Origin of the sequence: Streptomyces musisoli (assembly GCF_016741855.1) — a bacterium.
Taxonomy (GTDB): domain Bacteria; phylum Actinomycetota; class Actinomycetes; order Streptomycetales; family Streptomycetaceae; genus Streptomyces; species Streptomyces musisoli.
The window spans coordinates 170,887-228,557 of the sequence record NZ_JAERRH010000007.1; the positions used below are offsets into that span (position 1 = coordinate 170,887).

Here is a 57,671-nt window from a genome sequence, read left to right on the forward strand (position 1 = left end):
GCCCGGTCCGGCTGATCATCGGGGCGGCGGCATAAACCCGTCGTACGTCAACTGCCCCTACTTCCACACGTGTGGGTGACGAAGCGTCCCGAGTGCGTGACGTAACGTCGCAGCGTGATCGAACCGCACGCCCCCGCGCCCCCGGGCGCCCCGCCCGACCGGACAGGCCCCGCACGGCTGCCCGTCCGGCCCGGCACCGGGCGGTTCCTGGTCCTCGTCTGCGTCTTCGTCTGTGCGGCCTGCGGACTCGTGTACGAACTGGAACTCGTCGCGTTCGCCTCGTACCTGATCGGCGACTCGGTCACCCAGGCGTCCGTGGTGCTGTCCGTGATGGTGTTCGCGATGGGCGTCGGCTCCCTCGGCGCCAAGCGGCTGCGCTGGCACGCCGCGGCCGGCTTCGGCGCGGTCGAGTCGGCCCTCGCGCTGATCGGCGGATGCAGCGCGATGGCGCTGTACGCCGTGTTCGCCTGGACCGCCGGCTGGGGCGGCATGTGGGCCGACGGCCCGCGCTGCCTCCTGGTCGCCTTCTCCCTCGCCATCGGCCTGCTCATCGGCGCCGAGGTCCCGCTGCTGATGGAGCTGATCCAGCGCATCCGCCGGCAGGACGCGGGCGGCGCGGTGGCCGACCTGTTCGCCGCGGACTACGTGGGCGCCCTGGTCGGCGGCCTCGCCTTCCCCTTCCTGCTCCTGCCGCTCCTGGGCCAGCTGACCGGAGCGCTGCTGACCGGCACGGTCAACGTGGTCGCGGGCGGTGCCCTGGTCCTCGGCCTCTTCCGCCGCGACCTCACCCGCCGCGCCCGCTGGACCCTCCTGCTGACCGGGCTCGTCGTCCTCGGTGTCCTCGCCACCGCCGCCGCCCTCGCCGACGACTTCGAACGGGCCGCCCGGCACGCCGTGTACGGCGGGGACGTCCGGGTGGCCGTGCAGACCGGCGTCCAGGAGGTCGTCCTGGCCGGCGGCACCCACGGCCGGCCCCTCGACCTCTTCCTCGACGGCCACCTGCGCGCCGGCGGCCGGGACGCCCACCGCTACCACGAGGCCCTGGTCGCCCCGGCCCTGGCCGGCCCGCACGCGCGCGTCCTGATCCTCGGCGGCGGCGACGGCCTGGCCACCCGCGAGGTGCTGCGCCACCGCGGGGTGCGCCGCGTCGACGTCGTCGCGCTCGACCCGGGCCTGGTCCGCCTCGCCCGCCGGGACCCCGGCCTGACCGCCGCCAACGGGCACGCCTTCGCCGACCGGCGGGTCCACGTCGTCGCCGCCGACGCGCTCGCCCGGCTGCGGGGGCCGCGCGGACCGCGGTACGACGTCGTGATCGCCGACCTCCCCGACCCCGGGATCACCGCCAGCACCAAGCTGTACTCCCAGGAGTTCTACGGCCTGGTCCACCGGGCGCTGACCGCGGACGGCCGCCTGGTGGTGCACGCCGGCCCCGTCACCACCCGTCCCCGCGCCTTCTGGACCGTGGCCGCGACCCTGCGCACGGCCGGCTTCGCCGTCTCCCCCTTCCGGGTGCTCGGCCACGGCTCCGGCCCCACGGCCGGCCCCGACCGCGCGGCGGCCGCGTCCCGGGCTCCGCAGGACTGGGGGTTCCTGCTGGCCGCGCCGGGCCGCACCCCGCCGCCCCTGCGGCTCGGCGCCGACCGCCCGGGTACCCTGACGCAGGCCGAGCTGACGACGGACGGCGAAGCGGCGCGGCGGACCCGGATCGCCGGGCTGCCCGCGTCGACGCTGGTGCATCCGCGGTACTGAGCGTTTGTCCCCTTCACGGCAGGGTGAGTTCCGGTCACTACTGGGTAGGCTCACCGGACATGGAGCACCAGGTCTTCGTCCCGGTCCCCGCCGAGCGGCTCGGCGCCGCGCTGGCCGACCCCGCACGCGTCGCCCGGGCGGTGCCCGGTCTTCAGCAGGACGCCGGTGCCGAACCGATCACCGGCCGGCTGAAACTGCGTGTCGGCGGACACTCCGTCACCTATCGGGGTGCTCTGCGGGTGACGGCCCGGGAGGACGGCACGTACGCCGTCGAGGGCGACGCCACCGAGGCCCGCGGCTCCGGCTCGGTCAAGCTCGCCCTGACCCTGCGCCTCACGGACACCGACGGCGGCTGCACGGTCACGGTCGAGGGCACGGCCGACGCGGACGGCCGGATCGGCGAACTGCCGGCGGAGGCCGTGACCTCGGCGGCGACAAGGCTGCTGAACCGCTGGGTGGAGGGCCTGGCGACCCGGCGGGACGAGCGGCAGGACCGGCCCGACGAGGGCGGGGAGCGGCGCGAGGGCGAGCGGGAACCGAAGTCCGCGGACGCCGAGTCCGCCCGTACCTCCGTCTTCGACACCGAGGTCCCGCCGCCTTCGCTGGACCCGGACGCGGACGACGAAGGCGACGGTGGCGAACACGCGGACCGGTTCTCCGGGGACTTCGCCGACACCGGTGAACCGCCCGCCGAGGCCGCGCACGCGCGCCGCACGATGATCGGCCGCAGCGCCGAGGAGGTCGACCACGCCCCGCCGCGGGGCCGCTACGCCCCGGTGCCGGCCCCCCAGACGGTGACGGCGACCTCGGCACTGCGCTGGGCTGCACCGGCGGCGGCCCTGGCGGTGGCGTCGGCGATCGTCGTGAGCAGGGCACTGCGCAGACGCCGCTGAGCGGAGGCGGCCCTTTCGCGGGCCCGGGGCCTGCCCGGTGTGCGGGCGTGCGAGTGGCCGGGACGCGCCCGCAGCCGTGCACCGGTCCGTCTCCCCAGTACTGTCGTCCTGTGAGTAACGAAGACATCACGCTGACAGCAGGCGACGCGGAGGTACGCGTCAGCCCCGGCAACGGCGGCCGTCTCAGTGGCCTCAAGGTCGGCTCCCTGGAACTGCTGAGGCAGGGGGACCGCTACGGCTGCTTCCCGATGGTTCCCTGGTGCGGGCGGATCCGGGACGGCCGCTTCCTGGACGGCGGTACCGTCCGCCAGATGCCGCTCAACTCCCCGCCGCACGCCATCCACGGCACCGCGCGGGACGGCGCCTGGCGCACCGCGCGCGTCTCGGCGGACGAGGCGGTGATCACGTGCGAGCTGACCGACCCCTGGCCGCACCCCGCCCGCGTCACCCAGATCGTCTCCCTCGCCGAGGACGCCCTGACGCTGACGATGTCCGTGGAGACCTACGACGACTCCTTCCCGGCGCAGCTCGGCTGGCACCCCTGGTTCAACCGCACCCTCGACGGAGCGGACGCCCGGCTGGACTTCGAGCCCGCCTGGCAGGAGGAGCGCGGGGACGACCACCTGCCCACCGGGAACCGGATCGACAAGAAGCCGGGCCCCTGGGACGACTGCTTCGGCATGCCCGGCGGCGTCGACGTCACCGTCACCTGGCCGGGCCGGCTGGAGCTGAAGGTGACCAGCCGCGAGGAGTGGGTGGTCGTGTACGACGAACAGGCGGAGGCCGTCTGCGTGGAGCCGCAGACCGGGCCGCCCAACGGCCTGAACACCCTCCCGCGCCTGGTCACCCCGCTGGAGCCGCTGGAGGCGACGACGACCTGGAGCTGGCGCCGGCTCTAAGCTGGGGCCATGACGGAAGTACGCGGCGCGCTGCTGCAGCAGATCAAGGACAAGGCCGTGGTGCACGGCAAGGTGACGCTCTCCTCGGGTCTGGAGGCGGACTACTACGTCGACCTGCGCCGCATCACCCTCGACGGCGAGGCCGCCCCGCTGGTCGGCCAGGTGCTGCTGGACCTGACCGAGGACCTGGAGTTCGACGCCGTCGGCGGGCTCACCATGGGCGCCGACCCGGTCGCCGCCGCCATGCTGCACGCCGCCGCGGCGCGCGGGCGGCGGCTGGACGCCTTCGTCGTCCGCAAGGCGGCCAAGGCGCACGGCCTCCAGCGGCGCGTCGAGGGCCCGGAGATCGCGGGCCGCCGGGTCCTGGTGGTCGAGGACACCTCCACCACCGGCGGTTCCCCGCTCACGGCCGTGGAGGCGGTGCGCGAGGCCGGGGCCGAGGTCGTCGCCGTCGCGACGATCGTGGACCGGGCGACCGGCGCCGCCGAGAAGATCGAGGCCGGCGCGGGCGTGCCCTACCGCTTCGCCTTCTCGAAGGATGAACTGGGGCTGGACTGACACGCCCCTTTGACCTGGACTTGGCGGGGACTGGACCAGCGCTCCATGTCTGGAAAGATGGGGACGACGATGACGTCACCCCCAAGGTCTAGGTCAGGGCCGTAACGCAGCACGTCAACCCGCACACTCAAGGAGCGGACACATGCCCATCGCAACCCCCGAGGTCTACAACGAGATGCTCGACCGGGCGAAGGCAGGCAAGTTCGCCTACCCGGCCATCAACGTCACCTCGAGCCAGACCCTGAACGCGGCCCTGCGCGGCTTCGCGGAGGCGGAGAGCGACGGCATCGTCCAGATCTCGACCGGCGGTGCCGAGTTCCTCGGCGGCCAGTACAGCAAGGACATGGTGACCGGCGCGGTCGCGCTCGCCGAGTACGCGCACATCATCGCCGAGAAGTACCCGGTCAACATCGCGCTGCACACCGACCACTGCCCGAAGGACAAGCTCGACGGGTACGTGCGTCCGCTGCTCGCGCTCTCCAAGAAGCGCGTCGAGGCCGGTCTCAACCCGCTGTTCCAGTCCCACATGTGGGACGGCTCCGCCGAGACCCTCGCCGACAACCTGGAGATCGCGCAGGAGCTGCTGGAGCAGGCCCGCGCCGCGAAGATCATCCTCGAGGTCGAGATCACCCCGACCGGCGGCGAGGAGGACGGCGTCTCGCACGAGATCAACGACTCCCTCTACACCACGGTCGAGGACGCGATCCGCACCGCCGAGGCCCTCGGCCTCGGTGAGAAGGGCCGCTACCTGCTGGCCGCCTCCTTCGGCAACGTGCACGGCGTGTACAAGCCGGGCAACGTCGTGCTCCGCCCCGACCTGCTGAAGGAGCTGAACGACGGCGTCGCCGCCAAGTTCGGCAAGGCCGCCCCGTTCGACTTCGTCTTCCACGGCGGCTCCGGCTCCACCGAGCAGGAGATCCTCACCGCGCTGGAGAACGGCGTCGTGAAGATGAACCTCGACACGGACACCCAGTACGCCTTCACCCGTCCGGTCGCCGCGCACATGTTCAAGAACTACGACGGCGTCCTGAAGGTCGACGGCGAGGTCGGCGACAAGAAGACCTACGACCCGCGGACCTGGGGCAAGCTGGCCGAGGCGAGCATGGCCGCGCGCGTCGTGGAGGCCACGCAGAACCTGCGTTCGGCGGGCAACAAGATCAAGTAAGCGGTTGGTTCCCCGCGGGCCCGGTGGCTGTCCACGCCGCCGGGCCCGCTGTATACCTGGGACATGCCCGACGTCCGGCTGGCCTCGCCCCAGGGCAAGTGGATCCTGCTCACGACGATCCTCGGCTCCAGCATGGCCATGCTGGACTCCACCGTCGTCAACGTCGCCCTGCCGCGCATCGGTCACGACCTGGACGCGAGCCTGGCCGCCCTGCAGTGGACGGTCAACGCGTACATGGTCACGCTGGCCGGCCTGATCCTGCTGGGCGGCTCGCTGGGGGACCGCTACGGCCGCCGGAAGGTCTTCACGCTGGGTGTGGTGTGGTTCGCCGCCGCCTCCATGCTGTGCGGCTTCGCCCCGAACCCGGCCGTACTGATCGCCGCGCGGGCGTTGCAGGGCATCGGCGGGGCCCTCCTCACCCCGGGCTCGCTCGCGCTCATCCAGGCGTCCTTCCACCGCGACGACCGCAGCCGGGCGGTCGGCCTGTGGTCCGGCTTCGGCGGGATCGGTGCCGCGGTCGGCCCGTTCCTGGGCGGCTGGCTGGTGGCCGGCCCCGGCTGGCGCTGGGTGTTCCTGCTCAACGTGCCGCTGGCGCTGCTGTGCGTGCCGGTCGCGCTCCGGCACGTGCCGGAGTCGGCCGACGACCGGGCCCACGGCCGCTTCGACATCCTCGGCGCCGCGCTGGGCGCCCTGGCCCTCGCGTTCCTGACGTACGCGCTCATCGAGGCCCGGACCGGTTCGCCGGCGGTGGTGGTGAGCGCGGTGGCGGGAGTCGCGGCGGCGGTGGCCTTCGTGTACGTCGAGAGGCACCGCAGTGAGCCGATGCTCCCGCCGGACATCTTCGCCTCGCGCCAGTTCACCGCGGTCAATCTCGTCACCCTGTGCGTGTACGCGGCCTTCGGCGGCTTCTTCTTCCTCACCGCGCTGCAACTCCAGGTGGTGGCCGGGTACTCGCCGCTCGCCGCCGGTACGGCCCTGCTGCCCACCACGGCGTTGATGCTGCTGTTCTCGTCCCGCTCGGGTGCGCTGGCGGACCGTACGGGTCCGCGTCTGCCCCTGACGGTGGGGCCGCTGCTCTGCGCGGCGGCGATGCTGCTGATGCTGCGGGTGGGGGAGGACGCGGACTACCTCACCGACGTGCTGCCGGCGCTGCTCGTCATGGGCGCCGGCATGGTCACCCTCGTCGCTCCGCTGACCGCCACGGTCCTCGCGTCCGTCGACACCGCCCGGGCGGGGCTGGCCAGCGGCATCAACAACGCGGCGGCACGGGCCGCGGGTCTGGTGGCCGTGGCGGCACTGCCCCTGCTGGCGGGGATGGGGCCGGAGGCGTACCGGTCGGCCCCGGCCTTCGACGCGGCGTTCGACCGGGCCATGCCGATCTGTGCGGGGGTGCTGGTGCTGGGCTCGGCACTGGCGTTCACGCTGGTCCGCCGGCCCGCCCCGGGCTGCGTGCGGCCCGAGTGCCGACAGCACGGCTGCGTGACGGCTCCACCGCTGGAGACGGGGGGCCGGGGTTAGCGGGGGGTGCGTTGTGGGTGCCGCCGGGGGTGCGTCGCTGATACGGCCGGGGGTGCGTGCGGGTTCCGCCGTGGGTGGCTGGGCGCCGTGTCCGGCTCCGGGCTCGTCGTGGCTGGTCGCGCAGTTCCCCGCGCCCCTGGGGGAGCCGTTGGTGGGTGTGTGCTGGTTTGGGGGTGGGTGGCTGGGCGGGCGTCGTGTGCGGCTGCGGGCTCGTCGTGGCTGGTCGCGCAGTTCCCCGCGCCCCTGGGGGGTTGTGGTTGCCGTCGGTTGTGGGGTGGTGGCCTCGCCTGGGGGATTGTGGTGGCCGGGTCGTGGTGCCGTCGGCTGTGGGGTGCCGTGGCCTCGCATGGGCGCTCGTGCTTGGGGAATCGGGGTGCGCCACACTGAGTCCATGACGATTCACGAGAACCTCCTCGGCGGTCCGCCCCCGACCCACCTCCCCGACGAACCGGAGCCCCGCGAGCTGCTCGCGCAGGGCACCGCGCCGGCGGACGTCGCCGCCAAGTACCCCACCTCCTCCCTCGCCTGGGCCCAGCTGGCCGACGAGGCGTTCGAGCGGGGCGCGGCCGTGGAGTCGTACGCCTATGCCCGTACCGGGTACCACCGGGGTCTGGACGCCCTGCGCCGCAGCGGCTGGAAGGGGCACGGCCCGGTGCCGTGGGAGCACGAGCCGAACCGCGGCTTCCTGCGTGCCCTGCACGCCCTCGCCCGCGCCGCGCAGGCGATCGGCGAGCAGGAGGAGTACGAGCGCTGCACGCAGTTCCTGAAGGACTCTTCCCCGACCGCCGCCCAGACCCTGGGCTGACCCGCGGGGAACCCCCACGATCACCGGCACGGCCCGCCAGGCGATGGCCGGGCCGTGCCGGTGTCACGTCGTGCGGTCCGCCGGGTGACGGTTGGGCTGTGCCGGTGTCGCGTTGTGTGGCTCTCCCGGTGGTGGTGGGCCGCGCCGGGGTTACGTTCTGCGCGCGCGGGAGGTGTGGCCGTACATGACGAGGGGGGTGCCGGAGCCGCGGCGTGAGAGTCGTCGCGGGGCCGGCGCGTCAGGGCCCCGGGGGCTGCCGCGGGACTTCTGGCTGCTGTGGATCGCGGCCGCGGTCTCCGGGCTCGGCGACGGACTGGAACTGAGCGCCTTTCCCCTGCTGGCCACGGAGTGGACCGGTGATCCGGTGCTCGTCGCCGCGGCCGCCGCCGCGGCGCAGGCGCCCTGGCTGTTCCTCGGGCTGCCGGTGGGCGGGCTGGTCGACCGCTGGGACCGCAGGGCCGTGCTGCTGATCGCGGACGGCTGCCGCGCGCTGCTCGTGGCGGCGCTGGCCGTGGCGGTGGCGTCCGGCAGGGGGAGCATCTGGCTGCTGCTGGTCGTGCTCTTCGCCCTGGGATCGGCGCAGATCTTCTTCGACACCTCCGTCCAGGCGGTGATCCCCGCCGTGGTCGGGAGCGGCTCGCTGGTGCGTGCCAACAGCCTCCTCCAGGGCAGTTCGACGGTGCTCGTCCAGTTCACGGGGCCGGCCGCGGGCGCCGCGCTGTTCGCGGTCGCCCACTGGCTGCCGGCCGGCATCGACGCCGTCAGCTACCTGCTGGGAGTGCTGCTGCTGGCCGGAGTGCGGGGCCGGTTCCGCCCGGCGCGGCCGTCCTCCCCCGAGGAGACCCCGTCGTTGCGGCACAGCGTCGCCGAGGGCCTGCGCTGGCTGCGCGACGACCCGGTGGTCCGGGTGCTGTCCCTCGCGACGGTCCTGCTGGGCATGGGCAGCGCGGCCGCCTGGGGCGTCATGGTGCTGCTCGCCCGGCACCGGTGGCACCTCGACGGGTCGGGCTACGGGCTGCTGCTGACGGCCGGCGCCCTGGGCGGTGTGGCCGGCTCCCTGATCGCCGCCCCGCTGGCCCGGCGGGTGCCGAACCGGCTGCTGCCGGCCTGCTCCGCCGCCGGCTCGGCGGTGGCGTTCGGCCTGCTCGCGGTCGCCCGGTCGGCCGTCGTCGCCGCCATCCTGCTGGCCTTCAACGGGCTGATGGTGGTGGTGTGGAACGTGGTCACGGTCTCCGAACGGCAGGCCCGCATCCCGGACGCGCTCACCGGCCGGGTGACAGCCGCGTACCGGGTCCTGGCCTGGGGCAGCATGCCGCTCGGCGGACTGCTCGGCGGCGCGTCGGCGTCCGTGCTCGGTCTGCGCTCGGCCGTGCTGCTGGCCGCCCTGCTGCTCGCCCTGGCCGCCCTGCTGGCCGGCGCCGGCCTCGCGCCCCTCGGCACCGGCGCCTCCCGCGGCTCCCCGCGTCGCACGGCGGAACGGACCGCGCAGGGCAGCGCCGACCAGCGGTAGCGGCGTCCCGGCGTGACCGTCGGCGAGGGCGTCGGCCCGGCTGCCGGCCGGAGACTTTCACCGCAACGGACCGTCTGCGGGCAGGTGGGCCTTGCCGTATCCGGGGGCATTGCGGAGGATGCGGGGTGGGGACCGGGGCCCCCGTGCCGGCATCGGCAGGGGCGGACCGCTACCCGGAGTAACATCAGGAGACAGCGATGTCCCAACAGGCTCACCCCCCTTTCGAGGCCGCTGAGCCCGAGACCCCGAATCTCGATTTCGCGGGGACGACGCCGTACGAGGACTACGTCAAGGCGGACGTACTCACCCATCTCCAGCACACCCTCTCCGACGACCCCGGAGAGATGGTCTTTCTGGTGACCACCCAGGTCATGGAGTTGTGGTTCACGGTGATCGTGCACGAGTGGGAGACGGCCGCGCAGGCCCTCCGCTCGGACGACGTGCCGACCGCGATCGCCGCGCTGAAGCGGTCCGTGCGGGAGCTGGAGGCCCTGAACGCCTCGTGGAAGCCGCTCGGCCAGCTCACCCCGGCACAGTTCAACTCCTACCGGAGCGCGCTCGGCGAGGGCTCCGGCTTCCAGTCGGCGATGTACCGGCGCCTGGAGTTCCTGCTCGGTGAGAAGTCCGCGTCGATGCTGGTGCCGCACCGCGGCGCCCCGCGCGTCCACGCGGAGCTGGAGAAGGCACTGCACGAGCCCAGCCTGAACGACGAGGTGGTACGGCTCCTCGCGCGCCGCGGCCACGAGATCCCCGAGTCCGTGCTGCGCCGGGACGTCTCCCGCCGGTACGAGCCGGCGGACGCGGTGGAAGCCGCCTGGACCGCCGTCTACGCGGGCGACGAGAGCGACGAGCTCGCCCGTCTCGGCGAGGCGCTGACGGACGTGGCCGAGCTGGTGTGGCGCTGGCGCAACGACCACCTGGTCGCCACCCGGCGCGCGATGGGCGCGAAGGCCGGCACCGGCGGCTCCGCCGGCGTGGCCTGGCTGGAGAAGCGTGCCCGCAAGAACGTCTTCCCGGAGCTGTGGACGGCGAGGTCCCATGTCTGAGCCGGCCCTGCGAGCCGAGAAGCTGGACGCGGCGGACGCCCTGGCGGCCGTGCGGGAGCGCTTCGTCCTCGACGACGTGGTCTACCTGGACGGCAACTCCCTGGGTGCCCTCCCCGCGAACGTCCCCGACCGGGTGGCGGACGTCGTCCGCCGCCAGTGGGGGGAACTGCGCATCCGCTCCTGGGAGGAGAGCGGCTGGTGGACGGCGCCCGAGCGGATCGGCGACCGGATCGCCCCGCTGGTGGGCGCGGCGCCCGGCCAGATCGTCGTCGGCGACTCGACGAGCGTCAACGTCTTCAAGGCACTGGTGGCCGCGATCCGCATGGCGGGCGAGAGCCGTGACGAGGTCCTCGTCGACGCGACGACCTTCCCCACGGACGGCTACATCGCCGAGTCGGCGGCCCGGCTCACCGGCCGCACCCTGCGGGCGGTGACCCCGGCCGAGGTACCGCGGGCGCTCGGCGAGCGCACGGCCGCGGTACTGCTCAACCACGTCGACTACCGCACCGGCCGGCTGCACGACCTCCCGGCGCTCACCGCCGCGGTCCACGCCCACGGCGCCCTGGCGGTCTGGGACCTGTGCCACAGCGCGGGCGCGCTGCCCGTGGGCCTGGACGAGCACGGCGTCGACCTCGCGGTCGGCTGTACGTACAAGTACCTGAACGGCGGCCCCGGTTCGCCGGCCTACCTGTACGTGCGCAGGGAATTGCAGGAGCGCTTCGACTCCCCGCTGCCCGGCTGGAACTCCCACGCCGAGCCCTTCGGCATGAGCCCCGCCTACACCCCGGCGCCGGGTGCCCTGCGCGGCCGGGTCGGCACGCCGGACATCCTCTCCCTGCTGGCCCTGGAGGCGGCACTGGAGGTCTGGGAAGGGGTGTCCGTCGACGCCGTGCGGGCCAAGTCCCTCGCCCTGACGGACTTCTTCCTGGAGTGTGTCGAGGCGTACACGGAGCCGGGCCGGGTGGAGTGCCTGACCCCCGCACGGCACGAGGAGCGGGGCAGCCAGATCGCCCTGCGCTGCGCGGACGCCGGCGAGGTGATGAAGCGCCTGATCGCCCGGGGCGTGGTGGGCGACTTCCGGCATCCCGACGTCCTCCGCTTCGGCTTCACCCCGCTGTACGTGGGCTTCCGTGACGTGGAGCGGGCGGCCCGGGTGCTCCGGGAGGAGCTGGTCTAGTACAAGCGCGGGGGCCGGGGCGGCGGGGCGCGGGCCCGGGCACCCCGGCCCCCGCGCCGGACCTCCGCGGCCCCGGAAGCGTTCGACCTCACCCTGCGTGACAATCCCCGTATCCCCGCACGTCACCGGCCTGATACCGTCCCCGCGAGCGGTCGAACCGCCACCTGGTCCGCCAAACCCGTTCCATCGCTGAGAGGTTGGAGCATGCCGGACGACGCCGCAGCTGCCCGCGCCGCCGCCGAAGAGGAGTCGGCCTTCTCGCACCCCCCGGTCGACGCCGACGTCACCGCGGCGTACGGTGACCACCCCGACCAGGTGATCGACTTCTACGCGCCCCGTCCCGGCCCGGAATCCGCCGCCGCGCCTCTCGCCCCGCTCGTCGTCGTCCTGCACGGCGGCGCGTGGCGCTCCCGCTACGACCGCAGGCACGTCACCCCCTTCGCCGGCTACCTGGCCCGCAGGGGCTTCGCGGTGGCCAACGTCGAGTACAGACGGGGCGGCGAGCCGCTGATCCCGGGGCAGCAGGCGGGGCCCGGCACCGAGCCCGACGGGTCCGCCGGCCCGCCGCCCGCCGGACGCTGGCCCGACACCTTCGACGATGTCGCGGCGGCCCTGGACGCCCTTCCGGCGCTGGTCCGCGAGGCGCTCCCGCAGGCGGACCCCCGCCGTACGGTCCTGACCGGCCACTCGGCCGGCGCCCACCTGGCCCTGTGGGCCGCGGCCCGGCACGTCCTCCCCGCGGACGCCCCCTGGCGCACCGACGGTCCGGCGCCGCTGCGCGGTGTCGTCGCGCTCGCCCCGATCGCGGACCTGGAGGTGGCGGAGAAGCTCGACGTCTGCGCGAACGCGTCCCTGCAACTCCTGGGCGGGCGGGATCGCTTCGCCGAGCGCCGCCCGTACGCGGACCCCGCGCTGCTGCTGCCGACGGGCATCGCCACCACCCTCGTCCAGGGCCGTGACGACCTGGACGTGCCCCACCAGGTGGCCGAGGCGTACGCGGAGGCGGCGGCGAAGGCCGGGGAGATGGTCGGGCTGACGCTCCTGGAGGACGTGGGCCACTTCCCGCTGATCGACCCGGCGGCGGACGCCTGCGCGGTGGTGGCCGAGGAGATCGCCCAACTGGCCTGGTGAGCCACCGGGTCCGGCCGGCGGGACGGGTTCCGCGGGCTCGCCGGGCGCCCGCGGCCGCCCGGGGCGACCGGCGAGCCCGTGGTGCGCGGACCGCACGTCACGGCCGCCGGCACGGGACCCGGTGATACCCGTAATACCTGAGAGCTACGCGACAGGACAGCTCCCTGGCGGGACGCCGACGACGGGCGCCCGTTCCTAACTTCCTTCTCGGACAAGCCCGATGACCGGGCCCACCGAAAGGAAGCCACCCATGGGGCAGGTCCCGCCCACCCACCTCCGACGCCGTGTCCTGCGGGCCCTCCTCGCGGCCCTCCTCACCGCCGCCGTCGTCGCCCCCCTCGCCGGCGCGGCCCGCCCCGGGATCCCCGCCCCGCCACCGGCCGCCCTCCCCGCCCTCTCCCCCTCCACCCTGCACTCCGTGTACGCGGCGAACCGCGCCAACGCCAGGGCGGCCGCCCGCATGGCCGCCACCCACAGCGCCCCCCACCGCTCCGCCACCGACCGCGCCCTCGCCGCCCCGTCCCGCCACCTCCTCGCCTTCGACGGCCGAGGCGCGGGCCAGGTCACGGAGGTGCTGGGCGACCTCGTCCAGGCCCGTCACATCGCCGTGCTGGTCCCCGGCTCGGACACCTCCCTGGACACCTACGCCCGCTTCCACCGGACCGCCGCGTCCCTGTACGCCGACCTCACCCACCGCGCCGCCGGCACCCCCGTCGCCGTCGTCGCCTGGCTCGGCTACGAGACACCGGCCACGGTCGGCACCACGGTGACCACCACCACCCGCGCCGACGAAGCCGCCCCCCGCCTGCGCGCCTTCGTACGCCACCTGCGCGCCGCGGCCCCCGCCGCATCCCACGTCTCCCTGCTCTGCCACTCCTACGGCTCCGTGGTCTGCGGCCGCGCCGCCTCCGGCCTGGCCGCGGACGACCTCGCCCTGATCGGCAGCCCCGGGACCGGCGCGGACTCCGCCGCCGCCCTGCACACCCGCGCCCGCGTATGGGCCGCCCGCGGCAGCGAGGACTGGATCGCGCACGTCCCGCACGTCCGCGCCGCCCTCCTCGGCACCACCGTCGGCTTCGGCACCGACCCCGTCTCCGCCGCCTTCGGAGCCCGGGTCTTCGACGCGGCCGGCGCCGACCACAGCGGCTACTTCACCCCGGGCTCCGCCTCCCTCGCCAACCTCGCCCGGATCACCCTCGACGAGCCCTCGGAGGTAACCCGTGCCTGAGCAGGCCCCGGCCACCCGTGCCCCGCACCGCGCACTGCACGCGATACGGCGGAGCGCCCACCGCCTGGACGCCGCCACCCCCGCCTCCCGCGACCGGGCCGCCGACGCCCTGCGGGCCTTCGCGATCCTCGGTGTCGTCCTCGGCCACTGGCTGGTCACCGCCCTGGTCGCCGAGGACGGCGCACTGCACACCGCGAGCCCGCTCCAGCACCTGCCCCGGCTGGCCCCGGTCTCCTGGCTCTTCCAGACCCTGGCCGTGTTCTTCCTGGTCGGCGGCCAGATGGCGACCCGCGGCCTGGCCGCGGCCCGCACACGAGGCGACACCTACGCCCGCTGGCTGCGCGCCCGCCTGACCCGCATGCTCCGCCCGGCCGCCGCCCTCCTCGCCCTGTGGACGGTGACCGCCACCGCCCTGCTCCTCACCGGCACGCCCCTGGCCACCGTCCACACCCTGTTGAAACTCGCGCTGTCCCCGCTGTGGTTCCTGCTGGTCTTCGCCGCGCTGACGGCCGCCACTCCGCTCGTCGCCCGGCTCAACCCGCTCTGGCCGCTCGCCGTCGTCCTCCACGTGGACCTGCTCCGTTTCGGACTGCACCTCGGCCCGTCCTGGCTCGGCTGGATCAACCTGGCCGCCGGCTGGCTGGTCCCCTACACCCTGGGCGCGGCCTGGACCCGGGGCGAACTGCGCAGCCGCCGCTCGGCCCTGACCCTCCTGGCCGGCGGCACGGCGGCCACGGCGGTCCTCGTCGGCTGCGCGGGCTACCCGGCGTCGATGGTCGGCGTCCCCGGCAGCGCGGTCTCCAACCTGAACCCGCCGACGCTGGCCGCCGTCACCTTCGGCCTGGCCCAGTGCGGCCTGGCGCTCCTGCTGCGCGACCGGCTTCGCCGCACGCTGGCCCGCCCGCTCGCCTGGGCCGCCGTCGCGCTGGTCAACCTCTCCGCGATGACGGTCTTCCTGTGGCACCAGACGGCCCTGGCCGCCACGACGACCGTCGCGCTCACGGCCGGCCGCCTCCCCGGACTGCACACCGCCCCCGACGGTCCGGGCTGGGTGGCGGCCCGGCTCCTGTGGCTGCCGGTGTTCGGCCTGGTCCTGGCGGTGTGCCGGACCGCGTTCCGCTCCTTCGAACAGGGGCGGCACCGCCCAGGGAGCGGCACCGGCGCCGGACGGTCACGGGTGGTGCGGGTGCACCGAGGCGCGGACCCGGGCACCGGGCGGGTGGTCCGCCGTGTTGTCTAGGGTGGTCCGCGTGACGGAAACGGGGGGCCGCCAGGTGTTCATGCCGCTCGCGGGCCGGGTCCGGTGCTGGCTGCGGGTGCTGCGCGACGACCTGTGGACCTTCGGGGCACAGCCGCTGCCCGCCCTCCGGTGGCTGCGCCGGGTGCCGCACGGTGTGCTGTGCCTGGCCGCGTTCGGGATCACGTTCGGCGCCGTGGCGCAGCTCGCGAACGACGGACACGTGGACTCACAGCCGGCCCTGCTGATCGGCCTCGCGCAGGGCGGCGCGGTCGTCCTCGCCCTGTGGCGGCCCGTCCCGGCCTGGTGGCTGTCCATGGCGGGGACCGTGGCGGGAGCCGTCGCGGTCCGCGAAGGCATGACCACCGCGGCCGGGGAGACGTTCACCTGGCCCTGGAGCCCGGCCGGCATCATCGCGCACCTGCTCGTCCTGCTGCTGCTCGCGCTGCGTGTGCGCACCCGGGTCTCGGTCGAGGCGTTGGTCCTGACCGTGCTGGTCACCTGGCTCCTGGAAGGCGTGTGGGGCGGGCTCAGCTACGACCCGACCGGTGTCCTCGCCGTGGTGCTTTCCGCGGTCGTCGTGCTGCTCGGCGCCGCCCTGCGCGGCCGCCGGGAGGCCCGTGCCGAACTCGTCGAGCAGGCCACCCTGACCGCCGAGGAGCGCGGTCGGCGCACCCTGCTGGAGGAGCGCAGCCGGATCGCGCGCGAACTGCACGACGTGGTCGCCCACCACATGTCGGTGATCTCCATCCAGGCCCAGGTGGCCCCGCACCTGGTGGAGAACCCCTCCGGGGAACTGCTGGAGAACCTCGGCGGCATCCGCGACAACGCGCTGGAGGCGCTCACCGAACTGCGCCGGGTGCTCGGCGTGCTGCGTTCCGAGAACCCCGAGGACCCCTACGGGCTGGGCGCCCCCGGCACGGGAGCGGCCCCGGACGCCCCTCAGCCCACCCTCGACCGGCTCGGCGCGCTGATCGAGAACACCCGCGCGACGGGGCTGGAGGTGACCGCCGAGGTCGTGGGCGAGGTGCGGCCGTACGCTCCGGGGGTGGAGCTGTCGGCGTACCGGATCGTGCAGGAGGCGCTGAGCAACGCCCTGCGGCACGCGCCGGGTTCCCGGGTGCGCGTCGAGGTCGGACACTTCCCGGACGGGCTGCACCTGACGGTGGAGAACTCCGCGCCGCGGCGCCCCGTCCCGCCCTCCCCGGGAGCCGGACACGGGCTGCTCGGCATGCGCGAGCGCGCGGCGATGCTCGGTGGCCGTCTCGTCGCCGACGGCACCGCGGGCGGCGGCTTCACCGTCACCGCGTTCCTCCCCGGCGACCTCTCCCCGCCCCCGCCCGACCAGCCCCCGACAGGAGCGAAGACCCCATGACGAGCGGTACCGGCAGCATCCGGGTACTCATCGCCGACGACCAGCAGATGGTCCGGCAGGGTTTCACCGTGCTGCTCGACGCCCAGCCCGGCATCGAGGTGGTCGGGCAGGCGGTGGACGGCCGGGACGCGATCGCCCGGACCGCGGAACTGGCCCCGGACGTGGTGCTGATGGACATCCGGATGCCGGAGCTGGGCGGCATCGAGGCGACCCGCCGGATCACCGGGGAGCACACCGCCGTCAAGGTGCTGGTGCTGACCACGTTCGACCTGGACGAGTACGTCTACGACGCGCTGCGGGCGGGGGCCTCCGGCTTTCTCCTCAAGGACGCCTCCGCGGACAAGCTGGCCGAGGCGGTGCGGGTCGTGGCCGCGGGCGACGCCCTGCTGGCCCCCGGCATCACCCGGCGCCTCATCGCGGAGTTCTCCCGCCTGGACGGCAGCCGCCGGCCCCCGCTCAAGCGGCGCGTCGGTGACCTCACCGAGCGGGAGACGGAGGTGCTGGCGCTGATCGCGCAGGGCCTGTCGAACGCGGAGATCGCCGAGCGGCTGGTCGTGGCCGAGCAGACCGTGAAGACGCACGTCGGCCGGATCCTGGTGAAACTGGGCCTGCGCGACCGCACCCAGGCGGCGGTCTTCGCCTACGAGTCCGGCCTGGTCCGCCCCGGGGGCCACTGACCCCGGCGTCCCCCCGAGCCGTTGATCCAGGCGTCCCCCCCGGGCCACTGCCCCCCGGCCGCTGATCCAGGCTCCACCCGGGCCGCTGACCCGGCCCCGCCCGGCCGATGCCCCGGAACCCTCCGGATCGGGCCACTGGCCCCGACCACGGCTCCACCCGGGGCGGCGCTGCCCTGCCGTAGTACCTGAGGGGGATCCCGCAGGACCCCTCTCCAAGGGGACGACCGTGCCCGCGCCCGCGCCTACCGTTTTCCCCGTGACCGAGACGACGCACACGCAGACGACACCGCCGGGGGCGGCCGGCAGGCCGCGCAGCCCGGAGTTCCGGCTGGCCGTCGACGCCCTGCGGGGGCTGCGGCAGGACCTGTTCCACGGCGCCTTCGCCTACCGCCCGATGCCCCGCGCGGCCGTCGACGGCCCGCTCACCCGCCATCTGACCGGCCGCGCGCGGCAGTACGCGTCCTGGACCCCGCACGCGCTGGTGGTCGCCGGCGGCGCGGTGGCGATGCTCGTCACCGCGGCGAGCTTCCAGGAGGGCAGGGCGACACAGCTGGTGGCCGCGGTCCTCGTGCTGATCCCGGTGCTGCTGACCCTGGCGCGTCCGGTCGGCGCGTTCTGGCTGTCGCTCGCGGCCACCGCGGTCACCGCGGCGGTCGGCGACAGCTGGGACACCTGGCCGTGGCTGCCGGGCAGCTTCGTCTCCCACCTGCTGGTGCTCACGGTCGTGGCGATACGCACCCGCCCGCGCACCGCGGCCTGGATGTGGCTGCTGACCGCGCTGTACGGCATCTGGTCCGTGACCGTCTTCGGCGGGGACCACTACGACACCGACGCGGCACCGATGATCATCCTCTCGGCGTTGATCCTGCTGGCCGTCACCGTCCGGCACACCCGCCGGGAGGCCCGGCAGGTGGTGACCGCCCAGCAGACCGTGACCGAGCACGAGCGGTCGCGCCGCACCCTGCTGGAGGAGCGCACGACGATCGCCCGTGAGCTGCACGACGTGGTCGCCCACCACATGTCGGTGGTCGCGATCCAGGCGGAGGCCGCGCCCTACCGGGTGGAGAACCCGCCGCCGGAGCTGGAGAAGGCCTTCGCCACCATCCGGGAGAACGCGGTGGCGGCCCTGACCGAGCTGCGCCGGGTGCTCGGGGTGGTCCGAGCGGAGGACTACGAGGCCCCGGACGCCCCGCAGCCCACCCTGGCCGACCTGGACGGCCTGCTCGCCAATGTGCGCGAGGCGGGCCTGGAGGTCGAGAAGGCGGTGACCGGAGCGGTGCGGGAGCTGCCGCAGGGGGTGGAGCTGTCGGCGTACCGGATCGTGCAGGAGGCGCTGAGCAACACCCTGCGGCACGCCCCGGGCGCGGGCGCGCGGGTCGAGATCGGCTACGTCCTCGGCGGCCTGGGCCTGCGCGTGGTCAACGGCCCGCCGCCGGCCCCGCACCTGGTCAAGGCGTCGCCCGGCGCCGGGCACGGCATCACGGGCATGCGGGAGCGCGTCTCGATGCTGAACGGCGAGATGACGGCGGCCCCGACGGCCGAAGGAGGTTACGAGGTGACGGTGTTCCTGCCGGTGCCGGCCGCCACGGTGACCGAGGACGAGGCATGACGATCCGTGTACTGATCGCGGACGACCAGATGATGGTCCGCGAGGGCTTCTCGGTGCTGCTGAACGCGATGCCGGGCATCGAGGTCGTCGGCGAGGCCGTCAACGGCCGGGAGGCGGTCGAGCGGGTGCGGGAACTCGCCCCGGACGTCGTCCTGATGGACATCCGCATGCCGGAGCTGAACGGCATCGAGGCGACCCGGGAGATCGTCGCCGCGGACGAGACGGCGAAGGTGCTGGTGCTGACCACGTTCGACCTGGACGAGTACGTCTACCAGGCGCTGCGCGCGGGAGCCTCCGGTTTCCTCCTCAAGGACGCCTCGGCGCGCCAGCTGGCCGACGGCGTGCGGGTGGTGGCGGCGGGCGAGGCCCTCCTGGCCCCCTCCGTCACGAAACGCCTGATCACGGAGTTCTCCCGGCTGGCGGACAGGCCCCGGCTGATGCCGGCGGCGCAGGCGGCGTACGGGGAGCTGACGGAACGGGAGACGGAGGTGCTGGTCCTCATCGCGCAGGGCCTGTCCAACGCGGAGATCGCCGGGCGCCTGGTGGTGGCGGAGTCGACGATCAAGACCCATGTGAGCCGGATCCTGGTCAAACTGGGCCTGCGCGACCGCACCCAGGCAGCGGTGTTCGCGTACGAGGCGCGACTGGTGGAGCCGGGCTGACGAGGACCAGAGGACGGACCAGAGGACCGACAACGGCCCGGCCACTCCGCAGACCTCCCCGATCACCGTGAGCCGAACGGCACCGGCTCCGACCTGGCGGCGATTCGGTTGCGTGCTGGTCGCCGACGAGACCGCCGTGCTGGTCACGGAACGGGAGCCGCGGCCGCGGAAGTTCCCGGGCCCTTCCGGCCCGGACCGCGGACCGGCACCCTGGTCAGACGTGGGTGTACGCGTTAGCGTCCCCGCATGGCAGGCTCCCACGACCTCGCTTTCGATCCCTGGGACCCGGAGTTCCTCGCGGACCCGTACCCCGCCTACGCCGAGTTGCGGGCGCGCGGGCGGGTGATCCGGTACGAGCCGACGGACCAGTGGCTGGTCCCGCACCACGCGGACGTCTCGGCGCTGCTGCGGGACCGCCGGCTCGGGCGGACGTACCAGCACCGGTTCACCCACGAGGAGTTCGGGCGGACCGCGCCGCCGGCCGAGCAAGAGCCTTTCCACACCCTGAACGACCACGGCATGCTCGACCTGGAGCCGCCGGACCACACCCGGATCCGGCGCCTGGTGTCGAAGGCGTTCACCCCGCGCACGGTGGAGCGGCTGAAGCCGTACGTGCACGGCCTGGCGAACGAACTGGTGGGGAGGCTGGTGGAGGCCGGCGGCGGTGATCTGCTGACCGACGTGGCCGAACCGCTGCCCGTGGCCGTGATCGCCGAGATGCTGGGCATCCCGGAGGCGGACCGGGGGCCGCTGCGCCCGTGGTCGGCGGCCATCTGCGGGATGTACGAGCTGAACCCGCCGAAGGACACGGCGGCCCGGGCGGTGCGGGCGTCGGTGGAGTTCTCGGACTACCTGCGCCGACTGATCGCCGAGCGCCGCAAGGAGCCGGGGGAGGATCTGATCTCCGGGCTGATCGCGGCGCACGACGAGGGGGACCGCCTCACGGAGCAGGAGATGATCTCCACGGCGGTGCTGCTGCTGAACGCCGGTCACGAGGCCACCGTGAACGCCACGGTGAACGGCTGGTACGCGCTGTTCCGCAATCCCGGCCGGCTGGCCGACCTGCGCGCCGACCACTCCCTGGTCCCCTCCGCGGTCGAGGAGCTGATGCGCTACGACACCCCGCTCCAGCTCTTCGAGCGCTGGGTCCTGGACGACATCGAGATCGACGGCACGACGATCCCCCGGGGCGCGGAGATCGCCATGCTCTTCGGCTCCGCCAACCACGACCCGGAGGTCTTCCGGGACCCCGGGCGGCTCGACCTCACCCGCGAGGACAACCCGCACATCTCCTTCAGCGCCGGCATCCACTACTGCATCGGGGCACCGCTGGCCCGCATCGAGCTGGCGGCCTCGATGACGGCCCTCCTGGAGCGGGCCCCGACCCTGACCCTGACCGCCGAGCCACCACGCAAGCCCAACTTCGTGATCCGCGGCCTGGAGAACCTGCCGGTCGAGCTGAGGTGATCACCCGCTCGGCCGATCACCGGACGCTCTCGGCTGGTTCCCGCCGGTGCCTCGCCACGCTGGTGCCGCCTGAGCAGGGAGGCACCACGACGGTCACCGGAAGCGGAGGCGAGGCCGCGTGCGGCGGAGCGTCACCTCTCCTTCGTCTCCTCCAGTACCGTCCGCCCCAGCAGGGCGTACCGTTCGGGGGAGCGGTGCTTGAGGTACTGGGCGCAGCCGACGCCGGTGGCCGCGACCAGTGCCACCAGCCACGGGGTCGCCTTCAGCACCAGCGAGCCCGACTCCGGCCCGGCCGCCACCCCCATGTTGGACACCAGCAGCACGACGACGGCGAGCATCGCGATGCCGCCGACGAGCGGCGCGGTGAAGGTGCGGAACCAGTGCCGGCTCTCGGGGTGGTGGGAGCGGAAGTACGCCAGCACCGCGAAGGAGCACACGGCCTGGACGACGAGGATCGCCATGGTGCCGAGGATGGCGAGCAGGACGTACGTACCGGTGTAGGGGTCCTTGCCCGCGGCCCAGAAGGCACCGATCAGCACCGCGCTGACGGCCGTCTGCACCAGGCCGGCGATGTGCGGGGAGCCGTGCCGGGCGTGGGTGCGCCCGATGGTGTTCCGCAGCGACGGCACGACGCCCTCCCGCCCCAGGGCGTACAGATAGCGGGCGGCGCAGTTGTGGAAGGCCATGCCGCAGGCCAGTGAGCCGGTGATCATCAGCCACTGCATGACGTCGACCGCCCAGTGGCCGACGTAGCGCTCGGTGGGGTCGAAGAACATGGCCAGGGGGTTGGCGGAGGACGCGGCCCGCACGGCCTCCGCCTCGCCGTTTCCGGTGATGGCCATCCAGGAGACGAGGACGTAGAAGACCCCGACGCCCAGCACGCTGATCATCGTCGCCTTCGGGATGATCCTCTTCGGGTCGCGGGACTCCTCGCCGTACATCGCCGTCGACTCGAAGCCCACCCAGGACCAGAAGGCGAAGAAGAGCCCGAGCCCGGCGGACGTGCCCTTGAAGGCGTTGACCGGGTCGACCGGCGCGAAGGTGAACCCGTGCGGCCCGCCCCCGTGGAAGGCGACGGACACCGCCATGGCGGCCAGCACGGTGACCTCGGTCGCGAGCAGCGCCACCAGCAGTTTCTCGGCGACGCTGACCCCGAACCAGGTGCCGGTGGCATTGATCGCGAGCATCAGCACGGCGAAGGCCCACCAGGGCACGTGCAGGCCCGTCTGGTCCTTGAGGGTGGTGGTGGCGAAGGTGGAGAAGATGCCGATCAGCGCCGGTTCGAAGACGACGTACGCGAACGTCGCGAGCAGACCGGAGGCGAGGCCGACGGTCCGGCCGAGCCCGTACGAGATGAATCCGTAGAAGGCGCCCGTGGACGTGATGTGCTTCGCCATCGACGTGAATCCCACGGAAAAGATTGCCAGGACGACCATTGCCACGAGATAGCTCGCGGGTGCCCCCACGCCGTTGCCGGCCGACACCATGAAGGGCACGTTGCCGGTCATCGCGGTGATCGGCGCGGCGGTGGCGACCGCCATGAACACCACGCCGAGCAACCCGACTGCGTTGGGTTTCAGCCGGTGAACCGTTGTGCCGTCGCCGTTCTCGGTCGCCGGGGCGACGCCCTCGTCCACAGCCATAGGGTGGCCCCCTCCGTGTCCGGTCCGTGGGTACTGATGGAGCAGGATGGTGGACGAAGGGTGCGCTCGGGAAGGGGTCGGCCAGGTTAAATATTTGTCACCAGACCTTTAGGCGGGTTGTGCGGGTCAGCGGCCGGCGGGCAGGACGAGCCGCCAGGCCCCCTCCGCCACCCGCCAGGTGCGTCTGCGCACGGGCCCGGAGACCGCCGCGTCCGCCCGGTAGCGGAAGTCCGCCCCGGTGACCGTCACCGTGCGGCCGGCGGCCAGCAGGGGGGTCGCCTCGGCGCCCACCGACAGGGGCCGCACCTCCACCGAGGCCACCCCGTCCGTGCCCGGTGTCACCGACACCGCCTCCACCGGCTGGTCCAGGTCGACCACCGTCCGTCCGTCGACCTCCACCCGCAGCCGGGCCGTGCAGGGGGAAGGCACCGCGGACAGCCGGGCGGGCCGGGTGGCCAGGGTGCGGACCAGGGAGCGGTACCAGGGGCGGCCCGTGGAGACCGGTACGGGCCGGGCGGCGGCGGCCGCCCGCACCGGCACCGGCGGAATGCCCAGCGCGCCCAGCACCACGCCGTCGCTGTCGTCGACCAGGAGGTCCATGCGCCGCTCGACGCCGTCCAGGACCGCCCGTGCCGCCGCCACCGCCCCGCCGGGAACCCCGAGCGACTCGGCGAGCGCGGTGTCCCCCACGGGCACCACCGACAGCGCGCAGCCGGCCAGCTCCCGCTGCCGGTGCAGCAGGGTGACGGCGCGGACCAGGGCCCGGCCGTCGCCGACCACGACCGGCCGCCGGGACCCCCTGCGGTCCAGTGCGCGGGCGAACTCCTCCGGTCCCGCCGGGAGACACCATTTGGCCGCCGCACCCGCGCTGAGCACGTCTTTCGCGATTCGTACGGACTCTCCGTCCGCCTGCCGTGCCGTCGGATCGATGATCACCAGCAGCTGATCGGACGTCGCGAAAGTCGCCACCTCGGTCCTGCCTCGCTTCCTCGGGTAGCATCTTTGTGCAAGAGCCCCTTGCGCTATTGCGCCAGGGGCTTCGTCTATTCCGGGGCATCCGGTCCGACGGTTGTGCGACCAACGACGGTCGCGGTGGTACGCGGCGGTGAACCTTACGCCCACGCCCCCGACCTTGGACATGCCCCGCCCGGAAGGGGTGTACGCGCGTGCCCGCACTTGTGCTGCTCGGTGCTCAGTGGGGTGACGAAGGCAAGGGAAAGGCGACGGACCTGCTCGGCGGCTCCGTCGACTATGTGGTGCGTTACCAGGGCGGTAACAACGCCGGCCACACGGTGGTCGTCGGCGATCAGAAGTACGCCCTGCACCTTCTCCCTTCCGGAATCCTGTCCCCCGGCTGCACGCCGGTCATCGGCAACGGCGTCGTCGTCGACCCGTCGGTCCTGCTCTCCGAGCTGAGCGGTCTGAACGAGCGCGGCGTCGACACGTCCAAGCTCCTGCTCAGCGGTAACGCGCACATCATCACGCCGTACAACGTGACCGTCGACAAGGTGACGGAACGCTTCCTCGGCAAGCGCAAGATCGGTACGACCGGCCGCGGCATCGGCCCGACCTACGCGGACAAGATCAACCGCGTCGGTATCCGGGTCCAGGACCTGTACGACGAGTCGATCCTGCACCAGAAGGTGGAGGCGGCCCTCGACGTCAAGAACCAGGTCCTCACGAAGCTGTACAACCGGCGGGCCATCACCGCCGACCAGGTGGTCGAGGAGCTGCTGGGCTACGCCGAGCAGATCAAGCCGTACGTCGCCGACACGGTCCTGATCCTCAACCAGGCCCTGGAGGACGACAAGGTCGTGCTCTTCGAGGGCGGCCAGGGAACCCTCCTGGACATCGACCACGGCACGTACCCCTTCGTCACCTCCTCGAACCCGACCGCCGGCGGTGCCTGCACCGGCGCCGGCGTGGGACCGACGAAGATCAGCCGTGTCATCGGCATCCTCAAGGCCTACACGACCCGGGTCGGCGCCGGTCCGTTCCCGACGGAGCTGTTCGACGCGGACGGCGAGGCGCTGCGCCGGATCGGCGGCGAGCGGGGCGTGACCACCGGCCGCGACCGCCGCTGCGGCTGGTTCGACGCGGTCATCGCCCGCTACGCGACCCGCGTGAACGGCCTGACCGACTTCTTCCTCACCAAGCTGGACGTGCTGACCGGCTGGGAGCAGATCCCGGTCTGCGTGGCGTACGAGATCGACGGCAGGCGCGTCGAGGAGCTGCCCTACTCGCAGACCGACTTCCACCACGCGAAGCCGGTCTACGAGACCCTGCCGGGCTGGTCCGAGGACATCACGAAGGCCAAGTCCTTCTCCGACCTCCCGAAGAACGCCCAGAACTACGTCAAGGCGCTGGAGGAGATGTCCGGCGCCCCGATCTCCGCGATCGGCGTGGGCCCGGGCCGGGACGAGACGATCGAGATCAACTCGTTCCTGTAGGCACCTCGCCGCACCGCGTGCGGCACCTCGCGGCACCGCCCGCCGTCCGCCCCCACCGGGCGAGATCGGCGGGCGGTGCCGTCCTCACGCCCCGGTGGACAATGGACGTATGGGCGTCCACCGGAGCGCGTTGTGCCGGGGACCGTACGGCGGTGAGGGCCACCAGGCCGACGGCACGGACTGCTCGGACCCGGCCGTCTTCGAGGTCGCCCGGCACAACCGGCCGCCCCTGCTCGTGTGCCCGGTGCACCTCGGCCCGTCCCTGTTGCTGGCGGCCGGGGTGCTATGGCCCCCGGTCGTCCGCCTCATCGGCCGGCCCTCATAGCCCCGTGCCGCTGCTCGGGGCCGCGGAGTCCGTGCCGTCCCGGCTCAGCTGAGTCCGAGGACGGGATGGCACCTTCGAGGTCTTCCCGCTTGTTCAGCGGCACCTTGCGGCATCGGGCCACCACATGCCGGTGACGTCCTGGGCGATCCCGACTGGGCCGGAAGTCCAAGAGCGGGTAATGCTCTGGCCAAGGAACGTGCCGTCGTCAGCTGAACACGATCATGGAGCCCTGGGCCAGGGAGCGGGTCGCCGCCGCGTGCAGGCCCAGCCAGACGTGGCGTTCGCGGGCGAAGGGGCTGGGGTCGTAGGGGGCCGGGACGGCAGGTTCCTCCAGCTCGGTCGGGCCGGCCGGAGGGGCCGGGGCCGCCGGCGGGTTCGCCGGGTCGATGCCGATCGTCGGTGCCACGTACTGGAGTTCCCGGAGCAGCGTCTGCGAGGAGCCCAACGGACCGCCCCCCGCCAGGAGTTCGTCGTTCGACAGCGGGTGCGGGAAGTCCACGGGCACGTACGCGCCCGCGTGGTCGTAGTGCCAGACCAGGTGGGACTGCTGGGCCGTGGACTCGAACATCTCCAGCAACTGCTCGTAGTCGCCGCCCAGTTCGTCCACCGGGGTCACCGGCAGCCCGCAGACCTGGAGCAGGTACGCCCGGCGCAGGAAGTGCAGGGCGTCGTAGTCGAAACCGGCGACCGGCGCGACGTCGCCGGACAGGCCCGGCATGTACTGGTACACCGGCACCGGCGGCAGCGCGGCCTCGGCCAGCGCCTTGTTGTACTGCGCGAGTTCCTCGGCGAAGGGGTTGTCCGGGGTGTGGCACAACACGTCCACGAGCGGTACCAGCCACAGGTCACAGGCCAAAAGAGGGCTCCTCGCATCGGCAGGCGCATGGTCACGCACGGCAGCAGGTGGTCAGGGCAGGGTAGTCGGTACGGCCTCGGGGCGACTCCCCCCGTACGGGCCGTATCGGTCGTCTACCCGTTGGTCAGGTGTTCCAGCAGTGCCAGCGAGTGGGCGTTGGAGGCGGCGACGAGCGCGCGGGCGGCCTCGGCCTCGCGCCGTGCCAGCGCGTCGACCAGCTCGGTGTGCCCGGCCCAGAGCCGGCCGCGCAGGTCGGGCAGGCGCAGCAGGTACTGCACCGCGCAGACCCAGGACTGGACGCGCAGACGGTGCAGGAAGTCGCCGAGGTAGGGGTTGCCGAACAGGGCGCTCAGCTCGCGCCAGAAGCGGAGGTCGTAGCCGATGAGCACGGTGAGGTCGCCGGCGGTCGCGGCCCGCTGGGCCTCCTCGCCGCGGCGGCGCACGGTGGCCAGGGCCGCGGCCGTGCGCGGGTCCTCCGGCGGGGTCTGGAAGGCGGGGTGGCCGGTGGAGAGGGCCTGGAACATGCCGTCGGTGACCAGGCTGCGGGCCTCGATCATGTTCCGGTAGTCGGTGACCGAGTACTCGGGCACGCGGAAGCCGCGGTGCTGGTCGGCCTCCAGGATGCCCTGCGCGGACAGGTCGACCAGCGCCTCGCGGACGGGGGTGGCGGAGACGCCGTACTGGTCGGCGATCTCCTTGACGGTGAACGCCCGGCCCGGGCGCAGCCGCCCCGCCAGCACCTCGTCACGGAGCGCGTCCGCGATCTGCTGGCGCAGGGTGCTGCGCGTCACGGTACCGTTGCCGGGCATGGTCCGTGCCTCTCCTCACACGTCCGGGTGACGTACTCGTACGGCCTCGCGATTACGTGGCCCCTCTTGCTTACGAGCACGTCACCTTACGCGTTCGGACGGGTCCGGCGGCAGCCGTCGTCCGGTCACAGCCCGTCACGTGGTGCGGCGGGCGTCACACGGTGTGCTCGTCCGCCACGGTCAGGGCGGCGTCGAGCGCGGCCAGGCCCTCCTTCAGCTCGGCCTCGGTCGCGTTGCACGGCGGGACGACGTGCGTGCGGTTCATGTTCACGAAGGGCCACACGCCGTGCTTCTTGGCGGCGGCCGCGAACGCGGCCATGGGGGCGTTCGCCTCGCCGGCCGCGTTGTACGGCACCAGCGGCTCGCGGGTCTCCCGGTTCTTCACCAGGTCCAGCGCCCAGAACATGCCGACACCGCGCACCTCGCCGACGCTCGGGTGCCGCGCGGCCAGCTCGGCGAGGCCGGGGCCGACGACCGTCTCGCCGAGCCGCTTCGCGTTCTCGACCACGCCCTCCTCCGCCATCACGCCGATCGTGGCGACGGCGGCGGCGCAGGCCAGCGGGTGGCCGGAGTAGGTGAGTCCGCCGGGGTACGGCCGCTTGCCGAAGGTCTCCGCGATCTCCTGCGAGATCGCGACACCGCCGAGCGGGACGTAGCCCGAGTTCACGCCCTTGGCGAAGGTCATCAGGTCGGGGACCACACCGAACAGGTCCGCCGCGAACCACTCGCCGGTCCGGCCGAACCCGGCCATGACCTCGTCCAGGATGAAGACGATGCCGTACTTGTCGCACAGCTCACGCACGCCGGCCAGGTAGCCGGGCGGCGGGACCATGATCCCGGCGGTGCCGGGCACGGTCTCCAGGATGATCGCGGCGATCGTCCCGGGGCCCTCGAAGGCGATCGTCGTCTCCAGGTGCTCCAGCGCCCGGGCGCATTCCTGCTCCTCCGTCTCCGCGTAGAAACGGGAGCGGTAGAGGAACGGCGCCCAGAAACGGACGACACCCGCGTTGCCGCCGTCGGAGGCCCAGCGGCGCGGGTCACCGGTGATGTTGATCGCCTGCTGGGTGCCGCCGTGGTACGAGCGGTAGGCCGAGAGCACCTTCGCGCGGCCCGTGTGCAGCCGGGCCATGCGCACCGCGTGCTCGACGGCGTCCGCGCCGCCGTTGGTGAAGAAGATCTTGTCCAGGTCGCCGGGGGTCCGCTCGGCGATCAGCCGGGCCGCCTCCGAGCGCGCCTCGATCGCGAACGCGGGCGCGAAGGTCGTCAGTTTCGCGGCCTGCTCCTGGACGGCCGCGACCACCTTGGGGTGCTGGTAGCCGATGTTCGTGTAGACGAGCCCGCTGGTGAAGTCCAGGTACCGCGTGCCGTCGTAGTCCCAGAAGTACGACCCCTCGGCGCCGGCGACGGCGAGCGGGTCGATCAGGTCCTGGGCGGACCAGGAGTGGAACACGTGTGCACGGTCCGCGGCCTTCACTGCGGCGCCGGCTTCGGGGCTGGGCTGAGGGGTCATGCCGGTGAGGGTAAATGTCCGCGATGCGGAAGCGACATCGGCGTCTTGTGTTCTGGACGGGGCGAAATCACGACAGGTTGTCGACGGGGGCGGCAGGGACCCGGGGCGGGTGCCGCGTCGGCGGCGGTCCCGACGGGCCCTGTTACGGAACCGTAGACAGCGGTCCGGGACCGCGGTCGTACCAGCGCACTATTCTCGGTCGTTGCGGAACTCTGGGGGCGGGAAGGCGGACGGGGATGGAGAAGCTGGGACCGGGGGAACCGGAGGTCCCGCCGGCCGGAGGCTGGGGGAGGATCGGGGCCTACCGGCTGCTCGCGCGGCTCGGTGCGGGCGGCATGGGGCAGGTGTACCTGGCCCGGTCGGACCGGGGACGGACCGTCGCCGTGAAGCTCGTCCGCGAGGAACTGGCCCGGCAGGAGGAGTTCCGGGCCCGTTTCCGCCAGGAGGTGCAGGCCGCGCGACGGGTCGGCGGGTACTGGACCGCGCCCGTGCTGGACGCGGACACCGAGGCGGCCGTGCCGTGGGTGGCGACCGGGTACGTGGCCGGGCCGAGCCTTCAGCAGGTCGTCGGGCACGATCACGGGGCGCTGCCCGAGCGGTCGGTACGGATCCTGGCGGCGGGGCTCGCACACGCGCTGAAGGACATCCACGCGGCCGGCATCGTGCACCGGGATCTCAAGCCGTCGAACGTACTGGTGACCATCGACGGGCCGCGCGTGATCGACTTCGGGATCGCGCGGGCGCTGGAGACCGCGACCTCCGGCGGGGAAGGGCTCACCCGGACCGGGTCGCTCGTCGGGTCGCCCGGGTTCATGGCGCCCGAGCAGGTGCGGGGGGACCGGGTCACGCCGGCGTGCGACGTGTTCTGCCTCGGCTCCGTGCTCGCCTATGCGGCGACCGGGCTGCTGCCGTTCGGGGCCGCCAACAGCGGGGTCCACGCGCTGATGTTCCGGATCGCCCAGGAGGAGCCTGACCTGACGGGAGTGCCGGAGGGGATCGCCGACCTGGTGCGGGACTGCCTCCGCAAGGACCCGGGGGCACGGCCTTCGCTGGACGTGATCCTGGAGCGGACCGGGGCGGAGGACACCGTGGTCGGCGGGCGGTCCCGGGATCCCTGGCTGCCCAGTTCGCTGGTCGCGCAGCTGGGGCGGCACGCCGTGCAGTTGCTGGAAGTGGAGGAACCGGAGCGGGGAGCGGGGACGGCCTCGCCGGCGGCGGACGGTGGGGCGGCCGGTGCGGGTTCCGGTGCGGGTTCCGGTGCGGGTTCCGGCGCGGGGGCTTCGTCGGGTGGGGGCGCGGGGGCGTCTGCGTCTGCGGGTGCGTCTGCGTCTGGGGAGGGTTTCCCGCCCGCACCACCCGTGCGGCCATCGTCGTCGGGTGCGGGTGGCCCCGGTGGGGGGCAAGCGCCGTCGGCGGGTGCGGGTGGTGGCGGAGCCGGGGTGCCCTTCGGCGGGGCTGGGGCAGGGGTGCCTTCTGCTGGAGCCGGGGTGCCCTTCGGCGGTGCCGGGGGCGGGGTGCCCATCGGTGGCGCCGGGGCTGGGATTCCTTCTGCCGGTGCCGGTGGTGGTGCCCGTGGTGGTGGAGTGGTGGCCGGTGGTGTCGGGGGCGGGGGTGTGTCTCCTGAGCATGCCGCCGTTTCCGATGGGGGGTCGGCGGCGGTCGACCGGCTGCCCACCGTCGCTTCCGCCCAGGCTCCACCGCCGCCCGGCATGCCGCCGGTGCCTCCCGGGTTCGGGGCCGTGCCGGGGGCGCCGTACGGGGCACCGTATGCCCATCAGCACCCGCAGCCGCAGCACCCACAGCCGTCGCAACAGCCCCCGCAGCCGCAGCCGCAGCACCCACAGCCGCCGCAACAGCCCCCGCAGCCGCAGCCGCAGCACCCACAGCCGTCGCAACAGCCCCCGCAGCCGCAGCCGCAGCACTCGCAGCCGTCGCAACAGCCCCCGCAGCCGCAGCCGCAGCACTCGCAGCCGCCGCAGCAGCTCCCGCAGCCCGCTGCCTACGCGTATCCGCAGCCCGGTGCCGTGCCGGGCTCCGGGGCCTGGGGTGGGGCCCAGCCGGCGTACAACCCCTATGCCGCCGGCGGGCTCGGCTCCACCCCGCCGTACGGACCGTCGGCCGTCGGGATGCCGGCGGAGCGCGAGCGGCGCGGCGGCCGGTCCACCGTGCTGCTCGTCGTGATCGCGCTGATCGTGGCGCTGGGCGCGGGCGGCTCCGTGTACGCGCTGATGAAGAATGGCGGCGGCACCGACGACAAGGGCGGCGGCACGGTCAGCCCCGCGACCACCGCCACCTCCGGGGCGCCGTCCGGCTCCGGCGAACCCACGCCGACCGATTCGGCGCCGTCCCCGTCCGCCTCCACCACCCAGGCGGGGGCGGTCCCGGACGCCTATCTCGGCACCTGGCGGACGACCATCGACAACGCCAACGGATCCAACACCCGCGAACTGACCATCCGGCAGGGCGAGGTGGGGGACAGCGTCCTGACGCTGGTCGCGGACGGGCCGACCGAGGGCGGTGGGTCGTACCACTGCGTCTTCGAGGCATCGCTCACCGAAGAGCCCGGCGACAGCGGGCCGTTGGAGATCGGGCCGTCCACCGTCACCACCGGCGAACCCGCCTCCTCCTGCACCCCGGGTGAGGCCACCGAGGTCACCCTGCTGCCGGACGGGCGGCTGAAGCGGGCGAAGGCGGGCGGCGGGGAGAGCCTGACGTACACCAAGGAGTGACCGGTTCGTGAACCAACTCCCGTTTCCCATGAGGCTGTTGAACGGCGGGCGAACGTTCGGGGGCGGCGCCCGCCGGGGCACGTACGCGCGCGTACCGTGACTCCACCAGGCCGTGGCGGCCGGGTCGGGCACCGAGAAGCCGCCCGGCCCGGCCCATCCGGCTCCGGGGAGTGGCGGGGGCACCCACATGGAGTGGCTGAGCGCGGAGAACGTCGTCGCCGTCGGTACCGCGGTGCTGGGTATCGCCGCGTCCGCGGGCATGGTCTGGTACGAGCGCCGGGTGCCACGGCGCAAGAGGATCGGCTACCGGGTGCAGATGGACAACCCGATAGGCGACGACGTGCGGTCGGGGCGCGTCAACCGGCGCCTCGGCCTCTTCCTCGAGGCGCCCGGCATGGAGGACGCCACGCTCGTCCTGCTGCGCATCGAGAACGACGGCTCGCAGGGCATCGACCGGGACGACTACACGAGCCCCGAACGGCACGGCCTCACCGCCGTGTTCGCCGACCGGACCATCCGTGGTGTCTCGGTCACCCAGCCGACCGACACCGACCACCTGATGGACCACTTCACCGCCGAGCGCGGCTTCGGCTACGAGGGCAACACCCTGCGCATCCCGCGCGTCCCGCTCAACCGGGGCGACCACTTCAAGCTGCTGGTCCTGCTGTCCGGCGGTGACGTGGGCCGGGAGATCCGGCTGATCGGCGGGATCCGGGAGGGCGAGGTCCACCCCAACCGCAGCGCCACGCCGGACGACAAGCCGCCCCTGTTCAGCCGGGCCTCCCGGCTCATCACCATCATGCTCACGGTGTGCGTGATGACGCTCGCCGGCATCGTCGTGGTCCGCGACGACAGCCCGCCGCCGGTCGGCTGCGAGCAGGGCCGGCTGAAACTGATCGGGTCGACGGCCTTCGCGCCGGTGCTCCGGGAGGTGGCGGAGGAGTACGCGCAGGACTGCGCGGGGGCGGCCGTCGACGTCGACGTGCACGGGTCCACGGCCGGCATCAGGGAGCTGGCGGCGGCCGGCGTCGCCGCGAAGGGGAAGGGGGCCCCGGCGGTCGTCGCTTTCTCGGACGGGCCCAAGCCCGGCGACATGCCCGAAATGCGGGAGACCCGGGTCGCGTTGTCCGTGTTCGCGCTCGTCGTCAACGACGACGTGGGGGTGCGGAACCTGTCCACCGCCGATGTGCGCCGGCTGTACCAGGGGCGTATCGCCGGCTGGTCCGAGCTGGGCGGGCGTCCGCTGCCGGTCCATCTGGTCAGCCGGGACGCGAACTCCGGTACCCGGCAGGTCTTCCAGCGGCGGGTGCTGGGGGAGGGCGAGATGGCGAACTCGTCCGTCGACTGCGTCGGCAAGGACTATCCGTCGGCGCCGGTGACGCGCTGCGAGCTGGACTCCACCGATCAGGTGCTGGCGGAGGTGGCCGAGCTGCCCGGCGCCGTCGGTTACAGCGAACTCAACCTGGCCACGCGGGCGAAGGGGGTCCGGGTGCTGGACCTCGACGGCAGCGCGCCCTCCGTGGACGCGATCGAGCACGGCCGCAGCGGGTACCCGTACCGGGAGATCGAGTACGCGTACACCTACGGCAGCCCGCCCGCCGACTCCCTCGCCTCCAGCTTCCTGACCTACCTCACCCGAGGGAACGGCCAGAGCATCATCCGCACCCACGGCCACGTGCCCTGCTGGACCCCGGAAGGCATGAGACTGTGCGCCACGTGAGGCGCCCCGAAAGGGGCGCGGGGAACTGCGCGACCAGCCACCACGCACCCGCGGCCGACGACGGCGCCGTAGCGGCTCCGGTGTCCCCGTACCGCTCCGGTGTCCCCGTACCGCTCCGGTGTTCCGGTACCGCCCCGGTGCCCCCGCGCTGCCGATTCGTCAGCGCGGTTCCGGTGGTCGCTGCCGTGGCATGTTCGGCCGGCTGCCGTTCGCCGGTGGCATCGGGAACCGCCCTCCGGCACCCCCGGCCTCCTGACGCGGCACCGCCGCCACCGCCGTCTGGATCCCGAGCGGTGCCGAACCCGTGCGGAACTCCACCATCCAGTCCGTCGTCTCCGTGCGCACCAGCTCCGCGACGTCCTCGGAGAAGCGCCGCAGTACCGACAGGCACCGCTCGGCCGCCTCGCCCGCCGTCCCCTCCGCCGGCCCCAGCACCTCCCGGACGCTCTCCGACGCCCAGTCGAACTGAAGGGCCTGAAGCCGTCGCGACACCGCCTGCGCGGTGGCCACGTCCCTTATCCACCCGGACGTGAACCCGAAGAAGCGGTCGACGCCGGCACAGGAGACCGCGAGCAGCAGCGCCAGACAGCCCCAGGGAGCCACCCCGCCGGCCGCCCCGGTGAGGTCCAGGAGGGGCAGTGCCGCCCCGGCCACGCCCCCGGCCGCCGCCCCGGCCCGCAGCACCCGCGCCCCGCGCCGCTTCCAGATCCGGTCCCGCAGGTACCAGGCGGCCGTCTCCAGTGCCCGGCGCTCCACCCACCGGTACAGCTCGTCCAGCCGCTCGGCCGGCTCGCCCCAGTCCCCGAGCGGGAAGGCCCGCCCGGTCAGATCGCCCGGCCGCAGTCCGGCCGCACCCTCGCCCCACCCGTCCTGAGGCGGACCCTCGGGCTGCATCTCCGGCTGACCCACCCGGCACTCCCTACTGCTCACGACCGGTCACGTTGCGTGACATTCCATGCCGACGCGCGGTCACCTTCCTACCGCCCAATGGGTGGCGGAGAGGGAGCTTTCCCAGCTTTTCCGCCCAGAAGAGGGCCTTGATCAGGTATAGGGCTGCCGTAGTTCTCACTCGAAAGAGTGGCGGGGCAGTGGCCGCGTGGACCACGTAGGCTCGTTGACGACGGAGAAAACGTCGGAGACGACGACGCGGAAATTGGCGAGGAGCTGATCGTGATCCCCGGTGGCCAGCCCAACATGCAGCAGTTGCTCCAGCAGGCGCAGAAGATGCAGCAGGACCTGCAGCAGGCGCAGGAGGAACTGGCGAACACGGAGGTCGACGGGCAGGCCGGCGGCGGTCTGGTGAAGGCCACCGTCACCGGCGCGGGTGAGCTGCGGGCGCTGAAGATCGACCCCAAGGCGGTGGACCCGGAGGACACCGAGACCCTCGCCGACCTGATCGTGGCCGCCGTGCAGGCGGCCAACGAGAACGCGCAGACGCTCCAGCAGCAGAAGCTCGGACCGCTGGCCCAGGGGCTGGGGGGCGGCAGCGGGATCCCGGGCCTGCCGTTCTGACGCATCCGCCTTCCGGGCGAAGGCGGAAGGCAACTACGGTACGTACCGACAGGTCTCCAGGAAGGGCAGTCCGTTGTACGAAGGCGTGGTCCAGGACCTCATCGACGAGCTGGGGCGGCTGCCCGGCGTCGGTCCCAAGAGCGCGCAGCGGATCGCCTTCCACATCCTTCAGGCCGAGCCGACGGACGTGAAGCGGCTCGCGCAGGCCCTCCTGGAGGTCAAGGCGAAGGTCCGCTTCTGCGCGACCTGCGGCAACGTGGCGCAGGAGGAGCTGTGCGGCATCTGCCGTGATCCGCGCCGGGACCCCACCGTCATCTGTGTGGTGGAGGAACCGAAGGACGTCGTGGCGATCGAGCGCACCCGCGAGTTCCGGGGCCGCTACCACGTCCTCGGGGGCGCGATCAGCCCGATCGAGGGTGTGGGACCCGACGACCTGCGTATACGAGAACTTCTCGCGCGGTTGGCCGACGGTACGGTCACGGAACTCATCCTGGCCACGGACCCGAATCTGGAAGGCGAGGCGACGGCGACGTACCTCGCCCGCATGATCAAGCCCATGGGCCTGAAGGTCACCCGCCTGGCCAGCGGCCTCCCGGTGGGTGGCGACCTGGAATACGCGGACGAGGTCACCCTCGGCCGCGCCTTCGAGGGGAGACGACTGCTAGATGTCTGACGCCACGCTGCACGACACGACGCAGAACCCGGACGACTTCGTGGTCCAGATCGCGGACCAGGTGGAGAGCTTCCTGGTGGCCGTCACGGAGGTGGCGAGGGGCGACGAGCCCGAATCGGCGGTCCCCTTCCTCCTCCTCGAGGTCTCCCAGCTCCTGCTGGCCGGGGGCCGGCTGGGCGCCCACGAGGACATCGTCCCCGACGAGCGCTACGAGCCCGACCCGGGCCCCGAGCCGGACGTGGACGAGCTGCGCGAGAACTTCGCCCGGCTGCTGGACCCCGTCGACGTCTACTCCGAGGTCTTCGACCCGTACGAGCCCCGCAAGGCCCCGGTGCCGGCCCGGATCTCCGACGACCTCGCCGACATCATCACCGACCTGCGGCACGGCATGGTCCACTACCGCGCGGGCCGTACCACCGAGGCGCTGTGGTGGTGGCAGTTCTCCTACTTCTCCAACTGGGGCCCGACGGCCTCCGCGGTGCTGCGCGCCCTCCAGTCCGTCCTCATCCACGTCCGTCTCAACCAGCCCCTGGAGGAGCTGGACGGCCTGGACACCGACCAGCCGGCCATCGGCGACGAGACGCTGGAGTTCGAGGCGGGCCGGGTGATGGCCCAGGAGATCGGCGCACCGCTGGGCATCCTCCGGGGCGAGTAGCGCCGGGCCCCGGTGTGAGCCGGGGCACTTTGCCGAGTGGCCCGCGGAAGGCTGGGCAGGTGCCGGACGCGGGCGTCCGACGTCTCACCATGCGGGAGCAAGGTGGTGGCATTCGGACGCTCGATAGACTGAGCCGACACAAACGAACCGAGCGAGGAGCGCACGTGGGCCTTGTCGTGCAGAAGTACGGAGGCTCCTCCGTAGCCGATGCCGAAGGCATCAAGCGCGTCGCCAAGCGGATCGTGGAAGCGAAGAAGAACGGCAACCAGGTTGTCGTCGTCGTTTCCGCGATGGGCGACACGACGGACGAGTTGATCGATCTCGCCGAGCAGGTTTCTCCGATGCCTGCCGGGCGCGAATTCGACATGCTGCTGACCGCCGGAGAGCGTATCTCCATGGCCCTGCTGGCCATGGCGATCAAAAACCTGGGCCACGAGGCCCAGTCCTTCACCGGCAGCCAGGCCGGCGTCATCACCGACTCGGTCCACAACAAGGCCCGGATCATCGACGTCACGCCGGGCCGGATCCGCGAGTCCCTGGACAAGGGCAACATCGCGATCGTCGCCGGGTTCCAGGGCGTCAGCCAGGACAAGAAGGACATCACCACGCTGGGCCGCGGTGGTTCCGACACGACGGCCGTGGCGCTCGCCGCCGCCCTCGACGCCGAGGTCTGCGAGATCTACACGGACGTCGACGGCGTGTTCACCGCCGACCCGCGTGTGGTGAAGAAGGCGAAGAAGATCGACTGGATCTCCTTCGAGGACATGCTGGAGCTCGCGGCCTCCGGTTCCAAGGTGCTGCTCCACCGCTGTGTGGAGTACGCCCGCCGTTACAACATCCCGATCCACGTCCGCTCGTCGTTCAGCGGGCTCCAGGGCACGTGGGTCAGCAGTGAGCCGATTGGGGACCAGAAGGTGGAGCAGGCCATCATCTCCGGTGTCGCGCACGACACCTCCGAGGCCAAGATCACGGTCGTCGGTGTCCCGGACAAGCCGGGTGAGGCCGCCGCGATCTTCCGGACCATCGCCGATGCCGAGATCAACATCGACATGGTCGTGCAGAACGTGTCCGCCGCCTCCACCGGTCTGACGGACATCTCCTTCACCCTGCCGAAGACCGAGGGCCGCAAGGCCATCGACGCGCTGGAGAAGAACCGCCCCGGCATCGGCTTCGACTCGCTGCGCTACGACGACCAGATCGGCAAGATCTCCCTGGTCGGCGCGGGCATGAAGACCAACCCGGGCGTCACCGCGTCCTTCTTCGAGGCGCTGAGCAACGCGGGTGTGAACATCGAGCTGATCTCCACCTCCGAGATCCGCATCTCGGTCGTCACCCGTGCCGACGACGTGCCGGAGGCCGTCCGTGCGGTGCACACCGCCTTCGGGCTCGACTCCGACACCGACGAGGCGGTCGTCTACGGAGGCACCGGCCGATGAGCCGGGGTACGGACCGATGACCGGCAAGCCGACGCTCGCGGTCGTGGGAGCGACCGGAGCCGTCGGCACGGTCATGCTCCAGATCCTGTCCCAGCGCGCGGACATCTGGGGTGAGATCCGTCTGATCGCCTCCCCGCGCTCGGCCGGCCGCAAGCTGGTCGTGCGCGGCGAGGCGGTCGAGGTGGTGGCCCTGACGGAGGACGCCTTCGCCGGGGTCGACATCGCGCTGTTCGACGTCCCGGACGAGGTCGCCGCCGTGTGGGCGCCGGTCGCCGCCGCGCGGGGCGTGGTCGTCGTCGACAACTCCGGTGCCTTCCGGATGGACCCGGACGTGCCGCTCGTCGTACCCGAGGTCAACCCGCACGCCGTGCGGTCCCGCCCGCGCGGGATCGTCGCGAGCCCCGACTGCACGACCCTGACGATGATCGTCGCCCTGGGCGCGCTGCACGCCGAGTTCGGCCTGCGCGAGCTGGTGGTGTCGTCGTACCAGGCGGTGAGCGGGGCCGGGCGGGCCGGGGTGGAGACGCTCAGGGCCCAGCTGTCGCTGGTGGCCGGCACCGAGCTGGGCACCAAGCCCGGTGACGTACGGCGGGCCGTCGGGGACGACACCGGGCCGTTCCCGGACCCGGTCGCGCTGAACGTCGTGCCGTGGGCCGGGTCGCTGCGGGAGGACGGCTGGTCGTCGGAGGAGATGAAGGTCCGCGACGAGTCCCGGAAGGTCCTCGGCCTGCCGAAGCTGCCGGTCGCCGTCACCTGTGTGCGGGTACCGGTGATCACCACGCACTCGCTGACGGTCCACGCCCGCTTCCAGCGCGAGGTCGGTGTCGACGGTGCCCGCGAGATCCTCGCCACCGCGCCGGGCGTGGTGCTGTGCGACGATCCGGCCGCCGGTGAATTCCCCACCCCCGCCGACGTGGTGGGCACCGACCCGACCTGGGTGGGCCGGCTGCGGCGGGCGCTGGACGATCCGACCGCGCTCGAACTCTTCGTGTGCGGCGACAACCTGCGCAAGGGTGCCGCCCTGAACTGCGCGCAGCTCGCGGAGCTGATCGCGGCCGAGACGGCGGAGCCGCCCGGCCGCGCGTGACGGCTTTGTAAGATCGGCGTAAGCGATGTGGCCGGGAGCATGGTCCAGATCTCTTGAACCGTTCCCTCTCGGCGGCAGAGGATTTGTCTCCCCGCCTTCCGCAACCGTACGGAGGGCGGGGAGCGTCTTTGCGGTCACCCTTGCGGGACCTGGGGACGTGATGATCCTGGCGTGGGGACGCCGTGATCGGGGCGTGGGGACGCCCGTTCAAATGGGACATAAGGGAAGAGCGGGGCGCATGTCGGCACTTGAGGCACCGTCGGTCGTCGCACATGTGACGTCCGGCACGTACAACCCCCGAGGGGGGAAACGTGTCCAACTGGCGTGGCAGAGGTACTCGAACTCAGTGCGGCCCGTGGCGGCACGGCCCTGCGGCCCCGCGCAGGACGCCGGCCCGGCCCGGCCGGCGGCATGCCGGTGATCGCGCCCATGCCCGCAGCGCGGCCCGCCCGCATACCCAGTCAGCGTGACGGTGCCGAGGAGTCCGCGGGTGCCGTGGCGACCGAGGCCACCGGGACCACCGTCGACCACCTCACCGAGACCTACCGGGCGCACTACCGTTCGCTGCTGGGCCTCGCCGCTCTCCTCCTCGACGACACCGCCTCCTGCGAGGACGTCGTCCAGGAGGCGTTCATCCGCGTCCACTCGGCCCGCAAGCGCGTCCGCGACCCCGAGAAGACCCTCGCCTACCTGCGGCAGACGGTGGTCAACCTCTCCCGTTCCACGCTGCGCCGGCGCATCCTCGGCCTGAAGCTGCTCTCCAAGCCGATGCCCGACATGGCGAGCGCGGAAGAGGGCGCCTACGACCAGCTGGAGCGCCGCGACCTCATCAAGGCGATGAAGGGCCTCCAGCGCCGCCAGCGCGAGGTCCTCGTCCTGCGCTACTTCGCGGACATGACCGAGGCCCAGGTCGCGGAGACGCTCGGCATATCGCTGGGCTCGGTGAAGGCGTACGGCTCGCGGGGCATCGCCGCGCTGCGGGTGGCCATGGAGGCACCGGCATGAGCGACAAGGCCGAAGGGGGCGGTCCCCATGACCGTCACTCCCGTGAACGTCACCCCCGAGTACCTCACGAGGCCCGCGTCCGGCACGAGCCGACGGGGCGTCACGCGCAAGAGCACACGCAATCGCACGCTGGGAACGGAACTGTGAACCACGGCCCCGACGACAAGGGCCCCGAGAGGCCCGGCCCGGTCAGCGACGGGTCCGGCGGGCTCGACGGGCTCGGCGGGCTCGCCTCGGACGAGCTGGATCTGCGCGGCCTGCTGCACTCGGCGGTCGACGGCATCGAACCGCGCTCCGGCACGCTGGAGCACCTGCGCCGGGCCGTTCCCGCGCGCCGCGCCCGCAAGCGGCAGGCGGTGGTCGGCATGGCCGCGGCGGCCCTGTTCATCGGCACCGCTGTCCCCGCCCTCGTCCACGTCTCCCAGGCCGGCGGCTCCGACCCCAACACCGCCATGGCCGGCCAGTCCTCCCAGGCCCAGGGCGGCACCGGCCAGAGCGAGGGCGGCAAGGACACCGACAAGGGCACCCCGAAGGACCCCGGCGGCACGACGGTCAAGCCCGGCAGGGAGCCCGGCAAGCCCGACGAGAAGGACGACAAGGGCAGCCACGCCGGCACCGCCCCCGGCAGCGTCGACCCCTCCGCCACCCTGACCACGGGCGCTCCGCTGTGCACGGCGATCCAGCTGGGCTCCGCCACCGGCACCGTGAACGCCCCCGACTCCGCGGGAGTCGTCTACGGCAGCTTCCGCGTCGGCAACGTCTCCGAGGCGGCCTGCACGGTCGCCGGCCCGGGCACCATCACGCCCACCGCCCAGGGCGCCGCCGACCAGTCCAAGATCACCGCCGTCCGGCACGTGGCCGGGGACGCGGCGACCACCCTGCCCGACCCGTCCCTCGAGGTCTCGTCGCTGGTCCTCCAGCCGGGCGCGGCGTACGAGGAGCGGTTCGCCTTCGTGCCCTCGGAGACCTGTCCCACCACCGGCGGCGGCAGCACGAGCGGCTCCGAGACGGGCGCCCCTTCGCCGGACCCGACGCCGACCCAGGACCCGGGCGACTCCGGCGGTACGACCGACACCACCGGCGCCGAGGGCGCCACGACCCAGCTGGCCACCGAGGACGGCACGGCCGACGGCAGCATCGTGGTCAGCCACACGGCCCAGGGCGGCGCCCCGACGGCCACGGCGACGGTACCCGGGGCCTGCGCGGGAACGGTCTACTACACCGGAGTGATAGCCGGGGCGTAGCGCTCCGCGAGGGGCACGGCCGACCGCGGTCGTCCCTCGGGGCAGGTCCCGCCCGCGTGGCGAAGCGAACCCGCACACCACCGGACCGAGCCCCGCGGGGGGCCGCCTGACGGTGCCGGTCAGCCGCTGGGTACCGGCGTCCGTTCCGGGTTCTCGGGCACCAGGCCCAGCGCCGCGTCCCGCTGGAACTCCACCTCGCGCCGCAGCAGCCGGAACCACATGAACACCACGAACCCCGCGAACACGAACCACTCCCCGGTGTATCCGAGGTTCTGGAACGCCTTCAGATCCAGTCCCGTACCGTCCGGCGCGCTCGCGGGCACGGCCTTCATCCCGGCGTCGGCCTCGTCCAGCGTCACCCACGCGTCGTACAGCCGGTACGGCACCAGGTTCACCAGCGACGCCGAACTGATCGCCGCCGTCTGCCCGGCGGGCAGCCCGCCCTGCGCGCTGACCCCGTTGTCGCCCGGCGTCTCGGACGCCTGCAGCGCACCGGTGACGGTGACCTCGCCGGCCGGCGCGGCGGGAGCCCTGCCGGCGTCCGCCGTACCCGGCAGCCAGCCCCGCACCACGGGCAGCGCCTTGCCGGAGTCCGTGCGCAGCAGGGTGAGGACGTAGAAGCCGCGCTTGCCGTCCAGCTCCCGCCCGGGGACCAGCAACTGCTCGCCGTACCGCCCGCTCGCGGTGACCCGCCGCCCCGACGTGCCCTTGTCGACGGGCAGCATCGTCGCCAGCGGGCGCGCGGCCTCGTCCCGGCCGGACGCGGCCTGCTCGCTCGCGGCGCGATGGTCCTGAACCCGGCCCTCGAACCGGCTCAGCTGCCACGACCCCATGAAGACGCAGAACGGGATGGCGAGCAGCACGAAGACGTTGATGCCCCACCAGCGGGGTGTCAGCAGAAAGCGGTACACGCCCTCCACGGTACGGCGCCCGCCCCGGTGGTCCGGCCGCGGGTCAGCCCTTCGTCGCCTTCAGCGAGTAGATCAGCGGGATGCGCGGATGGTCCGCCGGGAAGCGGTGGTAGCCGTCGCGCACCTCGAAGTTCGCGAAGCGCGGGAAGAGCGACACGTCGTGCTCATGGAGGAACTCGATGCGCAGTCCGGCCGCGGCGAGCGCGGAGACGACGTCCCCGAGGGGGTGCTGCCACTCCACGCTGCGGTTGTTGCGGGTGACGGCGTTCTGGTCGGCGTAGGTGCCCGGTTCGTTCCACACCTGCGCGTCCCGGGAGAAGTAGTCGCGCACGATCCGGGTGCCGGTCTCGTCGTCCAGGGCATCGGTGAGCGGGTGGAACTCGGCGAGGTACAGGAAGCCGCCGGGCTTGACGAGGGAGGCGGCCGTCTCGGCCCAGCGCCGGATGTCCGGCAGCCAGCACAGGGCGCCGAGCCCGGTGTAGACGATGTCGTACGACGGGTCGGGCACGGCCTCGGCCGCGTCGTACACGTCGCCGGTGACGAAGGCCGCCCGCTCGGGGCCGTGGCCGAGGTCGGCCGCCAGGGCGCGGGCCGCCTCCACGGCGGGTGCCGAGAAGTCCAGGCCGACGACGCGGGCGGCGCCGTGGTGGAGCCACGAGAGGGTGTCCGTGCCGATGTGGCACTGGAGGTGCAGGAGCGTCTTGCCGGTGACGTCGCCGGCCTCCGCCGTCTCGAAGTCCCGCAGGTCGTCCCGGCGGGTGCGGAAGCCGTCGAGGTCGTAGAAGGAGCCGGCGACATGGGCGGGCACCCGTTCGTCCCACATGGCCCGGTTGTCCTCGCGCCAGTTCTCGGGAACGGAGGCGGGGGAGCCGGCGGGCGCGGACGGAGAAGTGGCGGAATGGTTCATGGGCCGGAAGTTATCCACAGGCTGCGCGCACCCGCCACCAAATTATGGGCGCGACCAGGCAATATGGGCGCATGACTGGGGCCAGGAGTGAGAGCAGGACGCCGGACACACCGGACATGCCGGACTGGGAGAAGCGCTTCCGGGCGCCGCGGGTCTCGCTGCCGGACTGGGCGAAGGACGCACCGGACCGCTCCCTGTTCGTGTCGAACGCGACGGGGACGTACGAGCTGTACGCCTGGGACCGCGCGACGGGCAGGCAGTGGCAGGCGACGGACCGGCCGAACGGCACGACGGACGGCGTGCTCTCCCCGGACGGCGCGTGGATCTGGTGGTTCGACGACAAGGACGGCGACGAGTTCGGCATCTGGCGCCGCCAGCCCTTCACGGGCGGCCCGGACGAACCGGCCGTGCCCGGTCTCGACCCCTCCTACCCGGCCGGCCTCGCCCTGTCCCGCGACGGCCGTACGGCGGTGGTCGGCCGCTCCACGGACGAGGACGGCACGACCATCCACCTGGCGTGTGCGGGCGCGGAACCGGCGGAGATCTACCGGCACCGCGAGTCGGCGGACGTCGGCGACCTCTCGCACGACGGCTCCCTGATCGCCGTCGAGCACACGGAGCACGGCGACGCCATGCATGCGGCCCTGCGCGTACTCCGCCCGGACGGCACGACGGTCGCCGAGCTGGACGACACCAAGGGCGGCACCGAGGAGCTGGGCCTGGAGGTGCTGGGCTTCGCCCCGGTCGACGGCGACACCCGCCTGCTCATCGGCCACCAGCGCCGCGGCCGCTGGGAGCCGCTCGTGTGGGACGTGGCGACGGGCGGGGAGACGGATCTGGCCCTGGACCTGCCGGGTGACGTCGGCGCCGAGTGGTATCCGGACGGCTCGGCCCTGCTCGTCGTCCACGGCTTCGAGGCCCGCAGCGAGCTGTTCCGGTACGACCTGGCGACCCGTGAGCTGACCCGCATCCCCACCCCGCCCGGCACGGTCTCCGGCGCCACGGCCCGCCCCGACGGCAGCGTGGAGTACCTGTGGTCGTCGGCCGCCGAGCCCCCGGCGGTGCGTTCCACGGCCGGTGGAGTGGTCCTTGATCCTCCCGGCATGGCGTGCCCGCCGTCGGTGCCGGTGGAGGACGTCTGGGTGGAGGGCCCCGGCGGCCGCATCCACGCGCTGGTCCAGAAGCCGGCCGGCGTCACGGGCCCCCTGCCCACGGTGTTCGACCTGCACGGCGGCCCCACCTGGCACGACAGCGACTCCTTCGCGGCGGGCCCGTCCGCCTGGGTCGACCAGGGGTACGCGGTGGTCCGCATCAACTACCGCGGCTCCACCGGCTACGGCCGCGCCTGGACCGACGCCCTCAAGCACCGGGTCGGCCTGATCGAGCTGGAGGACGTGGCCGCGGTGCGCGACTGGGCGGTCTCCTCCGGGCTCGCCGACCCCGCACGCCTGGTGCTCACCGGCGCCTCCTGGGGCGGGTACCTCACCCTGCTCGGCCTCGGCACCCAGCCGGACGCCTGGGCGCTGGGCATCGCGGTGGTGCCGGTCGCGGACTACGTCACCGCGTACCACGACGAGATGGAGGCCCTGAAGGCCATGGACCGCACCCTGCTGGGCGGCACCCCGGAGGAGGTCCCGGAGCGCTTCGAGGCGTCCTCCCCGCTGACGTACGTCGACCGGGTCAAGGCCCCGGTCTACATCTCGGCGGGCGTCAACGACCCGCGCTGCCCGATCCGCCAGATCGACAACTACGTCAAGAGACTCCAGGCCCGCGGCGCGGTCCACGAGGTCTACCGGTACGACGCGGGCCACGGCTCACTGGTCGTGGAAGAGCGCATCAAGCAGGTCCGCCTGGAAATGGAATTCGCAAACCGCCACCTGGCTCCCTAGACACCTTCCCGGGGGGCCGAGCCGGGCGGCCTCCCGGGCCCCTTCCCGGCCGACCGAGCGGGGCGACCCTCCGGACCACCCCTCGGCCGCCCCGACCCACGCGGCCCCACCGAGCCACCTCCCCGGCCGACCGTGCGGGGTGGTTCGGTGGGGCGGACCGTGCGAGGTGGTTCGGACGGCCGACCGAGCCGGGCGGTGCTTCGGGGGCCTCTGCCCGGGCGGCCGGGTGGGGTGGTTTTCGGGGTGTCCTCTCGGCGGACCGAGTCGGGTGGGTGGGTGGGTGGGCGGGGCGGGGGGCCGGGGGGCGGAGCCTCCTGGGGGCTCACCGCAACTCCGCGAGGCCCCTCCGAGTGGCGGCAACCACCACCCGGTCCCCCTTCTCCAGCACATGCCCGGAAGGAGTGTCGGCCCGCCCCAGCAACGCCAGCACCCGCCAGGCCCCGGCCCGGAACGCCTCCCCCACGGCCCGCCCCTCCAACTGGGCGTGCCCGTCCACGTCGACCGCGGCGAACAGCAACACCCTCCGCTCCACGGCGACAGCCCCCAGCACCTGCCGTCCCAGCATCGCCCCGGCGAACGCGGGGGCGGCCAGATGGGTGACGCTCCGGCTCCGGGTCAGCGCCTGCGGGTAGGCGGCCCGGAGGGTGCGGTACACGGCGGTGGCGAAGTCGTCGTCGTACAGCCGCAGCACCACCCGCAGATCGGGCCGGACGGTCCGCGCGTACAGCACGGCCTCCAGATTGGTGGTGTCCGCGCTGGTCACCGCGAGCAGCGTCTGGGCCCGGCGGATCTGGGCGGCCTCCAGGACGCCTTCCTCGGTGACGTCCCCGAGCACCACCGGCACCCGCAGCCGGCGGGCGGTGGCGAGTCCGCGGGCGTCCGGGTCGGACTCGACGCACACCACGGGGATGTTCAGCTCCCGCAGCCGGGTCAGCACCCGGGTGCCGATCTTGCCGAGCCCGAGCAGGACCACGTGTCCGCTCAGACCGCGCGGCGGTCTGCGCAGGGCGGAGGCGGTGCGGAAGGTGCCGTACGCCTCCAGCGCGGCGGCCAGCAGCACCGGCAGAAGCAGCAACCCGAGGAGCGCGGAGAGGAGTTGCAGGAGCTGCCGGCCGAGGGGCGCCCCGAGGGCAGGGTCGTCGATCGCGAACAGGTCGAGGAGGGTGACGTAGAAGGCGCGCAGCGGATGGATGCCGGTCACCAGCCACAGGGCGACGGCGAGGGCGACCACGCAGCCGGCCAGACCGGCCACGGACCAGCGCAGCCGCCGGGAGAAGAGGGAGGCGAGCGGCATGACACCGGTCATCCGGCGGCCGGGCGCGGCGGACTCCGGGCCGGCCGCGGAGGAGACCTGTTCCAGCACCACGGCGTGCCGTCCGGCGGCCTGGCGTACCTCCTCGTCGTCGGGGAGCAGCCGCGGCTGCTGTTCCCCGCCGCCGTCCGGGTCGCCGCCCGACAGCAGGGCGAGGGTGTACAGCCCGCCGGTGCCGGGCCCGTCCGCGGACAGCGGACGTTCCACGGCCCGCAGCAGCAGCCCCTCGGCCTGGACGACCTTGCTGGTGCCGGCGACCGCGGTGGCGGCCAGCGCGGGCGCGGCGGTGTCGGCGTCGGACAGCACGGTCGTGGAGGTCTCGCTGCCGGTGCCGGGTCCGTCCTCCTCGTCCCCGGCGGCCAGCGCGGCGGCCTGGTCGAGGAGTTCCTCGATGTGCTGGCCCAGCCGCCGGTTGTAGAGCCGGAGGACGAGCCGCAGCCGGGGGTTGAGCCGGCGGGCGGTCAACGCGGCCCGGATGTTGGTCTCGTCGTCGTCGTACACGAGGGCCAGTGCGGCGGCCCGGGCCACCCCGGCCTCGGCGAGCACCTCCTCGGTCGGCTCGCCGGCCTCGAAGACCCCCTCGCCGTCCGCGGGTTGACCGGTGGCCGCCCCGGAGGGCTGCCCGGTCGCGCCGGTCCTGCCGACGGAGCCCACCGCGGCGCTGACCACGCGGTCGAACAGCGCCGCCGACGCGGACCGGGCCCGGCCGACCGCGGGGGGCCGGGCGGTGCGGCCGTTCGGCGGTACGACGAGGGTGACCCGTTCGCCGTAGACCCCGCGCAGCTCGGCGGCCAGCCGGTGCGCGAGCCCGTCGTCACCGCACACCACCATGTGCGCCTGCGGGGCTCCTGGCCCCCCTTGATACGGAACGCTCGCCACAAGGGAAAAGAGTGGCCCAAGAAGATCCCCGGTTCCAGCGGTGGCTGAACGTCCGTGCCGGGGCCCGCGTACGGAAGGGGAGGCAGAGCAGCAGCCGGAGGTAACCAGCCGTGGCCATCACCGAAGACGCCCCGCCGGGCGCCGACCTACGACCTCCCGGGCAGCCGCCCGGCCGTGCGGGACGGCGGCTCAGCTCCCCGCTGGTGCTGACGCTCACCCTGCTGCTCGCGGTGCTCGCCCAGTCCCCGATCCGCGGGTTCCTCGGCGCTCCGGCGATGCAGACCTGGATGACGGTGTTCGTGGCGGTGACCGTGCAGGCGCTGCCCTTCCTGGTGCTCGGCGTGCTGCTGTCGGCGGCGATCGCGGTGTTCGTCCCGGCGTCGTTCTTCGCGCGCGCCCTGCCGCGCCGGCCCGCCCTGGCCGTGCCGGTGGCGGGGGTCGCGGGCGCGGTGCTGCCGGGCTGCGAGTGCGCGTCGGTTCCGGTGGCGGGCGCGCTGGTCCGCAGGGGTGTGCCGCCGGCCGCCGCCCTCGCCTTCCTCCTCTCCGCGCCCGCGATCAACCCGATCGTGCTGACCGCCACCGCCGTCGCCTTCCCCGGGCACCCGGAGATGGTCCTGGGCCGGTTCCTGGCGAGCCTGCTGGTGGCCTGTGCGATGGGCTGGCTGTGGCAGCGGCTGGGCCGCACGGACTGGCTGCGCCCTCCGGCGCACGGCGCACACGAGGGCGCCACCAAGGGGGAGGCGTTCTGGGACTCGGTCCGGCACGATGTCATGCACGCCGGTGGCTTCCTGGTGCTCGGCGCGACGGCCGCCGCCACGCTGAAGGCGCTGGTCCCGGCGGGCTGGCTGGGCACGGCGGCGGGCATCCCCGTGGTCTCGGTGCTCGCCCTCGCCGTGCTGGCCGTCGTGCTGTCCATCTGCTCGGAGGCGGACGCGTTCGTCGCGGCCTCCCTCACCCAGTTCTCTCCGACGGCCAAGCTGGTGTTCCTGGTGGTGGGCCCGATGATCGACCTCAAGCTGTTCGCGATGCAGGCCGGCACCTTCGGCCGCGGCTTCGCGCTCCGGTTCGCGCCCGCCACCCTCGCGCTGGCCGTCACGGGCGCCGTGCTCACCGGGGCGGTGCTGCTGTGAACCGTCAGGCCCAGGCGGCCGTCCTGTTCCTGCTCGGCGCCGTCCTGTTGCACGCGGGTGCCACCGATCTGGCGCTGCGCTACGTGAAGGCGGGCCTGCGCCCGATGCTGCTGGTCTCGGGCGCGGTACTGATCGCGACGGCCCTGGCGACGGCGTGGTACGAACGCCGGCGCGGACGGCAGGGCGGCCCGAAGGGGCACACGCACCCCGAACCCCGCATCGCCTGGCTCCTGCTGCTGCCGCTGCTCGCCCTCATCCTGATCGCCCCGCCGGCCCTCGGCTCGTACAGCGCCCTGCGCTCCGGCACGGCCCTCCAGAAGCCCTACGGCTACGGCTCGTTGCCCGTCGGCGACCCGGTCCCGCTCTCCGTCGTCGACTACGCCTCCCGCGCGGCCTACGGCCACGGCCGTTCCCTGCACGGCCGGCCCGTCCGGGTCACGGGCTTCCTCGCCCTGGACCACTCGGGCGCCCCCTACCTGGTGCGCATGGCCCTCAACTGCTGTGCCGCGGACGCCCAGCCGGTGAAGATCGCGCTGACCGGGAAGCTGCCGCCGGTCCTGCGGCCGGACGCCTGGCTGGAGGTGACGGGCAGGTACACGCCCCGGCTGGCCCGCGACCCGGTCAACGACGGCCCGGTCCCGTACCTGGAGGTCACCTCGGTCCGGCCGGTCCCGGTGCCGTCCGACCCGTACGACGAGACCTGGAACAACTGACCCGGCCGCAGGTGGGGACGCCGTGCGCGCGGGACCGGCCGGGGGCCGCGCCTACGCCTCCTTCTCCGGCCAGTCGAAGCGGTCGAGGTCCCGCAGCCACGCCTCGGCGTTGCCGTCGGAGGGGGCGCGCCAGTCGCCGCGCGGGGAGAGGGAGCCGCCGGCCGAGACCTTGGGGCCGTTCGGCATGGCCGAGCGCTTGAACTGCGAGAACGCGAAGAAGCGGCGGCAGAACACCTCCAGCCAGTGCCGGATCTCGGCGAGGTCGTACGAGCCCCGCTCGGCCTCGGGGAAGCCGGGCGGCCAGGCGCCGGCCTCCCGGTCGTGCCAGGCGTGCCAGGCCAGGAAGGCGATCTTCGAGGGGCGGAAACCGTAGCGCAGCACCTGGAAGAGGGTGAAGTCGTGCAGCGCGTACGGGCCGATCTTCGACTCGGTGGACTGCATCTCCTCGCCCGGCACCAGCTCCGGGCTGATCTCGGTGTCCAGGATCGCGGCGAGGATCTTGCCGGTCTCGTCGTCGAACTGCTCGCTGCTGACGACCCAGCGGATCAGATGCTGGATCAGCGTCTTCGGCACGCCGGAGTTGACGTTGTAGTGGCTCATCTGGTCGCCGACGCCGTACGTGCACCAGCCGAGCGCCAGCTCGGAGAGGTCGCCGGTGCCGAGGACGATGCCGCCGCGCTGGTTGGCCAGCCGGAACAGGTAGTCGGTGCGCAGGCCGGCCTGCACGTTCTCGAAGGTGACGTCGTAGACCGGCTCGCCGGCGGCGAACGGGTGGCCGATCTCCTTGAGCATCAGCCGTGCGGTCGGCGTGATGTCCAGCTCGGCGGCGGTGACGCCGAGCGCGCGCATCAGCTTGTGGGCGTTGTCCTTGGTGTGGTCGCTGGTGGCGAAGCCGGGCAGGGTGAAGGCCAGGATGTCGCCGCGCGGCCGGCCCGCGCGGTCCATCGCCCGGGCGGCGACGATCAGCGCGTGCGTGGAGTCGAGGCCGCCGGACACGCCGATGACGACCTTGGGGCCGCCGATCGCCGCCAGCCGCTGCTGGAGCCCGGCGACCTGGATGTTGTAGGCCTCGTAGCAGTCCAGGGCGAGCCGCTCGGCGTCGGCGGGCACGAACGGGAACCGCTCGACGCGCCGCCGCAGCCCGAGGTCGGTGAGCGGCGGGTCCAGCTCGAAGGAGACCGTGCGGAAGTCACCGGTCCGCGCCCCGTGCGCCCGGCGGTTGTCGTCGAAGGTGCCCATCCGGTGCCGTTCCTGCCGCAGCAGGTCGAGATCGACGTCGGCCACCGCGTACTGCTCGCCGAGCGGGAAGCGGCCGGTCTCGGACAGCAGCACCCCGTTCTCGTAGATCATGGTCTGCCCGTCCCAGGACAGGTCGGTGGTGGACTCGCCCAGTCCGGCCGCCGCGTAGACGTACGCGGCCAGGCAGCGGGAGGACGCCGAGCGGCACAGCAGCTTGCGGTCCTCGGCCCGGCCGACCGTGATCGGGCTGCCCGAGAGGTTGACCAGCACGGTCGCCCCGGCGAGGGCGGCCTCCGCGCTCGGCGGCACCGGCACCCACATGTCCTCGCAGATCTCGGTGTGCATCACGAGTCCGGGCACGTCCTCGGCCGCGAACAGCAGATCCACCCCGAACGGCACCTCCGCGCCGGCGACCCGGATGGTCCCGCCCCGCTCGTCGTGGCCGTCGGCGATCTGCCGGCGCTCGTAGAACTCCCGGTAGGTCGGCGGGTACGACTTGGGGACGACCCCGAGGACGCGGCCCCGGTGCACGAGCACCGCGCAGTTGTAGATCCGGTGGCGGTGGCGCAGCGGGGCGCCGACGACCAGCACCGGCAGCAGGTCCGCCGAGCCGGCCACGACCGTCCGCAGCGCGGCCTCGACCTGGTCGAGCAGCGCGTCCTGAAGCAGCAGGTCCTCGATCGAGTAGCCGCACAGGCCCAGCTCGGGGAAGACGGCGACGGCGACACCCTCGTCCGCGCACCGGCGCGCCTGGCGCAGGACCGCTTCGGCGTTGGCGTGCGGGTCGGCGATGACGGTGTGGCCCGTGCACGCGGCGATGCGCGCGAAGCCGTGCTGATAGATCGACCAGAAGTTCAACGGGGCTTCTTTCATGATTCAACAGACCGCGCAGACGAAGCGAATCTCCTCCTGGAGGAAGCCTAGATCCCAGCCGGGCGGCCCCTCGGACCCGGCCGGGTGCGTATGAGTCCCGTCAAGGCCGTACGGGCCGCCGTAAGGGAGGTGTCAACGGGCGCTCGCATCCGGCCGGACGGGCGTTTTCCTCGAAGCGTCCGTTCCGCCGAACCTCTTCAGGAGTTCACGATGGCCGATCTGGCCTTCGTCGTCACCGTGCTCGCGGGTTTCGCGCTGGTGGCCCTCGTCGCCAAGGCGGTGACGAAGCTGTGACCGCCGAGAACATCGTCGGCCTGGTCGTGGCCGTCGCCCTGCTGGGCTATCTCGTCCTCGCCCTGATCTTCCCGGAGAGGTTCTGAGACGTACATGGGTCCCGTACTCGCGGCCGTCCTCCAGCTGCTCGCCCTGACAGGCGCGCTGGCGCTCCTCCACATCCCCCTCGGCAACCACATGGCCCGGGTCTACTCCTCCGGGAAGCACCTGCGTGTCGAGAAGTGGATCTACAAGGCCATCGGTGCCGATCCCGACGCCGAGATGACCTGGCCCGCGTATCTGCGCGGCATCCTGGCCTTCTCGGCGGTCGGTGTCCTTTTCCTCTACCTCCTCCAGCGGCTCCAGGGCGTCCTGCCCGGCTCGCTCGGCTTCGCATCGGTCGACCCGGCGCAGTCGTTCAACACGGCCGTGTCGTTCGTGACGAACACCAACTGGCAGTCGTACTACGGCGAGCAGACCATGGGGCACGTCGTGCAGACCGCCGGTCTGGCCGTGCAGAACTTCGTCTCGGCCGCCGTCGGCATGGCCGTCGCCGTGGCCCTCGTAAGGGGCTTCGCGCGCTCGCGCACCGGCGAGCTGGGCAACTTCTGGTCCGACCTGGTGCGCGGCACCGTACGGATCCTGGTGCCGGTCGCGGCCGTCGGCGCGGTCGTCCTGGTCGCCTGCGGTGCCGTCCAGAACTTCTCCGGCATTCACGAGGTCGGTCAGTTCATGGGCGGCACACAGCAGTGGAACGGCGGCGCGGTCGCCTCGCAGGAGGCCATCAAGGAGCTGGGCACCAACGGCGGCGGCTACTTCAACGCCAACTCCGCCCACCCGTTCGAGAACCCGACGCCGTTCACGAACCTCTTCGAGGTCCTCCTGATCCTGGTGATCCCGTTCTCGCTGACCCGCACCTTCGGCGTGCTGGTCGGCAGCGTGAGGCAGGGGTACGCGATCCTCGCCACGATGGTCACCGTCTGGCTCGGTTTCACCGCGCTGATGATGTGGACCGAGTTCGCCCACCACGGCCCGGCCCTCCAGGCCGCGGGCGGCGCGATGGAGGGCAAGGAGGTCCGCTTCGGCGTCGGCGGCTCCTCGATCTTCGCGGTGGCCACCACGCTCACCTCGACCGGTGCGGTGGACTCCTTCCACTCCTCCTTCACCGGGCTGGGCGGCGGCATCACCATGCTGAGCATGATGCTGGGCGAGATCGCGCCCGGCGGCACCGGCTCCGGCCTCTACGGCATCCTGATCATGGCGGTCATCGCGGTGTTCATCGCCGGCCTGATGGTCGGCCGCACGCCCGAGTACCTCGGCAAGAAGATCGGCGGCCGCGAGATGAAGCTCGCCGCCTGCTACATCCTCATCACCCCGGCGCTGGTCCTGGTCTTCACCGCGGCCTCCACGGCGCTGCCGACCCCGCCGCACTCGATGCTCAACTCCGGCGCGCACGGGTTCTCCGAGGTCCTGTACGCCTTCACCTCGGCCGCCAACAACAACGGCTCGGCCTTCGCCGGCCTGAACGCGAACACCGACTGGTTCAACACCACGACAGGGCTCGCGATGCTGCTCGGCCGCTTCCTGCCCATGGTCTTCGTCCTGGCGCTGGCCGGCTCGCTCGCCGGACAGAAACCGGTACCGGTCACCGCGGGCACCCTGCGCACCGAGAAACCCCTGTTCACCGGCCTGCTGGTCGGCGCGATCCTGATCATCACCGGTCTCACGTACTTCCCGGCCCTCGCGCTCGGCCCGCTCGCGGAAGGGCTGGCGTGATGACCACCGACACCGAGAAGCAAGAGGACTCCATGTCCACTCCCACCCTTGTGCCCCACCGGGACGCGCCGACCGGGCGCAAGCCCGCCGAGGGCCGTGTCGGAGCGGGACTCTTCGCCCCGGAGGCGCTGGCCGGATCGCTGCCGGACGCCTTCCGCAAGCTCGACCCGCGGGTGACGGTCAAGTCGCCCGTGATGTTCGTGGTGTGGATCGGCTCCGTGCTCACCACCGTCTTCTCCTTCACGGACCCGGCGGACTGGTTCGGCTGGACGATCAGCGCCTGGCTGTGGCTGACCGTGATCTTCGCCAACCTGGCCGAGGCGGTCGCCGAGGGCCGCGGCAAGGCCCAGGCGGACACCCTGCGCAGGGCCAAGACCGACACCGTCGCCCGCCGGCTCTCCGGGAGCACCGAGGAGCGGGTCCCCGGCACCGAGCTGACGATCGGCGACCTGGTGGTCTGCGAGGCCGGTGACGTCATCCCCGGCGACGGCGACGTCGTCGAGGGCGTCGCGTCCGTGGACGAGTCCGCGATCACCGGCGAGTCCGCTCCGGTGATCCGCGAGTCCGGCGGCGACCGGTCGGCCGTGACCGGCGGGACGAAGGTGCTGTCCGACCGGATCGTCGTCAGGATCACGACGAGGCCCGGCGAGACCTTCATCGACCGGATGATCAACCTGGTCGAGGGCGCGGCCCGCCAGAAGACGCCGAACGAGATCGCGCTGAACATCCTGCTCGCGTCACTGACGATCGTCTTCCTGCTGGCGTGTGCCACGCTGCCGCCGCTCGCGGACCACGCGGGCACGCACCTGACGATGGTCGTGCTGGTGGCCCTGCTGGTCTGCCTGATCCCGACCACCATCGGCGCCCTGCTCTCCGCGATCGGCATCGCGGGCATGGACCGCCTGGTGCAGCGCAACGTGCTGGCCATGTCGGGCCGCGCGGTCGAGGCCGCCGGTGACGTCTCCACGCTGCTGCTGGACAAGACCGGCACCATCACCCTCGGCAACCGCCGGGCCGCCGCGTTCGTGCCGGTGAGCGGCACCACCGAGGCCGAGGTCGCCGACGCCGCCCAGCTCTCCTCGCTCGCCGACGAGACGCCCGAGGGCCGCTCCGTCGTCGTCCTGGCGAAGGAGAGGTACGGGCTGCGCGAACGCCACCAGGGCGAGCTGGCGCACGCCGAGTGGACCGCCTTCACCGCCCAGACCCGGATGTCGGGAGTGGACGTCGACGGCCGCCGGATCCGCAAGGGCGCCACCGCCTCGGTCATGGCCTGGGTGCGGGAGCGGGGCGGCGCGGTCGCCACGGACGCCGGCGCCGTCGCCGACCGGATCTCCGAGGGCGGCGGCACCCCGCTGCTCGTCGCGGTCGAGGACGCAGAGGGGGCCCGTGTCCTGGGTGTCATCCACCTCAAGGACGTCGTCAAGGACGGCATGCGGGAGCGGTTCGAGGAACTGCGCCGCATGGGCATCAAGACGGTCATGATCACGGGTGACAACCCGCTGACCGCCAGGGCCATCGCCGAGGAGGCGGGCGTCGACGACTTCCTCGCCGAGGCCACCCCCGAGGACAAGATGGCCCTCATCAAGCGGGAGCAGGCGGGCGGCAAGCTGGTCGCGATGACCGGCGACGGCACCAACGACGCCCCGGCCCTCGCGCAGGCGGACGTCGGCGTGGCCATGAACACCGGCACGTCGGCCGCCAAGGAGGCCGGCAACATGGTCGACCTCGACTCCGACCCGACCAAACTCATCGAGATCGTGGAGATCGGCAAGCAGCTCCTGATCACCCGCGGCGCGCTGACCACCTTCTCCATCGCCAACGACGTCGCCAAGTACTTCGCGATCATCCCGGCGCTGTTCGCGGCGGTCTACCCGGGCCTGGACAAGCTGAACATCATGCACCTGTCCTCGCCCGACTCCGCGATCCTCTCCGCGGTCGTCTTCAACGCGCTGATCATCATCGCGCTGGTGCCGCTGGCCCTGAAGGGCGTGCGGTACAGGCCGATGAGCGCCGACAGGATGCTGCGGCGCAACCTCGGGATCTACGGCATCGGCGGCCTGATCGCCCCGTTCATCGGCATCAAGATCATCGACCTGCTCGTCTCTCTGATCCCCGGGATCGGGTGAAGGACATGAACAACTCCTTTGTGAACACGTCCCGGTTGCTCGGAGCGGGCCTGCGGGCTCTGCTCGTACTGACCCTCGTGACCGGAGTCATCTACCCGCTGGTCGTCACCGGCATCGCCCAGGCGCTGTTCCACGACAAGGCGAACGGCTCCGAGATCGAGGCGGACGGCAGGGTCGTCGGCTCGTCCCTGATCGGACAGCCGTACAACCTGCCGCTGAAGAAGGGGCAGCAGACACCGGAGCCCGACCTCAGGTGGTTCCAGGGCCGCCCGGCCGACGGGCTCGGCGGCAACAGCATCAACACGCGGTACGAGCTGATCCTCTCCGGCGCGACCAACCTGGCCGCCGACAGCGGCGCGGTCGACGGCAGGTGCCCGGCCGAACCCGAGGACGGCACGCTCTGCGCCCGGGTGCTCGCCGCCAAGGCCGCCGTCGTCGAGGACAACTCGGTCGCCGGCTACCCGGTCCAGCCGTCCGACGTCCCCGCCGACGCCGTCACCTCGTCCGGCTCCGGCCTGGACCCGGCCATCTCCCCGCAGTACGCCGGACTCCAGGTGCACCGGGTCGCCGCGAGGAACGGCCTGTCCGTCGCCGCCGTGGAGAAGCTGGTCGCGGACCACACCCAGGGCCGCACCCTGGGCTTCATCGGTGAGCCGCAGGTCAACGTCCTCGAACTCAACATCGCACTCGAGGACCTCGTCGCCGGGAAGTGACCGGCTTGCCCGGACGGCACGGAAGCCGGCGGCCCGGAGCGATCCCGGACCAGCCGGCTCCCGAAGCCACGAAAGGAGCGGCACCCAGCCGTTCTGGTGACCGGCCCTGGCGGGCTGATCACACGGAAGCGCCTCCTCCGGAAGGTCCGGGGTGTCTCGCGGAGGAGCATCAAGACGGACTGGCTACTTGTGACCGCGGGCGGGGCAGAGGACGCCGGCCCAGGGGGCGCGGGCTGGGCGGGGGCTCGTGACCGTGGGCGGGGGCAGTGGACACCGCCCCGAGACACCAGCGCGTGGACGGGGGCTTGTGGCCGTGAGCCCTTGGACGGGGGCGCCCGGCGCCGGCCCGCCGCGGCGCCCGGGCGGGCCGGCCTTCCCGCACCACGCCGGCCGACCCGCCCGGGTCACACCAGGAGGCGCGCACCCCCGGTACGCAGCAGACTGGGTCCGACCGCCCGACCGGCCCCGACGAGGTCCCGATGGTCTATGGCCTGGCACGTCGCGAGCTGCGACCGAAAGTCCCGCTGCGCCCGGGCGAGGGCGAGAAACACCATCTGACCAGCATGGAGGGCCTCGCGGCGCTGTCTCTGGACGCGCTCAGCTCGGTGGCGTACGGCCCCGAGGCGATCGTGCTGGCCCTGGTGGCCGCGGGCACCGGCGCCCTGACCGCGACCCTGCCCGTCACCCTGGCGATCGTCTTCCTCCTCGCCACGCTGGTGGTGTCGTACGGCCAGGTCATCGCCGCGCACCCGGACGGCGGAGGCGCCTACGCCGTGGCCAAGAAGGACCTCGGGCCGACCGCCGCCCTGCTGGGCGCGGCCAGCCTGGTCGTCGACTATGTGCTCACCGTGGCCGTCAGCCTCGCCGCCGGCGCCGACGCGCTCGCCTCCGCCTTCCCCGCCCTCGCCCGCGACAAGCTGCTGGTCTGCCTGGTGGGCCTGGCCCTGCTGACGGCGGTGAACCTGCGGGGCGTCACCGAGAGCGCCCGGGTGCTGATGCTGCCCACCGCGCTGTTCGTCGCGGCGATCCTCGGCGTCGTCGTCGTGGACCTGCTCCGCTCGCAACCGGTGGCGACGGTCGGCACGGACCTCTCCTTCCCCGCCCACGAGTCCCTCGGCCTGCTCCTGATCCTCAAGGCGTTCTCGTCCGGCTGCTCGGCGCTGACGGGCGTGGAGGCCATCGCCAACGCCGTACCGTCGTTCCGCACCCCGCGCGTGCGGCGCGCCCAGCGCACGGAACTCATGCTCGGCGCGCTCCTGGGCGTGATGCTGATCGGCCTGGCGGTCCTGATCCGCCGCGACCGCGTCGCCCCGCGCGGCGATGTCACCGTCCTGGCCCAGCTGACGGCCGGCGCCTTCGGCACGGGCTGGCTCTACTACGCCATCAACCTCATCGTCACCCTCGCCCTGCTCCTCGCGGCGAACACCAGCTTCGGCGGCCTCCCCGTGCTGATGAGCCTGCTGGCGCGCGACCACCGCCTGCCCCACCTGTTCGGTCTGCGCGCCGAACGCCCGGTCTACCGCTACGGCGTGACCGTACTGGCCCTGATGGCGGCGCTGCTGCTCCTCGCCACCGACGCGGACACCCACCGGCTGATCCCCCTCTTCGCGATCGGCGTCTTCATCGGCTTCACGCTCAGCCAGCTGGGCCTCGTCCTGCACTGGACCCGCCGGAAACCGGACGGCTGGAAACGCCGGGCGCTGATCAACGGGACCGGGGCGGTGCTCACCACCCTGGCCGGCGTCATCCTCCTCGCCACCAAGTTCCTGGAGGGCGCCTGGGTCGTCGTCGTTGCGGTCCCCCTCCTGATGCTGCTGTTCGCCCGCGTCCAGCGCTACTACACGGCCGTCGGCGAGGAACTCGGCCTCGGCCGCATCCCCGCCCCGCCCGACCGCCGTGCCGGCAGCCTGGTCATCGTCCCCCTCGGCGAGGTCAGCAAGCTCGCCCGGCACGCCCTCGGGGCGGCGCTCGCGCTGGGCGACGAGGTCGTCGCCGTCGCCGTCCACGCCGACCCGGACAAGCGGCGCGCCCTGCGGGAGGCGTGGGACCGCTGGAATCCGGGGGTGCGCCTGGACATGATCGAGAGCCCGCACCGGTCGCTGGTCCAGCCGGTCGTCGACTACGTCCAGCGTGCCGCGCGGGACGGACGCCAGGTCGCCGTCCTCATCCCCGAGGTGGAACCCCGCCACCGCCGCTACGAGATCCTCCAGAACCAGCGCGGACTGCTCCTCGCCACGGTGCTGCGGGCCCGTACCGACGTGGTGGTGTGCATGCTGCCGTACCGGCTGGGCCTGTGAAGGCAATCCGACTGCTGTGCTCGGAAAGCCACCTCGTCGTGATCACGACGGGCCGCGGGGGCACCTGCGACGTCTTCCGGGGAAGCGATACCTCGACCGGGAGCTCCCCGACCCGGCCGGGCAGGGCGTGCAGCCCGCCTGTCATTGCCGGTTTCCGTCGGCCGGCTTGCGGTGGCCCGGGGCGCCGGAGGGGCGATCGTTCGTGACGCGCACCATCCGGCCCACAGTCGCCCCCAGGTGAATGACCACACCGACTGCCACCAGCCACGACAG

50 protein-coding genes (2 of these 50 only partly in view) are annotated in these 57,671 nt (G+C 72.9%); 39 read left to right on the forward strand and 11 right to left on the reverse strand.

Annotated elements, in window-relative coordinates; translation table 11 throughout:
* The 19 genes from JK361_RS20455 to JK361_RS20545 all read left to right on the forward strand — a co-directional run.
* On the forward strand, nucleotides 1-15 hold the end of the coding sequence (locus JK361_RS20455) for a DUF2617 family protein (protein WP_201820383.1). 510 nt of this gene lie to the left of the window's left edge; 15 of the gene's 525 nt are visible here — the last part of the coding sequence; its start codon lies off the left edge, out of view; its stop codon occupies nucleotides 13-15.
* A gap of 99 nt (nucleotides 16-114) precedes the next feature.
* Nucleotides 115-1,749 (forward strand): polyamine aminopropyltransferase, encoded by a 1,635-nt coding sequence (locus tag JK361_RS20460; RefSeq protein ID WP_201820386.1) that lies wholly within the window; start codon nucleotides 115-117, stop codon nucleotides 1,747-1,749.
* Nucleotides 1,750-1,808: 59 nt separating this feature from the next.
* The gene (locus JK361_RS20465; protein ID WP_201820389.1) at nucleotides 1,809-2,642 is read left to right on the forward strand and encodes an SRPBCC family protein; all 834 of its coding nucleotides are present in this window, start codon (nucleotides 1,809-1,811) and stop codon (nucleotides 2,640-2,642) included.
* A gap of 110 nt (nucleotides 2,643-2,752) precedes the next feature.
* Nucleotides 2,753-3,541 (forward strand): aldose epimerase family protein, encoded by a 789-nt coding sequence (locus JK361_RS20470; protein WP_201820392.1) that lies wholly within the window; start codon nucleotides 2,753-2,755, stop codon nucleotides 3,539-3,541.
* A 9-nt stretch (nucleotides 3,542-3,550) separates the two neighbouring features.
* Complete coding sequence (pyrE, locus tag JK361_RS20475; RefSeq protein WP_201820395.1) at nucleotides 3,551-4,099, forward strand: orotate phosphoribosyltransferase; 549 nt, start codon at nucleotides 3,551-3,553, stop codon at nucleotides 4,097-4,099.
* A 142-nt stretch (nucleotides 4,100-4,241) separates the two neighbouring features.
* Entirely contained in the window at nucleotides 4,242-5,264 is a 1,023-nt protein-coding gene (gene fbaA, locus JK361_RS20480; RefSeq protein ID WP_201820398.1) for a class II fructose-bisphosphate aldolase, read from the forward strand.
* 63 nt (nucleotides 5,265-5,327) lie between these two features.
* Nucleotides 5,328-6,782 (forward strand): MFS transporter, encoded by a 1,455-nt coding sequence (locus tag JK361_RS20485; protein WP_201820402.1) that lies wholly within the window; start codon nucleotides 5,328-5,330, stop codon nucleotides 6,780-6,782.
* Nucleotides 6,783-7,173: 391 nt separating this feature from the next.
* Nucleotides 7,174-7,587: a DUF3151 domain-containing protein gene (locus JK361_RS20490; protein WP_201820405.1), complete on the forward strand. Its 414-nt coding sequence runs from the start codon at nucleotides 7,174-7,176 to the stop codon at nucleotides 7,585-7,587.
* A 184-nt stretch (nucleotides 7,588-7,771) separates the two neighbouring features.
* Nucleotides 7,772-9,097 carry an MFS transporter gene (locus tag JK361_RS20495; RefSeq protein WP_201820408.1) on the forward strand — a complete coding sequence of 442 codons (1,326 nt, stop codon included), beginning with the start codon at nucleotides 7,772-7,774 and terminating at the stop codon, nucleotides 9,095-9,097.
* Nucleotides 9,098-9,294: 197 nt separating this feature from the next.
* Complete coding sequence (locus tag JK361_RS20500; RefSeq protein WP_201820411.1) at nucleotides 9,295-10,143, forward strand: tryptophan 2,3-dioxygenase family protein; 849 nt, start codon at nucleotides 9,295-9,297, stop codon at nucleotides 10,141-10,143.
* Nucleotides 10,136-11,320, forward strand: coding sequence for a kynureninase (gene kynU / locus JK361_RS20505; RefSeq protein ID WP_201820414.1), 1,185 nt, complete (start codon nucleotides 10,136-10,138; stop codon nucleotides 11,318-11,320). Before JK361_RS20500 ends, kynU begins: the two co-directional genes overlap by 8 nt.
* A gap of 204 nt (nucleotides 11,321-11,524) precedes the next feature.
* On the forward strand, nucleotides 11,525-12,451 hold the full coding sequence (locus tag JK361_RS20510; protein WP_201820417.1) for an alpha/beta hydrolase: 927 nt from the start codon (nucleotides 11,525-11,527) through the stop codon (nucleotides 12,449-12,451).
* Nucleotides 12,452-12,701: 250 nt separating this feature from the next.
* The gene (locus JK361_RS20515) at nucleotides 12,702-13,679 is read left to right on the forward strand and encodes an alpha/beta hydrolase (RefSeq protein WP_201820419.1); all 978 of its coding nucleotides are present in this window, start codon (nucleotides 12,702-12,704) and stop codon (nucleotides 13,677-13,679) included.
* Nucleotides 13,672-14,919, forward strand: coding sequence for an acyltransferase family protein (locus JK361_RS20520; protein WP_307787287.1), 1,248 nt, complete (start codon nucleotides 13,672-13,674; stop codon nucleotides 14,917-14,919). Before JK361_RS20515 ends, JK361_RS20520 begins: the two co-directional genes overlap by 8 nt.
* 10 nt (nucleotides 14,920-14,929) lie before the next feature.
* Entirely contained in the window at nucleotides 14,930-16,291 is a 1,362-nt protein-coding gene (locus tag JK361_RS20525; protein WP_372448724.1) for a sensor histidine kinase, read from the forward strand.
* Nucleotides 16,288-16,968: a response regulator gene (locus JK361_RS20530; protein WP_201820422.1), complete on the forward strand. Its 681-nt coding sequence runs from the start codon at nucleotides 16,288-16,290 to the stop codon at nucleotides 16,966-16,968. The genes JK361_RS20525 and JK361_RS20530 overlap by 4 nt, the downstream gene beginning before the upstream one ends.
* A gap of 256 nt (nucleotides 16,969-17,224) precedes the next feature.
* Nucleotides 17,225-18,577, forward strand: a complete 1,353-nt coding sequence (locus tag JK361_RS20535; RefSeq protein ID WP_201820425.1) for a sensor histidine kinase — start codon at nucleotides 17,225-17,227, stop codon at nucleotides 18,575-18,577.
* Entirely contained in the window at nucleotides 18,574-19,239 is a 666-nt protein-coding gene (locus JK361_RS20540) for a response regulator (protein WP_201820428.1), read from the forward strand. Before JK361_RS20535 ends, JK361_RS20540 begins: the two co-directional genes overlap by 4 nt.
* A 246-nt stretch (nucleotides 19,240-19,485) precedes the next feature.
* On the forward strand, nucleotides 19,486-20,706 hold the full coding sequence (locus JK361_RS20545; protein WP_201820431.1) for a cytochrome P450: 1,221 nt from the start codon (nucleotides 19,486-19,488) through the stop codon (nucleotides 20,704-20,706).
* A 131-nt stretch (nucleotides 20,707-20,837) separates the two neighbouring features.
* Here JK361_RS20545 and JK361_RS20550 read toward each other — a convergent pair whose 3' ends face one another.
* Together JK361_RS20550 and JK361_RS20555 are read right to left on the reverse strand one after the other, a co-directional pair.
* Nucleotides 20,838-22,349, reverse strand: coding sequence for an APC family permease (locus JK361_RS20550; RefSeq protein WP_201820434.1), 1,512 nt, complete (start codon nucleotides 22,347-22,349; stop codon nucleotides 20,838-20,840).
* A 126-nt stretch (nucleotides 22,350-22,475) separates the two neighbouring features.
* Nucleotides 22,476-23,318, reverse strand: coding sequence for a diacylglycerol kinase (locus JK361_RS20555; RefSeq protein WP_201820437.1), 843 nt, complete (start codon nucleotides 23,316-23,318; stop codon nucleotides 22,476-22,478).
* A gap of 197 nt (nucleotides 23,319-23,515) precedes the next feature.
* Here JK361_RS20555 and JK361_RS20560 point away from each other — a divergent pair, with 197 nt between their 5' ends.
* Both JK361_RS20560 and JK361_RS20565 read left to right on the forward strand, forming a co-directional pair.
* Nucleotides 23,516-24,799 (forward strand): adenylosuccinate synthase, encoded by a 1,284-nt coding sequence (locus JK361_RS20560; RefSeq protein WP_201820440.1) that lies wholly within the window; start codon nucleotides 23,516-23,518, stop codon nucleotides 24,797-24,799.
* Nucleotides 24,800-24,908: 109 nt separating this feature from the next.
* Nucleotides 24,909-25,124 carry a hypothetical protein gene (locus JK361_RS20565; RefSeq protein ID WP_201820442.1) on the forward strand — a complete coding sequence of 72 codons (216 nt, stop codon included), beginning with the start codon at nucleotides 24,909-24,911 and terminating at the stop codon, nucleotides 25,122-25,124.
* Nucleotides 25,125-25,329: 205 nt separating this feature from the next.
* Here JK361_RS20565 and JK361_RS20570 read toward each other — a convergent pair whose 3' ends face one another.
* From JK361_RS20570 to JK361_RS20580, 3 genes are all read right to left on the reverse strand, one after another.
* A complete protein-coding gene (locus JK361_RS20570; RefSeq protein ID WP_201820444.1) occupies nucleotides 25,330-25,980 on the reverse strand; it encodes a putative DNA-mimic protein in 651 nt (216 codons plus the stop codon).
* 113 nt (nucleotides 25,981-26,093) lie between these two features.
* Nucleotides 26,094-26,789, reverse strand: a complete 696-nt coding sequence (locus JK361_RS20575) for a GntR family transcriptional regulator (protein ID WP_201820447.1) — start codon at nucleotides 26,787-26,789, stop codon at nucleotides 26,094-26,096.
* 154 nt (nucleotides 26,790-26,943) lie between these two features.
* Nucleotides 26,944-28,299 (reverse strand): aspartate aminotransferase family protein, encoded by a 1,356-nt coding sequence (locus JK361_RS20580; RefSeq protein WP_201820449.1) that lies wholly within the window; start codon nucleotides 28,297-28,299, stop codon nucleotides 26,944-26,946.
* A 236-nt stretch (nucleotides 28,300-28,535) separates the two neighbouring features.
* Here JK361_RS20580 and JK361_RS20585 point away from each other — a divergent pair, with 236 nt between their 5' ends.
* Complete coding sequence (locus JK361_RS20585; protein WP_201820451.1) at nucleotides 28,536-31,028, forward strand: serine/threonine-protein kinase; 2,493 nt, start codon at nucleotides 28,536-28,538, stop codon at nucleotides 31,026-31,028.
* 187 nt (nucleotides 31,029-31,215) lie between these two features.
* Entirely contained in the window at nucleotides 31,216-32,748 is a 1,533-nt protein-coding gene (locus JK361_RS20590) for a substrate-binding domain-containing protein (RefSeq protein WP_201820453.1), read from the forward strand.
* A gap of 159 nt (nucleotides 32,749-32,907) precedes the next feature.
* Here the strand turns inward: JK361_RS20590 and JK361_RS20595 are convergent, their stop codons facing one another.
* Nucleotides 32,908-33,657, reverse strand: a complete 750-nt coding sequence (locus JK361_RS20595) for an SLATT domain-containing protein (protein ID WP_201820455.1) — start codon at nucleotides 33,655-33,657, stop codon at nucleotides 32,908-32,910.
* Nucleotides 33,658-33,918: 261 nt separating this feature from the next.
* On the opposite strand from JK361_RS20595, the gene JK361_RS20600 reads away from it, so the two are divergent.
* From JK361_RS20600 to JK361_RS20630, 7 genes are all read left to right on the forward strand, one after another.
* Nucleotides 33,919-34,260: a YbaB/EbfC family nucleoid-associated protein gene (locus tag JK361_RS20600; RefSeq protein WP_201820457.1), complete on the forward strand. Its 342-nt coding sequence runs from the start codon at nucleotides 33,919-33,921 to the stop codon at nucleotides 34,258-34,260.
* A 73-nt stretch (nucleotides 34,261-34,333) separates the two neighbouring features.
* A complete protein-coding gene (recR, locus tag JK361_RS20605) occupies nucleotides 34,334-34,933 on the forward strand; it encodes a recombination mediator RecR (RefSeq protein WP_196944762.1) in 600 nt (199 codons plus the stop codon).
* A complete protein-coding gene (locus tag JK361_RS20610) occupies nucleotides 34,926-35,588 on the forward strand; it encodes a DUF5063 domain-containing protein (protein WP_201820458.1) in 663 nt (220 codons plus the stop codon). The genes recR and JK361_RS20610 overlap by 8 nt, the downstream gene beginning before the upstream one ends.
* Before the next feature lie 164 nt (nucleotides 35,589-35,752).
* Complete coding sequence (locus tag JK361_RS20615; protein ID WP_201820460.1) at nucleotides 35,753-37,024, forward strand: aspartate kinase; 1,272 nt, start codon at nucleotides 35,753-35,755, stop codon at nucleotides 37,022-37,024.
* 16 nt (nucleotides 37,025-37,040) lie between these two features.
* Complete coding sequence (locus JK361_RS20620) at nucleotides 37,041-38,111, forward strand: aspartate-semialdehyde dehydrogenase (RefSeq protein WP_201820472.1); 1,071 nt, start codon at nucleotides 37,041-37,043, stop codon at nucleotides 38,109-38,111.
* 324 nt (nucleotides 38,112-38,435) lie between these two features.
* Nucleotides 38,436-39,116 (forward strand): SigE family RNA polymerase sigma factor, encoded by a 681-nt coding sequence (locus tag JK361_RS20625; RefSeq protein ID WP_201820474.1) that lies wholly within the window; start codon nucleotides 38,436-38,438, stop codon nucleotides 39,114-39,116.
* A 143-nt stretch (nucleotides 39,117-39,259) separates the two neighbouring features.
* Complete coding sequence (locus JK361_RS20630; protein WP_201820475.1) at nucleotides 39,260-40,360, forward strand: hypothetical protein; 1,101 nt, start codon at nucleotides 39,260-39,262, stop codon at nucleotides 40,358-40,360.
* 119 nt (nucleotides 40,361-40,479) lie between these two features.
* On the opposite strand, the gene JK361_RS20635 is transcribed toward JK361_RS20630, so the two are convergent.
* Nucleotides 40,480-41,271, reverse strand: a complete 792-nt coding sequence (locus tag JK361_RS20635; protein ID WP_201820477.1) for an SURF1 family protein — start codon at nucleotides 41,269-41,271, stop codon at nucleotides 40,480-40,482.
* A 43-nt stretch (nucleotides 41,272-41,314) separates the two neighbouring features.
* Nucleotides 41,315-42,094 carry a class I SAM-dependent methyltransferase gene (locus JK361_RS20640; RefSeq protein ID WP_201820750.1) on the reverse strand — a complete coding sequence of 260 codons (780 nt, stop codon included), beginning with the start codon at nucleotides 42,092-42,094 and terminating at the stop codon, nucleotides 41,315-41,317.
* A 155-nt stretch (nucleotides 42,095-42,249) separates the two neighbouring features.
* On the opposite strand from JK361_RS20640, the gene JK361_RS20645 reads away from it, so the two are divergent.
* The gene (locus tag JK361_RS20645; RefSeq protein WP_372448725.1) at nucleotides 42,250-44,067 is read left to right on the forward strand and encodes a S9 family peptidase; all 1,818 of its coding nucleotides are present in this window, start codon (nucleotides 42,250-42,252) and stop codon (nucleotides 44,065-44,067) included.
* A 322-nt stretch (nucleotides 44,068-44,389) separates the two neighbouring features.
* On the opposite strand, the gene JK361_RS20650 is transcribed toward JK361_RS20645, so the two are convergent.
* A complete protein-coding gene (locus JK361_RS20650; protein WP_201820480.1) occupies nucleotides 44,390-46,210 on the reverse strand; it encodes a potassium channel family protein in 1,821 nt (606 codons plus the stop codon).
* A gap of 158 nt (nucleotides 46,211-46,368) precedes the next feature.
* On the opposite strand from JK361_RS20650, the gene JK361_RS20655 reads away from it, so the two are divergent.
* Nucleotides 46,369-47,388, forward strand: coding sequence for a permease (locus JK361_RS20655; protein ID WP_201820483.1), 1,020 nt, complete (start codon nucleotides 46,369-46,371; stop codon nucleotides 47,386-47,388).
* The gene (locus tag JK361_RS20660; RefSeq protein WP_201820486.1) at nucleotides 47,385-48,101 is read left to right on the forward strand and encodes a TIGR03943 family putative permease subunit; all 717 of its coding nucleotides are present in this window, start codon (nucleotides 47,385-47,387) and stop codon (nucleotides 48,099-48,101) included. The genes JK361_RS20655 and JK361_RS20660 overlap by 4 nt, the downstream gene beginning before the upstream one ends.
* A 51-nt stretch (nucleotides 48,102-48,152) precedes the next feature.
* Here the strand turns inward: JK361_RS20660 and JK361_RS20665 are convergent, their stop codons facing one another.
* The gene (locus JK361_RS20665; RefSeq protein WP_201820488.1) at nucleotides 48,153-50,213 is read right to left on the reverse strand and encodes an NAD(+) synthase; all 2,061 of its coding nucleotides are present in this window, start codon (nucleotides 50,211-50,213) and stop codon (nucleotides 48,153-48,155) included.
* 90 nt (nucleotides 50,214-50,303) lie between these two features.
* Here JK361_RS20665 and JK361_RS20670 point away from each other — a divergent pair, with 90 nt between their 5' ends.
* The 6 genes from JK361_RS20670 (at nucleotide 50,304) to JK361_RS20695 (ending at nucleotide 57,398) form a co-directional block, all read left to right on the forward strand.
* Nucleotides 50,304-50,507 carry a hypothetical protein gene (locus JK361_RS20670; protein ID WP_201820794.1) on the forward strand — a complete coding sequence of 68 codons (204 nt, stop codon included), beginning with the start codon at nucleotides 50,304-50,306 and terminating at the stop codon, nucleotides 50,505-50,507.
* Nucleotides 50,504-50,593 carry a K(+)-transporting ATPase subunit F gene (kdpF, locus tag JK361_RS20675; RefSeq protein WP_016434100.1) on the forward strand — a complete coding sequence of 30 codons (90 nt, stop codon included), beginning with the start codon at nucleotides 50,504-50,506 and terminating at the stop codon, nucleotides 50,591-50,593. Before JK361_RS20670 ends, kdpF begins: the two co-directional genes overlap by 4 nt.
* Nucleotides 50,594-50,600: 7 nt before the next feature.
* Nucleotides 50,601-52,262, forward strand: coding sequence for a potassium-transporting ATPase subunit KdpA (gene kdpA / locus JK361_RS20680; RefSeq protein ID WP_201820490.1), 1,662 nt, complete (start codon nucleotides 50,601-50,603; stop codon nucleotides 52,260-52,262).
* Nucleotides 52,262-54,388: a potassium-transporting ATPase subunit KdpB gene (gene kdpB / locus JK361_RS20685; RefSeq protein ID WP_201820491.1), complete on the forward strand. Its 2,127-nt coding sequence runs from the start codon at nucleotides 52,262-52,264 to the stop codon at nucleotides 54,386-54,388. Before kdpA ends, kdpB begins: the two co-directional genes overlap by 1 nt.
* Nucleotides 54,389-54,393: 5 nt before the next feature.
* On the forward strand, nucleotides 54,394-55,101 hold the full coding sequence (locus JK361_RS20690; protein WP_201820493.1) for a potassium-transporting ATPase subunit C: 708 nt from the start codon (nucleotides 54,394-54,396) through the stop codon (nucleotides 55,099-55,101).
* Nucleotides 55,102-55,580: 479 nt separating this feature from the next.
* Nucleotides 55,581-57,398 (forward strand): amino acid permease, encoded by a 1,818-nt coding sequence (locus JK361_RS20695; RefSeq protein WP_201820496.1) that lies wholly within the window; start codon nucleotides 55,581-55,583, stop codon nucleotides 57,396-57,398.
* A gap of 141 nt (nucleotides 57,399-57,539) precedes the next feature.
* Here JK361_RS20695 and JK361_RS20700 read toward each other — a convergent pair whose 3' ends face one another.
* Nucleotides 57,540-57,671: the final stretch of a YhjD/YihY/BrkB family envelope integrity protein gene (locus JK361_RS20700; protein ID WP_201820499.1), read on the reverse strand. Its footprint extends 735 nt past the window's final position; only the last 132 of its 867 coding nucleotides appear in the window; the start codon falls outside the window, past its right edge — the gene reads right to left on this strand; it ends in the stop codon at nucleotides 57,540-57,542.

Bases quoted from the DNA above. Each gene is read 5' to 3' on its own strand.
- JK361_RS20465 (WP_201820389.1), top strand. From the start codon at position 1,809: ATGGAGCACCAGGTCTTCGTCCCGGTCCCCGCCGAGCGGCTCGGCGCC.
- pyrE (WP_201820395.1), top strand. From the start codon at position 3,551: ATGACGGAAGTACGCGGCGCGCTGCTGCAGCAGATCAAGGACAAGGCC.
- fbaA (WP_201820398.1), top strand. From the start codon at position 4,242: ATGCCCATCGCAACCCCCGAGGTCTACAACGAGATGCTCGACCGGGCG.
- JK361_RS20485 (WP_201820402.1), top strand. From the start codon at position 5,328: ATGCCCGACGTCCGGCTGGCCTCGCCCCAGGGCAAGTGGATCCTGCTC.
- JK361_RS20490 (WP_201820405.1), top strand. From the start codon at position 7,174: ATGACGATTCACGAGAACCTCCTCGGCGGTCCGCCCCCGACCCACCTC.
- JK361_RS20495 (WP_201820408.1), top strand. From the start codon at position 7,772: ATGACGAGGGGGGTGCCGGAGCCGCGGCGTGAGAGTCGTCGCGGGGCC.
- JK361_RS20500 (WP_201820411.1), top strand. From the start codon at position 9,295: ATGTCCCAACAGGCTCACCCCCCTTTCGAGGCCGCTGAGCCCGAGACC.
- kynU (WP_201820414.1), top strand. From the start codon at position 10,136: ATGTCTGAGCCGGCCCTGCGAGCCGAGAAGCTGGACGCGGCGGACGCC.
- JK361_RS20510 (WP_201820417.1), top strand. From the start codon at position 11,525: ATGCCGGACGACGCCGCAGCTGCCCGCGCCGCCGCCGAAGAGGAGTCG.
- JK361_RS20515 (WP_201820419.1), top strand. From the start codon at position 12,702: ATGGGGCAGGTCCCGCCCACCCACCTCCGACGCCGTGTCCTGCGGGCC.
- JK361_RS20530 (WP_201820422.1), top strand. From the start codon at position 16,288: ATGACGAGCGGTACCGGCAGCATCCGGGTACTCATCGCCGACGACCAG.
- JK361_RS20540 (WP_201820428.1), top strand. From the start codon at position 18,574: ATGACGATCCGTGTACTGATCGCGGACGACCAGATGATGGTCCGCGAG.
- JK361_RS20545 (WP_201820431.1), top strand. From the start codon at position 19,486: ATGGCAGGCTCCCACGACCTCGCTTTCGATCCCTGGGACCCGGAGTTC.
- JK361_RS20550 (WP_201820434.1), bottom strand. From the start codon at position 22,349: ATGGCTGTGGACGAGGGCGTCGCCCCGGCGACCGAGAACGGCGACGGC.
- JK361_RS20565 (WP_201820442.1), top strand. From the start codon at position 24,909: ATGGGCGTCCACCGGAGCGCGTTGTGCCGGGGACCGTACGGCGGTGAG.
- JK361_RS20575 (WP_201820447.1), bottom strand. From the start codon at position 26,789: ATGCCCGGCAACGGTACCGTGACGCGCAGCACCCTGCGCCAGCAGATC.
- JK361_RS20580 (WP_201820449.1), bottom strand. From the start codon at position 28,299: ATGACCCCTCAGCCCAGCCCCGAAGCCGGCGCCGCAGTGAAGGCCGCG.
- JK361_RS20585 (WP_201820451.1), top strand. From the start codon at position 28,536: ATGGAGAAGCTGGGACCGGGGGAACCGGAGGTCCCGCCGGCCGGAGGC.
- JK361_RS20590 (WP_201820453.1), top strand. From the start codon at position 31,216: ATGGAGTGGCTGAGCGCGGAGAACGTCGTCGCCGTCGGTACCGCGGTG.
- JK361_RS20610 (WP_201820458.1), top strand. From the start codon at position 34,926: ATGTCTGACGCCACGCTGCACGACACGACGCAGAACCCGGACGACTTC.
- JK361_RS20620 (WP_201820472.1), top strand. From the start codon at position 37,041: ATGACCGGCAAGCCGACGCTCGCGGTCGTGGGAGCGACCGGAGCCGTC.
- JK361_RS20640 (WP_201820750.1), bottom strand. From the start codon at position 42,094: ATGTGGGACGAACGGGTGCCCGCCCATGTCGCCGGCTCCTTCTACGAC.
- JK361_RS20645 (WP_372448725.1), top strand. From the start codon at position 42,250: ATGACTGGGGCCAGGAGTGAGAGCAGGACGCCGGACACACCGGACATG.
- JK361_RS20650 (WP_201820480.1), bottom strand. From the start codon at position 46,210: ATGGTGGTGTGCGGTGACGACGGGCTCGCGCACCGGCTGGCCGCCGAG.
- JK361_RS20665 (WP_201820488.1), bottom strand. From the start codon at position 50,213: ATGAAAGAAGCCCCGTTGAACTTCTGGTCGATCTATCAGCACGGCTTC.
- JK361_RS20670 (WP_201820794.1), top strand. From the start codon at position 50,304: ATGAGTCCCGTCAAGGCCGTACGGGCCGCCGTAAGGGAGGTGTCAACG.
- kdpA (WP_201820490.1), top strand. From the start codon at position 50,601: ATGGGTCCCGTACTCGCGGCCGTCCTCCAGCTGCTCGCCCTGACAGGC.
- kdpB (WP_201820491.1), top strand. From the start codon at position 52,262: ATGACCACCGACACCGAGAAGCAAGAGGACTCCATGTCCACTCCCACC.
- JK361_RS20690 (WP_201820493.1), top strand. From the start codon at position 54,394: ATGAACAACTCCTTTGTGAACACGTCCCGGTTGCTCGGAGCGGGCCTG.
- JK361_RS20695 (WP_201820496.1), top strand. From the start codon at position 55,581: ATGGTCTATGGCCTGGCACGTCGCGAGCTGCGACCGAAAGTCCCGCTG.